Here is a 53,760-nt window from a genome sequence, read left to right as displayed (position 1 = left end):
CGCGATCAGGAACAGCGACAGCAGCAGCGACCCGCCGCCCAGCAGGAACGTGCCGTAGACCGCGGCCGCGACGACGAGGGCGGTGTACACGGCCGACTCGATACCGAGCGCGAAGCCCGAGAGGATGACCGTGGCCGGGCCGGTCAGCGACGTCCGGGCGACGTCCTGGGTCGGCTTCTTGTCGGTGCCGGTGAAGTACCCGGTAAGCCAGAGGATGAGCCCGGCCAGCACGATCCCGATCAGCACTGCCAAGCTGGCCAGCAGTCGCGGATCACCGTCGTGGTCGCCGATGCCACCGTCGAGCTGCTGGAACGTGCTGGGCAAATACGCATACGCAGCGATAGCCGAGAGGATCACACCGATCAACGCGGATATATAGAACGCGCGGTTGATGCTCTTCAGGCCGCTCTCACCGGGGCGAGCGCGGGTGAGGAAGATACCGAGCACAGCGGTGAGCGCGCCGATAGCCGGCACGATCAGCGGGAAGACGAGCCCTTCGGCACCGAATGCGGCCGAGCCGAGGATCAGCGCCGCGACGAGAACCACGGCGTAAGACTCGAAGAGGTCGGCGGCCATGCCGGCGCAGTCGCCGACGTTGTCGCCGACGTTGTCCGCGATGGTCGCGGCGTTGCGGGGATCGTCCTCCGGGATGCCCTGCTCCACCTTGCCCACCAAGTCCGCCCCGACATCGGCGGCCTTGGTGAAGATGCCGCCGCCGACCCGCATGAACATGGCGAGCAAGGCGGCGCCGAACCCGAAGCCTTCGAGGACTGAGGGCGCATCACCCCGGTAGAGGAGAACGACGAGGGCCGCACCGAACAGGCCCAGGCCGACGGTGGCCATACCGACCACGCCGCCGGTGCGGAATGCCAGCCGCATGGCTGGCTCGCGGTTGTTCTCCCGGGCCGCCGCGGCCACCCGGACGTTGGCACGGGTAGCCAGCCACATGCCCAGATATCCGACCGCCGCTGAGAATCCCGCTCCGACCAGGAAGAAGAGCGATCGCCCGATCCGGACGCTAGTGTCGCCGGGCAGTAGGAACAGCAGCCCGAAGACCAGGATGGCGAAGATGGCCAGAGTCCTGAACTGCCGGTTCAGATACGCTGAGGCGCCTTCCTGCACGGCCTGAGCGATCTTTTGCATGTTCTCGGTGCCTTCGCCTGCGGCGAGCACCTCTCGGCGGAACAACGCTGCCATCACCAACGCCGCTAGCGCGATGAGCGCGACGATGATGACGTAAGACAGGTTTTCGCCGGACAGCGAGACGGTGAGGCCGTCCGCAGCGGGTAAAGGCCCGGTCATTCGTCCTCCTTGACGTAGCCCTCGGGCGAAGGCGGTGATCGGGAGACCCCGGCCCGGTCGGGGACGGCCGCGCCGAGATCGTGGACTGCTTCGACGGGGCCGGATCCCCTCTCAGACTCCCGGCCCGACTGGTCCGGGAGTCTAGATGCCCGACCGGCGAAGTTTCACATCGGGGTGTGACCGACGGGCCACACCGGGGTTTGGGCAGCGCGATCGGGAGGGCGTCAGGAGAGTCCGTGACGAAGTGTGGTGCCGCCGTGTGCCGGTGCGGCTGCCGGTGTGTGGGCAGCTCGTCGGGTTATTGGGCGCCGACGGCGTCCTCGACGGTGTCATGGATGGGGAAAACCTTGGTTAACCCGGTGATCCGGAAGATCTTGAGAATGCGTTCCTGGACTCGGGCGAGGCGAAGCGAGCCATCATGCTGGCGGACGCGTTTCAGCCCGCCGACCAGGACTCCCAAACCCGTGGAGTCGAGGAACTCGACGCCATGCATGTCGACCACGATGTGGTACTGACCGGCGTCGACGATTTCCACCAGTTGCTCACGCAGCTTGGGTGCGGTGTAGACGTCGATCTCGCCGGCGACTTCCACCACACTGCGATCACCCCAGGGGCCTTGCTCGACACGAGCCGACAGCGACAGGTCCACGAAGAGCCTCCATATCGGTCAGCGGAGTGGTCCGCGGGACGCGGACGGTTCTCCGGTGACGTCATCTTTCGAAACGGATGAGCGTGACTGCTTGGACGATCACAGCGGTCCGCTGGTTCCGCCGTATTCAAAGGCCCGCGCCGGGCTGGGACCTGGCCCGTTCCGTGCGACCTCGTGGAGCCTGCTCCCGAACCCCGGCCGGGTCGGGCGGATCGGCCCCGGCGCGGACGCTCCGGCGTCAGGCGTCGTACCAACCCTGGTGCGATTCCTTCCTCCGCCAGGCCGGAACGAGGCGCGGCAGGCCCACTCGCTGATCCGCCCAGAGTTGAGGAACAGGCTCTTACGCATTGAACCACGGATGACAGACTTTCGGGGTGTCCCGTCCGAACGACCTGCTCGATATCCTGCTCGCCGGTGGGCGCCGGCGCTCCCGGATGACGCACCTAGAAGACATCCCGGCCCGGCCGCCCCGCACAGTTGCTTGGCCCAGCTGGGTCGACCCGATAGTTCAGGCACGGTATGAGGCGGCCGGCATCGAGCGTCCGTGGGCGCACCAGGTGGCCGCGGCGGAACTCGCCTGGGCCGGCCGGTCGGTGGCCATCGCTACCGGCACGGCGTCCGGAAAGTCCCTCGCCTACCTGTTGCCGGCGTTGACGGCGGCCCGCGGCGGACGCCGGCAGGGCGGCACCACGCTGTACATCTCGCCGACCAAGGCTTTGGCCGCCGACCAGCTACGCGGATTGGACGAGCTGGGTGTGCCGGACGCCGTCGCCACCACCTACGACGGCGACACACCAACTGAGCTGCGCACCATGGCGAGGGCCCACGCGACGTACATCCTGACCAACCCGGACATGCTGCACCGGTCTTTGCTACCCAGCCATCATCGCTGGGCCGGATTTCTGCGGGCCCTGCGGTTCGTGGTCGTCGATGAGTGCCACGAGTATCGAGGGGTGTTCGGCTCCCACGTGGCCCACGTTCTGCGCCGGTTGCGCCGGGTGTGTGCAGGCTACGGTGCCACGCCGACGTTCGTGTTGGCTTCGGCCACCTCCGCGGACCCCGCTGGTACCGCGGAGCGGCTGACCGGCGTTCCGGCCGAGGCGATAACCGACGATGCCTCGCCGCGTGGAGCCACGTCGTTCGCGCTGTGGGAACCGCCCTGGCAGCTGGGCCGGGAAGAGCAGGAACGGCGCAGTGTGCTGGCCGAGACCGCAGACCTGCTCGCGGACCTCGTCATCGCCGACGCCCGGACGGTTGCCTTCGTCCGGTCGCGCCGGGCCGCGGAGACGGTGGCCGGTCTTGCTCGGGCGGCGCTACGGTCCGTCGATCCGGATCTGGCCACCCGGGTGGCGTCGTACCGGGCCGGCTACCTGGCCCACGAGAGGCGGGCCCTCGAAGCGAGTATGCAGAGCGGCGAACTCCGTGGCGTCGCGGCGACCACCGCACTTGAGCTCGGTGTCGACATCAGTGGACTCGACGCCGTGTTGATCGCGGGCTGGCCGGGGACGCTGGCGTCGTTGTGGCAGCAGGCCGGGCGGGCGGGCCGGGCCGGACAGGACTCACTGGCGGTGTTGATCGCTAGTGACGACCCGTTGGACTCGTACGTGGTGCACCATCCACACGTGGTCTTCGATCGCCCCGTCGAGGCCACCGTGCTCGATCCGAACAACCCGTATGTGCTGGCCCCGCACCTGTGCGCGGCCGCCGCGGAGAAGTCTCTCGTCGCCGCTGACATCGACATCTTCGGGCCGGCCGCACCCGATGTGCTGGCCCAGTTGGAGGCTGGCGGCCAACTCCGGCGGCGCGGCGAACGCCAGCCTCGATGGCACTGGACCAAGCGGGATCGCGCCGCCGACCTGGCCGACCTGCGCGGCTCCGGCGGGCTGGTCACGTTGGTGGAGCCCGCGACGGGCCGGGTCCTCGGCACCGTCGACTCCGTGCGCGCACACTTCACGGCGCACCCTGGCGCCGTGTACGTCCACCAGGGCGAGACCTATGTCGTTCGGTCGTTGGATCTCGTCGACGGCGTCGCTTTGGTGGAACGCGGCACCCCCGACTACACGACGTCCGCCCAGGAGGTCAGTGATCTGCGGATTCTCGGCGAGGTCGCCGCGCGCAGATCGGGCCCGGCCCGCCTGGTGCTCGGCGACGTCGAGGTCGCCAGCCAGGTTGTCGGATACACCAAACGTTTGTTGGGCACCGGGGAGATCGTCGGCAGTGAGCCGCTGGACTTGCCGGCCCGGGAACTGCGGACCAGATCGGTGTGGTGGACCTTGCCGGACGAGGCCGTGGCCGCGGCCGGTGTGCCCGAGGCCGATGCCGCCGGTGCCGCACACGCCGCCGAACATGCCTCGATCGGCATGCTTCCGCTGATGGCGAGCTGCGACCGCTGGGATGTCGGCGGACTGTCCACCGTGCGGCACATCGACACCGGCCTGCTCACCGTGTTCGTTCACGACGGACATCCGGGCGGCGCTGGTTTCGCCGAGCGCGGATATCACGCAGCGTCGTCCTGGCTGGGCGCGACCCGGCAGACGGTCGCCGACTGCCCGTGTGAGCATGGCTGCCCATCATGTGTGCAGTCCCCTAAATGCGGCAACGGCAATGAGCCGCTGGACAAACCAGGGGCGCTGCGGCTACTGGAGGCCCTGCTGACATGAACGTGTTGTGGCGTTCGGTTCCGGCGCCCGGACTGGTGCTGGGCGGGATCGTTTCGGTCCAGATCGGCGCGGGTATCGCGAAGGGCCTGTTCGAGAGTATGCCGCCGAGTGCGGTGGTGTTCATGCGGCTCCTCACCTCGGCGGTGATCCTGGCCTTCCTGACCCGCCGCGTCATCCGGATGATGCGTCCGCGGCTGGACCGCAGTGGGGTCATGGTGCTGGTGGCTTTCGGGTTGTCGCTGGCGGTCATGAACTTCTCGATCTACCAGTCGTTCTCCCGGATTCCACTGGGAATCGCGGTGACCATCGAGTTCTTGGGCCCATTGGGCGTCGCGGTGGCCTTCTCGCGACGCCGGATGGATCTGGTGTGGGTGGTCATGGCGGCTCTCGGAGTGCTGCTCCTTACCCGCGGCAGCGCCGACTCACTCGATCCCGTGGGGGTGGTGTATGCGCTGGTCGCGGGAGCCGGCTGGGCGGCGTACATCCTGCTCAGCGTGGAGACCGGCCGGCGGTTCGAAGGGGCGTCGGGGCTGGCCGTGGCCAGCGCCGTCGGCATGCTGGCGGTAGCACCGATTGGCCTCGGTGAAGGTGGCGCTTCGATGTGGCAGCCGAGTCTGGTCGCAGTGGCCGTGGCGGTCGGGCTGTTGTCATCCGCCGTTCCCTATGCGTTGGAACTGGAGGCACTGCGGCGGATGCCGGCCAAGGTTTTCGGGATCCTCATGAGCCTGGAGCCGGTGGTTGCCGCACTGGTGGGACTGGTTCTGCTCAGCGAGATCTTGGCGGTGCGGGAATGGGCGGCGATCGGTTGTGTGGTGTTGGCGTGCATCGGCGCCACGAAGGCCAGCCGGAATCCGCCGGAGGCCCCCGAGGCGTGAGCCCTCCCGGGTGAGGGTTGCCGCATTTCCTGCGATCACCCGGGTCCGGCCCGGGCCCGACGTTCCTGCGCCGGGATCCAGCCGGCGCCAGGCCCGCTGACCACGACCCGGACGAGGACCTCGATCTCGGCACCGTCGATCACGCAGTCTTGGACTACCGCGTCGTTGGCGCGAGCCACCGCTTCGGCCGTGGCACACGCGGCAGCCTCGTCCGGTACACGCTGCGCGCCGGCGAGAGCGGCGAGATCCGCGGCGAGCGCGGCTTGGCGCCGGGCCGCGATACCCGACGCCATCACCGCTACCGCGGCCAGCACGACGATGACCACTCCGACCACCAGCAGCACGAGCACCGATCCGGCACCCCGCTGGCCACGGCCGCCGCTCACGGGCGTTCCGACAGCGCGACCGCCCGGCCGCGGGCGGTGGGTGCGACCGCCGAGCCGAGTGGAGGCGGAGCCCCGACGGTGACGGACACCTCGATCATGACCATGCCGTTCTCCTCAGTGATGTCGACCGTCGCCCCGTCGGGTGCGACAGCCTGGGCGATCTCGACGACGGTGGTGAGGTCTTCACCGCGGGCACCCGCGCGGGCTGCCTCTCGAGCGGCATCGATACAGCGCAGCTGCGCCGACGCGTAGGCGATACCCCACACGGACAGCACCAGCACCACCACCAAGGTGGGCAGGGCGGCGGCCAACTCGGCGGTCACCATGCCCCGATCTACCGGGCGGCGCCGACCACCGGGTCGGCCGCGCCGGCGGCCCGAAGGCCGCCGGCGCATCATGGCGACGATCATCCGCCGAACAACGAGAACGCCCGAGAGATGACGTCCTTGAGGGTGTTCTGTATCGGTTCGCTGGTGAGCAGCTTGTAGAGCACGCCGCCGAACCCGCAGGCCGCTACGGTGCCGACGGCATACTCGGCGGTGGACATACCGGCCTCGCGGCGGCGGGAGAGCCGGCTGATGACGGTGGACATGAATGCCTCCTGACTCCGGCTGACCGGCCGGTGCGGAGCCCGCTCGTCGCGGTGCTGAGTCCAGCGTCGTTGCTCGTGAATGTGCAGCACAGACCCCATTTCTGGATTGTGGACAACCACCGTTCGGAGGTGATCTGGCTGTGGACAACTCACGGGAGGGACAGCCCCGAGGTGGCGATCACCGGAACGATGCCGAGCAGGACGAAGGCCGGCAGGAAGCACAGGCCCAATGGGGCAGCGGCCCGGGCACCGACGGCCCGGGCATGACTCTGCGCGGCCCAGCGGGCGCCCGACCGGGCATCGTCGGCGGCGCGCTGAAGGGCGGTGGCGGGGGAAGTCCCCCGAACCGTGGCGGAGGTGAGCGCGCGTCCGAGCGGGTGGAGGACAGGATCGTCGACGAGTTCGGACCATGCCCGCGTCGGTTCCACCGTGAGCTGCGCTGCCGTGGCGGCGCGCACCAATGTGCTTCCGAGCGGGCCGTCGATCGCGCGGCCCACGTGAATCACGGCGTCGACGGTGGGGCAGCCGGCGGCGAGGGCGGCGACGAGCAGATCGATGGTCGCCGGCAGAGCCGCCGCGTACCGTTCCCGCCGGTGGGTTTCGGCGCCCGGCTCCAGACGGCCGAGAACCACCCAGGTACCCGCACCGGCGGCGAGGGCCATGATCACACCGGTAGTGCCGCCAACGATCGCGGCCGTCCCTGCGGCCGCGAGTGCCGCCGCGGCCGCCCGGGCGCGCGGTGATGCGAGACCGCCGTTGTGAGCCCGGCTGTTCTCGTCCGTCTCGCCAGCCTGGCCAACCAGGTGGGTGGCCAGGGCTGTGTGGCGGGTCGAGCGCCTCGTCGCGCCGAGAGGACCGAGCCGGGCCAGCCGGCTGGGTGCTGGCCCCGGCCCAGTACCGATGAGGACGGCGATGGCCACGGTGGTGGCGACGGCGAGCGTCAGCACGTGGCAGCCACCGTCAGGTAGACCACGCGGTGCGGACGGCGCGTCGTGCGGTGTATTCGACCCAGCCCAGACCGGCGGTGATGAACGCCACCGCGGCCACCAGACAAACCAGCCCGTAGGGATGACCGAGGAGAAAGCCGGCCGGACTCGGCTCGCTGCCGCCGGAGAAGAGGACCAACGTGCCGACGGGTAGTACCGCCAGCAACCGGGCGGTGGTCCGGACGGAGGCGAGGTGTGAGCTGGCTTCGAGGCGAATGGTCTCGTCGGCGCGTACGGCATCGGTCACCGCGAGCAGCGTGCTGGACAACGAGGCGCCAGTAGTGTGGGACACCTCCCAGGCGGCCGCCACCGCGGCTAATGGCTCCGCGCCGGGTTGGATCGCGACCTCGCGGAGCGCAGTGGCCGGATCGCCGCCGACGCTGGCCCGGCCAAGCACCGGGCCGTACAAGCTGGGCCACTCCTGGGCGACCACCGCCATCGCCTGGTCCGGCAGTAGCCCGGCGCGGAGCTCGGCGGCCAACGCCAGGCAGGAGTCGGCGACCGCCGCGGTTCGTTGCCGGATCAAGCGTTGTCGTCGCCTGCGGTCCCAGATCAGCACACCGGCGGGCACCCCTAGACCGCCGAGGAGAACACCACCTGGTGCGGCTGTTACCGCCCCCACGGCGGCCCCAAGCCCTGCGCCGGCCACCAGCTGGAACGTCCGAGACCTCGAGAAGATCTGGCTGAGGAGCACCGCCGGACGTGCGGCGTTGGATCGGCTGCGCAGCGCCGATGGCCATAGCCCGCCGAGACGGGATCGGGCGGGGTATGGCCAGGGGCCGACGAGTAGTGCCGCGGCGCAGCCCGCCAAAGCCACGACCAGAACGCTGGACATGTCCGTCGTGCCCGGCAGAGCGGTCACGCCGCTCATGGCGGGCACCCCCGGGCCGCCAGCATCTCGGCCATGGCGGACCGCCCGGCACCGGGGACAACCGAACCATCCGACTGCACGGTGAAGGCGGGATGGGCTCCGAGCCACCCGGACGTTGTCCGCGTGAGCACGTCGATGCTGGCCAGTCTCCGCAGCCCGGTGGTGTCGCGGGTGAGGTGGACGACGGCGTCGAGGGCGGCTGCGGCCTGGGCGTGCACGGCATCGCGGCGCAGCCCCGCGGCGATGCCGAGCGCCTCGAGGCGGATCGGTACGTCGTCGGCCGAGTTGGCGTGCAACGTACCGCAGCCACCTTCGTGGCCGGTGTTCAGCGCCGCGAGCAAGGAGCTTTATGTCTCAATAACACCATCATTATCGCGTCGGTAAAAAGCGGCGCGACTCGCCTAAGGAGACCCCATGTCCCGCAAGCTGCGCACCCTCATCACCACCTCGGTCGCTGCCGTTATGCTGGCGATCGCCGGCATCGGCGCCGCGTCGACGGCGTCCGCCTCGACCACGCCCGAGCCCACCCGCAAGCTCGTCTGCGAACCCGTGTGGGGCACCCCCGGTGGCCTCACCGCAGGCTCGAAGTGCCGGTTCGTGACCTTCGAGGCCAAGACCGGCCCCGCCGTCACGATCGCGCCGCGCACGTTCACCCTCGCCCGCTAACGGGCCCCTAGGACGGCGGTACCCGCTGACCCGCGGAATGCCCCCGCGGGACTCACGCCGGCGGGTACCGCCCCAAGCGCGGCCGGGTCGCTTCTCTCAGGCGAGGGGGTCTCCGGCGGCCCGGCCGCACCACCGTCAAGGAAATCCGGAGACCCTCCATGGGGCGCTTCTGACTGGTCGCGGGTCGTATCTCGCGGGTCGGTTGGGGCGCCCCTTGGCGCGTTGACCAGCCAACTAAATTCTTGACAGCGACTCGGATTCACTATATTCTTGACACACGTCAAGGGAAAGGGGCAAGATGATGACAAGCCGGCCAGGTAGGGAGATCCCCAAGGAATACCGCATCGTCGCGCAACACCAGGTCGACACCTTCGGGTGGCGATACGACGCAAGCGGAAAAGGGCACCCCCGCCTGTACCCGGCCGACATCACCAAATCCCCCATCACCATCGCGGGCACCCCCGGCGACCAGCGCGGCCTACGCAACTTCATAGCCCAAGTCCGCCGCGCCGGCGGCGAATGGCCACCCGGACGGAGGCACCAATGAGCACCGCCTACTGCGTGACCGTCGAGGTCCTCCTCGACGGTCACTCCCCCCTCGACCCCACCATCGACGACCCCGACACCACAGACCGCCTCGACGCACTCATCACCGACCTTGAGGACGCCGGACTCTACCCCTCCGTGGAGGGTGACGTGCGCGGTTGGTCGGCCATCGTCACCGTCGACGCCGACGACATGGCCGCTGCTCGCGACGCCGCCGTGGCGGCGGTCCTCGGGCACGCGAACAACCGCGGACTGCCCACTGACCCTGTCGTGCGGATCGAGGTCGTCCGCGAGGACGTCCGCGACGCCGAGCTGGACCAGGCGTTGCTGCCGGACCTCGTGTCCGGGCCGGAGGCGGCACAGATTCTCGAAGTCTCGCGGCAGCGGCTGCACCAGCTCGCCCACGAGCACCCCGACTTCCCCGCTCCTGTGTACCGGCTGGCGGCCGGTTCGATCTGGGCGCGCTCGGCGATCGAACGGTTCGCTGAAACGTGGGAGCGGCGCGTTGGCCGGCCGGCGAGGAAGAGCGCCTGAGCTACCGGCCGGTGCCCTCGTCGATGGCGTGGGCGCGTTGGCGCAGCCAGTCGGCGAATGCAGGGTCGCCGTCCCATGCGGTGGCCGCGGCGCGGAGTTCGTTGGCGCGTGCCCGGAGTTGGCTTGATGGCCGGGTGCGCGCCACGTTGTGTACGTCGGCGGGATCGAACAGGTAGGCGCCGCGGCCGCCGGGGACTTTGTCGCGTGGAGTGAGGGTGCCGTCGCGGGCCATGCGGGCAACGGTGACCATGCTGACGCCGAGTTGATCGGCGACTTCTTGGCTTGTGAGTAAGCCATTGACTGCCATGTCGGGCATCATACGACGTTTGAACGTCACAAGACGGTAACGCCACCCCCTACCCTCCAAAAGTCACTTGACATTCAAACGTCAAATGATGTTAGAATAGAGGCACAACAACACAGGGGAACAGGGCAAGCGCCCCGAACACGGGATACGCAAAGCCAGAGGGTACGACACCTCCCGCCGCCCCCAGTACCTACCGAATAGCGAGAAGCACCAGGACCGGCGGCGAAGCCATCGCCAAGCGGAGTCGCACCCGCCCGGTCCACTGGTCGACCCCAGAAGGGAGGTGATTCCTATGGGCAAGACCCGGTTCGACGAGCTCCCGCTCGACGAACTCATCAGCGGCTTCAAGCGCGCACGGTGGGCGGCACTCGATGCCTACACCCGTGGCCAGCGCGACAAGGCGCTGAACAACCTCCACATCGCAATGCGGCTGGCACAGCGCATCCGCGAACTCGGAGGGACGGTGCCCTTCTAGGGCATCAAAGGACCCGGCCAAGGCGTATTTGGCCGGGTCCTTCCCCCACTGTTCCACGTGAGGGGAGGACCACACAAGAGCCCGGAGCGGCACCGCTCCTACACGAACCGCTCCGGGCTCGCCCATTCCTAGGCACAAGGAGGCTACCAATGGCCACCAACACCCAGACGGGAAGCCAGCTCGTCGCCGCGCTGGAAAACGTCTGGAACGCCATTCAGGCTAACCACCCCGAAATCCCCGACGTCGTCATCATCACCGGATCCGGCCGCGGCAACATGTCGCTGGTCTGGGGCCACTACGGCCACGACTTCTGGGTGAACGGGCGGTTCCGCGTCTCGCCGGACGGCACCGTCGAGCGTGACCGCAAGCCGGAGCTGTTCGTGTCCGGCGAGACCCTCGGTGTGGGCGCGGAGAAGACCCTCCAGACCCTGCTCCACGAGGCCACGCACGCACTCGCTGCTGTGCGCGGCATCAAGGACACATCCCGGCAGAACCGGTACCACAACAACCGGTTCCGTGGCCTGGCCGAAGAACTCGGCCTGGAGTACGCCGCGGATCGTCCGCACAAGGTCCTCGGGTTCTCGTCGGTGACCATCACCGACGAGACCCGCGAAGCCTACTCCGGCGTCATCGAGGCCCTGGATGCGGCTATCGCGTTGACGATGGACCTGCCCGAGTGGGCGCGCATCACCGGTCTCGGTGGCACGAACCCGCCGACGGGTGGCGGATGGGGTGTCGACGGCGGCGATGCGGGCCGGGTCAAGCGGCCCACCACCCGCAAGCCGGGTGGCCTGATCAAGGCCACCTGCTCCTGCGGGCGGAACATCCGGGTCGCCCGGTCCACGCTCAATGTCGCGCCGATCACGTGCGGCGAGTGCGGCGGCGACTTCACGGTTGACGCGTAAACGTCAATCACTAAAGGGGCGGGCACTTCTGGGTGCCCGCCCCGATCCCGTTTAGGCGGTCTCGGTCGGTGCGGCTAACACCGGCCGAGACCTCGATCCCCAACCAGAGTCGACCTGGAGGAAATCGTGACTACGACCGTATCCCAGCTCTTATCAGGTGGTGAGGGCTGATGGCTAACACGTGGCCCCCCGACTGCCCCGTCCAGTGGTGCACCGTGCAGGTGCCCGCTCATCGGCTTCATCAGGCCACGTTGGACACGTGGCGTGGGGAGGAGCCCGAGCATCCGAACCCGCTGCGGGTGCTGCATTTGGTTCGGTTCGCGCACGAGCCGGCGGGCTCGCTGTCCGTGCGCTCACAGCTCGCCCTGTCGGTTACCGGGCCGGATCTGTTGCCGGTCGGTGATGGCCCGTCGCCTCGGCGTCGGGGTGCTGATCGTGTGTCGGTGACTCTGCCGGCCTCGGAGTGGCGGCGCGTGGTCGAGCAGATTGCGCGGGTGCTGTAGGCGCAGTGATCAGCCCGGCCGTCGGCCTCGGCGTTGCTGGTCGAGGTCGACGCGTCGGCGCCACCATAGCGGGGTGGCCTGGTCGCGGCGGACCACGTCGCGGGGTTCTAGCCAGACCCGGCCGCCGTGTGCTCGGAGGTCGGCGACGGTGACGCATACGGCTGCCTCGGTCCAGTCCTTGGCGACGCCGTCCAGGATTTCGTTGCCGTCGTGGGCCCAGTTGATGCGGCAGCGTACGCGGATCCACTGGCGGCGGGGGCGCTCTGGCCTAGCCCAGTGGCGGGGTGGTTTCCGGGTCCGGTTGAGGATGTCTTGGGCGGGCCGGGCGTACTGGTCCATGGCGCCAGAATAGAACTTTTGTTCGGACGGGTACTGGGCCCGGCAGATGAATAACGGAAAGATAACGACCCTACCGTTCTGTTGACTTGAGCTACCACATTGGTAGAATAGAGATATCAAGACAAAGGGAGGGCCGAAATGAACACCACAACGCGGACCACATTCCGCAAGACCAAGTCCGGCGAATGGGTCGCCTTCGGCCCGGCCAGTATCGTCAGGCCCCGCACCTCGGTGCGGGTCACCAAGCGATCCGGCCAGGTGCAGACGGTGATCATCGAGACCGTCGGCCGCCCGTTCAAGGTTGACGGCGTTGACATGGTCTACGGATACATCGAGCGCCCGAGCCGGGCGCCCCGTGCCGCCGCACCCGTGGCCCGCCAGCGGGACAACCGCCGCGAGGGTAAGGGCGGGATCTGCGACGAGTGCGACCAGCCGCGCCGCAACCTCCAGGAGTGCCGCGACTCGTCCGGCATCCTCGGGCTGTGCTGCCCGCGCTGCGCAGCGGGCCCCGCCTACGAGCGCAGCTTCGCCTGAGGACTGCATTGCGGGTTCATAACGGACCTACCGTTCTGTTGACTCTAGCTACCAGTGTGGTAGAATAGAGATATCAAGACAAAGGGAGGGCGACATGGAAAGCATCATCACCCGGACCGGCGACTACTACGGCGACGGCACCGAGAACCACATCTGGGAAATCGCCGACACCGACGGCATCGCCGCCGAGCTGTACGTCTCCGTCGAGAACCACGAGATCATGAACATCGAGGTCCGCGAAGACCGCCGCGGCGAGGGCCTGGCCCGCGCACTCTACGAGACCGCCACCGTCACGATGGACATCCACCACGCCCCCGTCGCCCACCGCAGCCCCGAGGGCAACGCCTTCGCCGAGGCCGTCGGCGGCGACACCATCGAGTGCATCCACGGATGCTGCGAGGAGTGAGCCATGACCACCTACACCACCAACCTCGACGCCATTGAGGCGATCGCCACTGCCATCGAAGCCGGCGGCACCGACACCGCCCACCGCGACGAATACGACCTCGACGCGATCTTCCGCGCCACCCACGAGTACGACGCGGAGGCCGGCGGCTTCGTGCAAACCGTCGACGAAGACGGGTTCTGGGCCGCCGTGCAGCGGCAGGCCAAGGACGTCTTCGTCGTCGTCACCGACGTCGAGGACATCGACGACAGCGGCCACACCGCCGCGTACGTCATCCCCGGCAGCCTCGGAGCGGCGTGGCCCGACCCGTCCGAGGTGAGCCTCGGAGCGGTCCGGATCCCCGCGAACGACGACCCCGACGAGTGGGCACGCGGCGCGGCCGACGCACTGAGTGGCGAGGGGTGGACCGTCGTCGGCGACTGGACCGGCAGCGGCGCCCGTACCGCTGCCCGAGTGGTTCGGGCCTGACGAAGGTGAGGACCGGCCAAGGCGTATTTGGCCGGTCCTCTCCCCACATCATAGGGAGAGGACCATGGGAAGCTTCTACCGGCTAGACAGCGCCAGTCGCGACCTGTCCCAGCTGCTCGACCCGGAGCGACACTCCAGTCCATGGGTCGACGGCGCGATGATGGCCGCGTGCCCGTCGTGCGGTACCGACGTTTACACCGATCGGGTCGACGGGATGGGCGACTGCCCGTCCTGCGGACTCGTCGACGTGGCCGGACCCCGGCCAGGCGTGAGCGCCTGTGAGACCGTATCGGATCTGGCCGCGTACTTCCGAGACCGGGAGATGGACGACGGCCCGCTCGTCCTTGTGGAGCTGGCGGGTGAGCCGACCGGCTCGCCTGACCACGATGCAAACGCCATTGGCGCCCCCATTCTTATCCGACCGACCGACATCGTGTCGGTCACGCCGTACGAGGAGTAACGATGCACCCGACCACCCTCCCGACGCTTTCTCTGGAGCGCGCAGTTGCGCTGACCGAAGAGGTCATCGCAGGTAAAGAAGACTTCGTTTATCGGTCGCCGAATTGTCGAATAGAATGCGTTTATATTCATCGCGGAGCTCCATCCTGCCTGGTGGGACTCATCCTGGTCGCACATGGCATACCCATAAATGTCGTCGTGCGACGCAACGGCCAGGCAATAGGGAACCGACTCGATTTACCGGCGGATGCAATTGATGGATGGGCGAAAATTTTTCTCTGCCACCTGCAAACATGGCAGGACAGGGGAGAGCCCTGGGGGCAAGCCTTTAGTCTCGCGGCCGTTGACACGCAACGACAGATCGGTGATCGACACCCCTGGCCAGAACTGGCCGGGGCGTGAGCGACGGGACTCGCCATGATCACATATGAACGAGGCGGCCAGCTCTACGTCGCCGTCGAGCTGCCGAACCGACGCGGCCACGAGACGCACGGCGCGATCTCCACCGCACCGCTGCATCACCACCAGTGCGCCTGTGGGGACGTTCTCCCCGACATGGCCGGCGACCTGGACCGATCCGTCGGGGAGGACGAGACCCCTGAGGAGGTCGCCGAGCAGATCCACCGTCAGGCGTCCGCTCTGCTCGCCGCCGACGACCGCGCATGGTGCGTGCGCCGGCTGCGGCGCGCGGTCGAGGCGATCCTTGTCGATCCGAGCGTTCTGGCCGAGGACGTCCAGGACTACGACGAGGAGACCGGTAGGGGCATCTCCCTGCGGGGCCACGCTCGCGGTCTCATCGCCATTGAGGCCACCCACTACCCGCAGTACATCGACGACGCCGCCGGATCCGACCCGGATCCGGCCGAGGCGACACTGGCCGACATCGAGCTGACCGCGGCGCAGCGCGCCGCGGTCGACGAGTGGCGTCGGATCCAGAGTGAACGGCTCGATGTGGGCGAGTGGTCGAGCTACTGACCGCCACAGCCCTTGATCAACAGGGAGAGGCAGAAACAATGACACAGACCCAGATCCAGATCCAGATCCGCGTCGACGCGGCCACCAAGGCGTGGTTGGACGACCGCGCGGCGCGCTACGCTGCGGGGTCGACCCCGCAGCAGATCCGCGCCGACCTCACCACCCTCCAGGGGCTGATGGCCGTCGAGGCGCGGCGTCTGCCGCTGACCGCGGCCGAGGCGCAATGCCTGGCCGCGATCAGCTCGGGCACGATGGCCACCCACGCCATCGGACAGCTGCTGCACGCCGAGGTGTCGGATGCGTTCCGACTGGCCCGTGAGGCCGACCCGACCGGCGGTGCTGTGTCGTCGTACGCCGCGCAATTCGGCATCGACGAGGAGCATCTCCTCAAGCGCCTCGCGTCGCTCGGCCCGGCCGGTGACCTCGCCGTGCGCGACGCCCTGTCACGCTGGTGGGCGACCCACTCCGGCAGCGACAACGGCCCCGAGTCGTTCCGCGCGGCCGGGCTCACCATCCTCGACACCGGAGAGTGATGAGCCCGTGAAGCGATCGACGTTCGACGGCCAGGTCGTCGTCTACCAGTACCGGGTGCGCTCGGTCGGAGTCGGCGTCGACGGTGCCCGCGACAACGGGTATCTTCCCGCGGAGGCGATGGGACAGCTGCGACTCGCGCACGAGCTCCGCAACGACCTGGTCCGCATCGAGCGTGACCACGCCGACGCGAAAGCACGCGTGTGGATGGAGCACCCGCAGATCGCGGCAGCGCAGGCCGCGGTCGACACGGCGAAAACCGCGGTCGACGAGGCCGAGGAACGCGCCAGGGGCGAACGGCAGCGGCTACGCTCCACCAAGATCAGCGGCGCCCTGCGGGACGAGCTGCGAGACCTACGGGCGCGACGTAAGGCCGCCCGTGAGGACCTGGCCGCGGCCAGGCAGGAACACTGGCCGGCGATGCAGGCGAGGTTCGCCGCATTGCAGACCGAGCGGCGCGCGGCCATCAAAGACCTGTACCGGGTCTACTGCGCCACCTCCAACCCGGAGGCACGGGGCCTGTACTGGGCCACGCATAACCACGTCGTTGCTCGCCACGACACTGCCGTTCAGCAGGTCGAGGCGAAACGGAAACGGGGCGAGGCGGCGGAGCTGCGGTTCCACCGGTGGGACGGCACCGGCACCCTCGCCGTGCAGCTGCAACGGCAGGCCGGCGATCCGGCACGCAGCCCGGAGCTCATAGCCTCAGGCGAGGGCCAGTGGCGCGGCGTGTTCCAGCTGCGACCGTGGGCCGATCCAGCGATCGCACCCCGGCCGCGGGGGAAAGACCGCGACGGGGACATCACCATGGCTCTCGGCGGCGGACGAACCCTCACCCTGCCCGTTAGGGTCCACCGGTTCATCCCCGCCGACGCTGACATCACCGACGTGCAGCTCACTCGTGAGCGCGTCGGACCTCACTACCGGCTGCACGTGTCGGTGTCAGTGCGGCTCCCGCACCCGGACGTCCCGCAGACGCGGCGGGCAACCGCGGCCGTTCGGCTCGCCAACCAGTCGAGTGCGGCCGGGATCCTCGTCGCTCGGATCGCCGCGAGCGTCGCGCTGCCACCCGCGCCTCGTGACCTGGCCGATGTGGTCCGCGTGTCCGGCAGGAGCGCGGATGTGCACGTTCCGGACACGTGGCGGGCGCTGTGGCGCCGCGACGACGACATCCGGTCGATCCGTGACGACCGCATGGAGGCGCTGCGCGAGGCCGTCATTGCCGCCCTGACCGAGGACCCGACGCTCGGGCAGCAGGTCGGGGTGCCGCCGTGGGCCAGGGGCGACGAGGATGGGCCGCTGCGCGCCTCGGTGGTGGCTCAATGGCGTGCCCCGCGAAAGTTCGTGTGGCTCGCCCGGCAATGGCCGGCCGGTCACGAACTCGCCGGGCAACTGGAGCAGTGGCGACATCGAGATCGTCACCTCTGGACGTTTGAGGCTCATGAGCGCGACGCGCTCGTCGCCAAACGGCGCGACGCCTACCGCAAAGTGGCGGCGTGGCTGTGTGACGTCGCCTCGGAGATCGCGCTCGACGGGACTGATCTCGCCGCAGCGCGACGCGTCCCTGACGTATCGTCAGAGGACAAACATGGTGCCCGTGGTGCACGACGGCTCGCTGCGTTCGCCGCGCCAGGTGAACTACGACAGGCCATCGAGAACGCCGCCCGGCGGCGCGGGATCAGTGTCCTGTACGCAGAGGAGGGACCGGCATGAGCAAGATCACCATCCAGGTGGACGACGAGCGCATCCACACGCAACTGCGGCTGCGGATGGAGCGGGGGATGTCGCCAGAGGAGGCCGCTCGGGACGTGGCCGAGCAGTACAACCCTGCTCCGATCGCGGAGCTGTTGCTGCCGATTCTGGCGACGTCAGCGCGGGCGATCGAGTACCAGCGTGACCGCCGCAACGAGCGGCGCACGCTGTTCCAGCGGCATGCCGGCGGGCTGACGGCTGCGGAGCGGGAGCGCCTGTCGTCGGTGTCATTCCGCACCGGCGACGGTCGAAAGGTCGAGTGGGGCAAGGCATCATGGTCCGAGCATGAGGCTCGGATCCTGTGGAACGAGACGCGCCGGGATGAACTCGCTCGCGACACCGAGCGTCACCGGGCGGCGCAGAAGCTGCTTGAGACCGAGGGTGTCGACTGCCTGGACGATATCCCGGACTGGCAGGAGCGGATCACTGAGATCTGCGAGCACTGGGTTGACGAGCCCACTCCTGGGGACCACTCGACCGAGCCTGACCAGCATGAGAGCGATGCGTGACCATGCGATGCGGTTCGCTTGCCGCGAGCGGAATGGGACCGCTCGCGGTGAGCGGGCGAACATGCAGGCCAGGTGGCTCTTATTCTGGGAGCGGTCGCAATGCCTGCGTGGAGGCCTCGTATCTACGACACTGTCGGTGGGTTTGGTTGTGTCGAAGAGGGACTCGGCGTCGCAATGCCTGCGTGGAGGCCTCGTATCTACGACATCGTCCTCGTGGTTACCACGGAGCGCGCAGCGTGGGGTCGCAATGCCCGCGTAGAGGCTTGGTATCTACGACTAGGCGTGTGTGGCGACGACGGCCTCGCACTCATCGGTCGCAATGCCTGCGTGGAGGCCTCGTATCTACGACAAGTCCGTGCTACTCGCCGTCACGTTTGAACACCTCGTCGCAATGCCCGCGTGGAGGCTTGGTATCTACGACCCAGAGTGCGTCGATCGAACTGGACCAGCGAATCGTGTCGCAAAGCCCGCGTGGAGGCTTGGTGTCCACGACGGACTTCTCCTAGCAGGCCAGGATGCGATGCCGGCAGTCGCAATGCCCGCGTAGAGGCTTGGTATCTACGACTGCTCCCGATATGACCGGGGAACCAGTTGGCCACCAGGTCGCAATGCCCGCGTAGAGGCCTGGTATCTACGACGATTGATGTGAGCGCCGCAGAACTCGGTGTCCCGTCGTGCCGCAATGCCCGCGTGGAGGCCTGGTGTCCACGACATGGCGGCAAGTCGCTGGCGCGGCCGGCGTCATGAAGGTTGCCGCAAGGTGGGGTCCGGGGGCGCACGCATGTCACCTGTGGTCGATGCCGGCGCGGTCGAGCACCTCAACCAGTGTCGTGTCGAGCGCGCGGGCAATGGCGATCAGCTCGAACACGTCGATGCGGCGCTCGCCGATCTCGATCTTGCTGATCAGTTCTTGGCGGACGTCACCTCCGAGCCGTCTGGCCAGGTGAAACTGGGACAATCCGAGTTCTAGGCGCCGCTCGCGCAGCGTCGAGCGGAGACGCTCATCGGCTGCGGGGTCACGGGCCACCGGTCGAGTGGACCAGCCGAAAATGGTCTAGCCCAAAACGATCAGACTATTTTCGGCTATTGCTAATCTCACACTCCGCCGTTACCGTGGCCCTGCATGAGGGGCGGACTCACGAAGCAAAGCATCGAACTTCACTGCATGAAACCAAGACTCGTTCAGGTATGCGACCCGCAGCCAGAACGGCGGGTCACGTTCATGAGCGGATTCACGATGGACGTCACACCATGCGGGCAATGCAAACGCGCCACCATCGTGGCCCACGAAGACACCGTGCCCGAGGAACTCCGCCGTGACTGACCACGACAGACTCATCGCGTTCGTCGCAGACAGGCTCGACGAAACCGCACGCGCCGCCACCGACGCCGCCACAGCAGTCGGCGGCGACACCTGGGGCGTCGACAGCAACGGCGACGTCGTCCTCGAACCACCCGGCACCCCCGTAGACGTCGACGAGGGCGACCCGATCCTCATCCCTGACCTGGTCGGCGAGATGAACGGTGCCGGCTGGCACGTCGCCATGCACTCACCCGCACGCGTCACCGCCGACATCGAGGGCCGACGACGCATGCTTCGCCTCGTGCAGATCTTCACCGCCAACCCCGCCAGCACCGAGGCAACCGTCGCGCTGCTCCTGCTCCGTGCAGTGGCGGAGGCATGGTCAGAGCACCCGGACTACGACCAGTCGTGGTGGCCACCGCCTGACTGACAACGCGGCACGCAAAGAGACCGCCCCGCCCCTGGAAACCAGGGGCGGGGCGGTGGTCTGCGTGGCGGCGCGGGTGGGGTGCACCGTCACGCGTTGAGGGGACCGTCAGTCTACGACGAGCGGCGCACCGTGTGAACCCCCCCGTCAGAGCGGGACCCAGCGCACGTTGCGCCACTGCACGTGCCGCTCACCTGCGGCGTCGTCGTAGTTCCGGCTAACGTGCACGTAATGGCCACGGTAGGTCGTGCTGTTGGTACTGATCTGATGGTCGGTGTCCATCCGCCGGGCCACGATCTGAGAAGGACCGACCTCGATCCGGATCGGGATCCACTCCCCAGAAACCGGCGCCGGCGTGGAGATGCTCGCAAGCTGCGTTCCGGCGGCGACGCCGGGATCGTGCCGGTACAGCTGGAAGTCGCCGTTGCCCCGCAGCAGCACGTGGTAACCACCGGTCGGCATCTGCGTGTTGAACCGGTACGCCACATCGTCATCGCGCGCGAACGCGAGACCGACATGTGACGACGCGAACGGCACCAGGTCGGGGAACCGAAGCTCGGCCTCGACAGCGTAGTCCGCCGCAGGGGTGGGGCAGATCGAGCCGACCATGTACGCCTGCCCGAACTGGTGGTCTAGCTCGATCACGTACTCGCCGTCGACCTCGATCCAGGCAGGCTGCCAACCCCACGTCACGGTGTTCCACGGCAGATCACCAGGCATGCGATACCCCGCAGCGAACGCGTCCCGGAACCCACCAGCCTCGGACACGCCTTGCGGGGTGTCGGTGCGCACGTACGGCACTCCGGCCGTCATCAACCCCTGGACGCCGAGAGCGACGGCGCGGTCCCGTTCGGACCGGCGATGGATCGGCCACATCATCACCGGCAGGCCCTTGGCTACAACGTCACCGACGAACGCATCGGACGCTCCCGTGGACACACCAAGCATGTCGACGACTTCGGCGACGTCGTCCAGGTTCGGGTCGTCGTCGTCCAGGTATCCCCACACGCGATAGCCGCGGGCCTGCGCTGCGGTGGCTCCGCCGGCGCGGTAACACTTCCACACCATGTACTCCGTCGACCGCGGGTAGGAGTCCATGAGGTCGAGGAGCTGCTCGGTGGCGGTGCCTGGTTTGTCCTCGATGAACATCACGACACGGCCGGCGAACCGGTCGAGGACGTCCCGCAGCAGCGTGATCGGCTGCGGCCGGACGGCGGGGCCGAGCCACTGTGCCGCGTCCACCTCGATCGGTACCAGCCGCGCCCAAGGCACCTGGGAGATGTGCAGGTCGGCGCCGGTGACACGTTCGGTGTTGAGGTCGTGGTGGCAGATGAGGACGTTGTCGCGGGTGCGGCACACTGACACCTCGATAGCGAGCGCGCCGTGTGAGACGCCGGTCTCGTAGCTTTTCATGGTGTGCTCGGGGCCGTCGTCCTGGCCGCCGCGGTGGGCGACGACAAACGGGGTGGCGGCGAGCAGGTCGTCGACGGTCACGACCGGTTCGAGCCCGTCGCCCGGCGGGCCGGGTGGCCCTTCGGGACCGGGAACACCGACGACCACTGGGTCGACCGGGTCCAGTGTGTCCGGGTCGACGTCGACGAGGTCGACGTATTCGAGGACATCGTCGGATGTGGGGACAAGGACCAGCCGCGCCGAGCCGCCCCGCGTCAGCTCGGTGACCTGCCACGCCCATGTGCCCGGTGCGTGGTCGGGGGAATCTGTCGGGACGAGGTCCACATCCACCGTGCCGCCGGCCAGAGTGGCTGAGACTGGGTCCGGGAGGATCACATGGTCCGGCGTCGGGACTCGCCGTGACGGCGTGAATGTGACCCGCCCCGACGCGGCTGCCCCGTCGGGGCGGCGCAGGTCGATCCGGACGACGGGCACGGCCGGCTACTCGTCGCGCTCGCGGTTCGCTGGCGCGAGGTACGCACCAAGCGCGACGAGGCCGACAGCGATGGCGCCGGCGTAGGGCTCGGGGATGTCGAGATCGAGCCACTCGGCGGCGATCTCGGTGACCGTCAAACCGGTCACCCCGCCCAGTGCCGCGCCGATCGCCTTGGAGATGCGGGCGGGGTGGAGCTTCTCACCCAGCCGCCTCAGGACGCGCTTTACCATGCTCAGTTCTCCTCGGGTAGTCGTTGCTCGATGCGGGTAAGGCGATTCGCGTGGTCGGCGAGCCTCTCGGTGTTTCGGGTGACCTCGTCCCGCAACGACGTGCCCTCGTTCGGCAGCACCTCGTGATGGATCACTTCCACTTGGGGCCGGATCGACCCAACCTGCGTCTCCAGCGTCGTCATTCGCGCCATGATCCCCGGACGCGCCTCGACGCCGTCACGGGCTGGCGACCCGGCGAGGTCGTCGACAACGTGCATGATGCGGCGCATACCACGCCACGCCGACCTGGACAGCGCGAGCACACCGGTGACGAATGCCACCCCCGCTGCCGCAATCCCGACGATCTCCAGGACCGTCACTGCGCCGCGTCCTCCAGGTCGCCGGCGGCGCCGTCCTCACCGGGCAACGGTTCAGCGGCGATGACGTCACCGAGGATGCCGTGCAGCGCACGCAGCGCGTCCATGGCGTCCAGTTCACCGGTGAGTGCCTCATCGACGAGTTCGCGGATTTGGCCCTGACCGTCCAACAGCCCGCCCACCTGGTCGGCGAGCGCGTCGTTCTGTGCGACGAGGTGCTCGACCCGGTCCTCTGCGGCTGCCGCGGCCGCCATGACCTCGGCGTGGTGCGCCTCGATCTGTTCGCTGATCGCCTGCATGTTCCCGCCTGATGTGACGGCGGCGAGGATGGCCCGGTTCTGTTCCTTGATCTGGTCCAGGTCGACGAGGAACCCGACACGGGCGCCGGGTGTCTGTGACCGGTCGGGGCGGATGGCGTTGAACGCCCACCGGTCCATCGTGCCGTACTGCGCGCCGATGGTCGGGTTCTCGCGGGTGTGCACCTGGCGGCCGATGTCAACGGTTTGCCGGTTTGCGGCACGGGCGTTTCGGGCGCCCATGGCCGTCGCGTGGCGCACGGAGTTGCGGCTGTCGTCGTGGGGGTATGGCGCCATCGCGGCGTTGCTGTTCGCGAGGACCTTGTAGAGGTTGCGCAGCACCGCGCGGTCTTCGTCGGTGAACATGTCCTCGTCCTCCGGGGGGTCGTCGGGGCGGGATGGCCCGTCGGGTGATGGGGCGCCGGCGCGGATCCACGCGGTCAGCGGATCGCCGGGGCAGCTGGTCTGTGACATGTCCCGGTGCGGGGTGATACCGGTGCCCATGCCTGCTCGGTCGATGAGGAACCGGCGCCCGGCGAGGAATGCCCGCTTGAGACTGTCGGGCGGGTCACCGTCGTTTGCCCCCCAGATGCACACGATGGATAGCCGGTTGCCGTTGACGGTGGCGTTGCCGTTCGCGCCGCCTCGCACTTTGGGCCGGTCGCGGGTGGAGCGGCCTTCGAGGACGATGTCGTGGTGGCAGGCGAACAGGTTGTAGGCCACGTCGTTGTACCGGTTGGGGTTGCGTGGGTCCATGTGCCAGGCCTGCCACGCTCGCGCGATCGCGCGGCAATCCTCGTGCCGCTCACGTCGGAAGGGGCCGGTCCCGCCGTGGTGTCCGCCGACTCCCGCGGTGGGGTTGACGTCGGTGCGGATCCCCAGGGGCGCGCGCAACCCGACCTGTGCGCGGGTGTCCCACCCGGTCACTGCTCGCCGCCTTCGGTGGGGGGCGGGATCAGCTCTGGCGGGAGCTGTTCTCCGTCAGGGTGATCGATATGGCCGGGGTCTCGTCCGGCCTCCAGCTCGGGGATGTCGTGGTCGTAGTGGGCGTAGCGCACGGGTGGCCTCCAGCAGAGAGACGGACTGCCCGCATTTGACGTTGAAACGTCAAAGTGGGGCGCGCGGTAGGGTGATCAACAACCAAGGGGCAACGCGAAGCCTCTGGGCCTCTCATTGGGTCTCGCTGGGCCCCCGAACCCGGCGAGACCCGCCAGGCCAGGGCGGATCAGACGACGCCGATGTAGTCCACAACAATCGCCAACGCGTCCTGCGTCGACCACGTCCACGGGCTCGCCGATGTCACCGCACCTGACGCCGGCTGGGCCAGCTGCACCCGGCCCACCCCACCCGGCCCGGCCGTAAGCGACTGGATGCTGGCCCGCACGCCACGGAACGCCGACACGGGCAGCTCATCCCGGATTGACCCCTCACCGACCACGTTCCCCAACCCGACCAGGCCCGCCGTCATCACCGACGACACAGGCGTCGGCAGAGTGATCAGATACGTTCCCGACCCGCTGCTGACCCCTGACGTGCCGAACCGGATCCGCGCCCACGCCGTGATCCACCCGTCCAGCGTGCGGACCCAGCGGCCCTCCTGAACGCTGCCCGACCCCAGGAACGGATTCGTGCCCGTGGCCTGCAAGACGGGTAGATACTCGTGGACACCGTCCACGACGTCATCCGAGGCGAGTATCTGGCCAGCGCGGTACGGGTAGGTCTGCATCACAGGTCCACGTCCGCGACGTAGACCAGGCACATCGCGATCGCGTCGTTCTCCGCCCATGCCCACGGCGCCGTCGCCGACACGATCCCGGCCTCCGGGCGGTGAAAACGCGCCAAGGCGACCCCACCCGGCCCCTCGTTGTGGCTGAACAGGAACCCGATCCCCGCCATGAACGTCGCCGGCGACGTACGACGCAGCTGCGCGGAACCGAGCGGCTGGCCCACAGCGATGAGGTTGCTCGCGTTGAGCACCCCGGACGCCGCCGTGGGCAGCGTGATCGAGTATGTCCCGGAGCCGTTGTCGACGCCGGACGATCCGAACCGGAGCCGGATGAACACTCGCACCAGGTCAGGCCCGACCCGGTACCAGGTGCCGTCCTGGATACCGCCGTCGCCCAGGTCAGGATCAGTGATCGAGCCGAGCAGTTGCGGAACGTACGCGTTCGGGCCCGACCCGAGGTGACCTGCTCGGGCGATCTGTCCAGGGTTAAATGGCGGCACGCCGCACCCCTCTCATAGCGCCCACACCGACGGGCGCGCCAGCCGCACCGGCTCACCCACAGCTAGGGCCTTCTCTACGCCGTTGACCGGGTCAGCGTCGACGGTGAACGTCTGTGGACTCGCCGTGCCGGCCACATCGGTCACACGCAGCTCAACACCACCCACCCACACGTGCAGCGGCAGGTCAGCCGAGTCGGTGGTCCACAGGGGACCGTCGGTGATCTCGACCATCATCGAGGTGTCCACGCCCGAGGTGAACGCGGCGGCGAGCACCGACCCGTCCGTGTCGAGGCGGCCGAACTCGTCCGAATCGAACTGGAGCACACGCCACGGCGACGCCGGCGAACAGTTCAGGTCGACTTCCCACACGTCGGTGCTGATCGTCTCCGTCCACCCCTCGATGAGCTGCTCGACACGGACACCGAGGATCTGGGTCCACTCGTGGTCCAGCCGCATCAAATCACCCAGCTGTGTCGCCGCCCACGCGGGTTGGCGCCCCGCGCCCTGCGGGGACAGTCGCACCGTGACTCGCGGCCAGTGGTACTCATCGACCGTCCCCAGGTGCAGCTTCCACCACGCGATGGGTTCGAGGTCGCGGTCGCGGCGCAGGTTCAGCGACGCTTGCCCGTCGTAGTGGCCGTACCGGCGGCGATGCTCGGGATCGGCGACCGCCGCGGATGACCCGTTGACACGAGTGATGGTCCATTTGTTCCGGAAGCGTTGAGCGTCGCGTTTCGCCTCCGGTGGGATCGGGAGATCAGGCTCTGGGCTCAGCTCCAGGCGAACCGGCTGGTTGTACCGATCCGATCGAGTGCGATACACGAACCCGATTCCGCGTTCGACGAGGGTGCCGCCGTCGGCTTCCTCGCACTCCCTGAGCAGCCCTGGGAACGAACCCGGTCGTTGCGGACCCATCTTCGGTGTGGCGTCGGGGTCCCCGAGGATCTCGACGGGGACGTCCTCCTCATCGCACAGGCGGATGATGCGCCGCCCGGCGCGTTCCCCGGCGTGCCCGTCGTCGGCGTTCCCAGCGAACGGGTCGTGGTCGTTGGACCACGCAGCGGAGACAACGATGTGCCCCCACGAGCGTTCCTGCGGGGCGAGGTTGGATACTCCAACCTGGTGCACGGTGCCGGGCCACGCGGGGCTGAACGTCGTTCCGAACGACGCGAGCAGGATGGGGTTCTCACCATCGGGCCGGAACGCCTGCAACGCGTACTCGGTGTTCAGGCCACCAGTTGACCTGGCTCGGAGCATGAAACGTACCCAATCCCCGTACAACAGGTCGGGGTCAATCGCGACGGACCCGTTGTGCAGCACGGCGCCGTCCTCGTCGACGACCTCGACCCGCACGGTGGAGCCCACGCGCACGCGCCACCGGTGCGCGGTGCTGGACGTGGTGAACACCGTCAACGCTGTCCGATCGGCTGGCGGTTCCTCCGGCATCCGCCAGAGCCAGTCGACCCGCCACGTGCCGATCTCTGAGAGGAGCGGCGGGCCGGGCACCGTGCCGAAGAACGTTGACTTGTGCCGGTGCATCGGCAAGCGGTCGGACCCGCCCGGCCCGTCGACGGAGGCTAGGTCGATGTCCCCGCCGAACACGATCGGCCGCGTGCGCGGTGTCGGGCTTGCGAAGCTGTTCGCGCCGGGCTGGTCCTCCATCGGCCAATAGGCCTTGACGGTGTCGGCGAACCGCTCTGACGAGACCTGGCGACGCAACGTCGACTCCAGTGGTTCGTCGTTCTGCTGGAGCCGTTGGAACGGGCCGGCCGCCTCGATTCGGGCGAAGGAACGGCGGGTCGGGATCTCCCAGTCCGTGGGCAGCTCGGTGATCTCCCCAAGGAACCGCTCGGTGACGCCCATCCATGGCATCGACTCGAAGTCGAGGTGGTCGACAACGAAGATGAAACCGTGGTTGGTATCGCCGAAGTCCTTCGGGCCGAACGTCACCGTCTGCGCGCCTGGGGCAGTGACCGGACGCGCCCATACCTTGATCCACGGGTTCCACTGTCCACCGCCGACCAGGTCACTGCTGACCTCACCGTCAGCTAGGACAGCCCACGCCGCGGGCGTGCCGCCGGGTTGATCGTCCATGGTGGTCCGATAGTTGGACCGGTTGATCGCGATGATCCACTGCCCGGTCTCCGTGGCAGGCGAGGTGGTCAGCGTCAGCGGCGATCCTGAGGCGACCGTGCCGGAAAGGATCTCCACGGCGGTCGTGGCGCCTGGCAGCGCGATCGACGCGGCCGAGTAGTTCCACGAGTCTCCGCTGAACGTGGCGGTGCGGGTACCCGTGTCGCCGTGGGTAATGTGCTCCCACGCGATGCGTACTGGGCTGTTTCCTCCGATGGCGGGGCCGACAGTCATGCTCGACGGGACGCTCATCGTGCCCGATGACGACACCGCGGTAGTGGCCCAGCAGCACAACAACATCCCAGCCGCAGGCGTGTGCACCGACGGCGCCACGAACTCGGTGATGATCCCGAGGTGGTCGCTGTCAGCGGTGGACGCGTCGACGACGGCCATGTCCATCGGGAGCACCCGCAACGGAGTTCCGATGTCCAGGTCTCCATACCACGGACCGTGTGGGTTCAGATAGGAGAACTCGCCGTTGCTGTTGTCCACCGCCAGGTGACACGACAGGGGTTGGATCTGGGCGGCGTCGTTGTCGCGTCCAGCCCTGATCATGATCGGTTGCTGGTCGATCCGCACGAACGAGGTGATGTCGACCCACTCGACGTTGTCCGGGTCATCAAGCCGGCAGCCCGGCGCGATGAACACCCGCATAAGGTCCTTGGGACGGCTCACCGGCCCACCCGCACCGTTTTGCCGTTCGCGACAAGCTGGATCTGGCCCTTCCTCACGGCCTCGTGGACCTGATCAGCCAGCGCCCCCGAGCCAGTGATCCGGAACTCCACATCCACCCGCCCACCCCCGCCACCCGCGCCCCCACCCGCCATCGGCATGACCGGTGTCGGGCGGCCAACCGACGACATCATCGCCTCGAACGCCCGATTCTGGGTCCGCGACAGCACCCGCTCCTCGGTCTGCAAAATCGCCGGGACCTCATCGGAAGCCAACCTGCTCCCCATGAACGAAGAACCAGCCCCGACCTGCCCGCCGCCATGGTAGCGGCGCACACCCGACGACGTGATCTTCCCGCCCGTGTGCACCATGTACGGCGCACCCCCGCCACCTCCGCCACTGCGGTTCGTGTTCACCGTGACTGTGGCCGTGCGACGCCGAGCCAAATGGTTCAACCACCGCTCCACCAACGACCCCGACGAGCGGTCCTGCCCGGCGCGGATCACCCCGGTCCGCGGCCTGGCCAACCGGTCCAGCCGGCCCTTCACGAAACTCTCACGCCGCGCGTCCGCCCGGATCGGCGCCGTCCGAGCGTTCCCGCCGGGGCGGGCGGTGCTGTTCAACCGCCGCCGCGTGCTGTCGATGTTGATCCCGTTGGCCCGCATCTGAGCGTTACGGGGGTTCCCGCCCGGCATCGCGGTGCGGTCCAGTTCCCGCTTCGTCGGGTCGACGTTGATCCCGTTGGCCCGCATCTGAGCGTTACGAGGATTGCCCTTCGGCATCGCGGTGCGGTCGAGCTCCATCGACGTCGGCCGCGTGTCCTGCGCCAGCGCCTTCACCTCGGCTTGACGGGGTTTGCCGTCCGGGTTGGCCACGTTGTCGATCTCGGTGGCCACCTCGAACCCGCCGGTGAGGTTCGGCATGACCTCGGCGACGCGGTCCTTGCGGAGTTCCTCCAGCTCGGTGTCCGCGGCGTTCAGGCTGGCGTCATCGATCTCGGCCCTCAGCCGGGCCTCGTAGTCGTCGTCGAACTCCTCCGCCTTCTCCGTGGCGGACTCGATCATCCCGATCAGAACCTCGACCTGGCCCGATGTTAGTAGGCCTCGTTCCCCAAGGCCACGGATCTGTTCGATCGCGTCTGCCGTTGACAGATCAGCGTCATTCATGGCGCCGACCAGGTCAAACGCTGCCTTGGCCAGGTCGAGGGTTGCTTCCTCGGCCTCCGCCGATCCGGCGCCGTGCTTCTCAACCGCCTCGGTCGCGGCGGACTGGGCCTCCTCGTATTTGTCCAACGCCGAGATCAACCCGAACACCGGATCGACAGCGGCCCGCTGGGCGTCAATGTAGTCCTGGAGTGCGGCACGGGCATCGTCGTAGGCGCCCCCCGCCGCCTCCACGGCCTCGTTCACACCGTCCTGCGCGCCCTCCACCTCAGCCAACACCGGCGGCAGGTCACCGAGCTCGTCCCCATACTCGCCCGCGGCGTCCTCACCGTCACCCATCGCGCGGGCGTGCTGCTCGGTCTTCTCCGCCGCCTGCACCGCGGCGTCGTTCACCCCGAAGATGGTCTTCATCAAGTTGAAGAACTCCATCTCGGACAGCTCACCAGCATCCCGAGCGGCCTCCAGCCCGGTCACGACGCGCTCCATCGCGTCGCTGTTCCCGAGGGCGGCCTCGGTAGCGTCCTCCAGGCTGACACCGACCCGGTCGAGGATGTCCAACGCGCCCTCAGACTGAAGCTTCGACGCCACCCACGCCCGTGTCTGATCGGTGATGGCACCGGTGGTGGAGTCCAACGTGGTCGCGAGTTCTTCGAGTTCCTGGCGGGCCTTGGCCTTGTTCGCCAGCCAGAACCCGAACACCGTGACCGCCGCGCCGATAGCCAGGGTGAGGGGGTTGAACGCGAACCGCACCACGCTGCCCACGGACAGGCCAAGGGTCTGCATGGCCTGGCGTAGATGCGCCGCGGCGACCAGCCCAAGCATCATCGCGCCGGCCGCGGTGGCCAGCCCGGCGCCGGCGCCGACAGCGGTGGTCCCGATCTTCCGCATTTCCGGGTCGAGGTCGGTGAACATCAACGCCAGCCCGGTGCCAACGTCGAGGGCGTTGCGCATGGGCCCTTCGACGTCGGAGCCGATGCTGATCCGCACGGCCTCCATGGCCGCGGAGAACCGTTGCTGGCTGGCCTCGGTGGTGCGGGACCACTCGATGAACCCCTCGGCGAGGTTCCCCGTGGAGTCGCCCATCCGGTCGAAGATGGCGGCGTTGGTGTCCGCGGCCTCACCGGTGAGGTCGAGCATGCCGGCGTAGGCGCGGATGTTCGGGAAGATCCGCGCGAGGGCTTCGTCGTTGTCGCCGACGGCGTCGCGGATCTGCATGAGCCCCTCGAACAGGCCGCGTTCCCGCACGGTCTGGCGGACCTGTTCGGCGGACAGGCCGAACTCGGCGAGGGCCTCCTCGGACTGTTGGGCTGGTTTCAGCAGCGACGACATGATCGCGCGGAGCTGGGTGGTGGCTTCGGCGGCGTTTGACCCGGTCCTGGTCATCGCGGCGACCGCGCCGCCGACCTGGTCGAAGGTGATGCCCATCTCCGAGGCGATGGGTAGGACCCGCCCGAGCGCGCCGGCGAGTTCGGGTGCTTCGGCCTTGCCTTCTCGGACGGCGCCGATGAGGACGTCGGTGGCCGCCGACGCGGACAGGGTTTCCGAGCCGTAGGCGTTGACTGCGGAGGTGACGAGGTCGGCGACGACGGCGGTGTCGCCGAGCCCGATCGCGGATGCTTGCGCGGAGGCTTTGAGGACGTCGAGGGCTTCTCCGCCGCGGAGCCCAGCGGAGGTGACGAAGAACAACGCTTTGGCGAGTTCTTGTGGGCCGCGGCCGGTGGCTGAGAGGCCCATGGCGGCGGCGCCGAGGCCCATGGCTTCGTCGCGGGCCAGGCCGACCTGGGTGACCATTTTGGTGAGGGTGCCGGTGAACTGGGCGGACTCGTTGCCCATTGATCCGAGTGCCCGTAGTGTGAGCCCGCCGGTGGCGACCATGGTCGCGCCGAGCTTCATGAGGGATTTCTGGTTGGCCAGGACACCGTTCTGGAACCGGTCGGTGGCCGAACTGGCCTGTGACATGCCGGACTTGTAGCGGTCGACGATCGCTTCGAGGACGACGCGGGCGCGGAACTCGTTCACGGCGTGCTAACCTCCCGGCGACTTGTCGGATGTGCGAGGAGGGGTGGTTATGCGCACACGAGTCCTGCCGCTGTTAGCGGCGGTGGCCGCGGCCGTGGCGGTGGTGGGGTGTACACCGGATCCTGAGGTGATCGTCGAGACCGAGACCGTCATCGAAGAGGTCGAGGTCGTGGTTGAGGTGATGCCGGAGTCGTGCACCTACGTGTCACATCAAGGGACCTCGGTCATCACGATCGTTGACGAATTACTGTCAACTCCAGGTGAGGTGGACCCGGTGATGGTGATGGTGCTGTCGGGCATACTCGACGACTACGACTGGGACCTACACCGCGAGTGCGTCGCGATCCTCGACGACGAGGACTAACCACCACGCTCCGGTTCACGGGCCGGCTGTGGACGCTCAAACACCCAGTGATGCCCATGCATCGGAGCATCCGGGTGCTGCTTGCGAATCGCCTCCTGCTGCGCGCCCTTGACCTGGCAGTACACGCACAACCTGGTGGTCAGCATCGACCGGGCCCGCTCATACTTCGCGGCCTGCTCATCGCGATGCCACACCCACGCGTCCTCACGATGCACACCACACCCAGGGCAACCGGCGTCCTGCTCAGACTGCCACGCGAGCGCCGTCTCCGCGTCGGAGGTCAGCCAGTACGGCTCCCCTTTCGCTGGGACCCGGCCCCGGAAGACGCTGATCGGGATGCCCCGAGCGCATGCGTAATCCCACTCAGCTCGCGTTTGAGGATCTGATCGATATCGCGAAATTCTTTTGGGATGTCCAACCCCGCCTGATGCAACGCTTGCACGGTGGCGCAGATCTCGTCCCACTTCTGCTCCGGCAGGCCCGGCCACTCGTCGTCACCGTCACGCAGCCACAGCGCGTCCTCAACGCTCAGCTCGGGATCATGGGCACAGGCGGCGATCGCGGCCGGCCAGAACGTCTCCGGGTCGATGTTAGACCGCTCCGGCAACGGCACCGCGGCGTCTTCCTCGGCCTTGCGCACCTCGTCGAGCACCGGGTGATCGTCGGAAAGTTGCTTCCACTCCGGCCGGCCGAGCTTACGGAACACGTACAGTTCCTCGGCCTCGACGACGGCATCGGACAGCTGGACAACGTCAGCGATCAACGCGTGCAGCTCGGCGTCGGTGGGTGCCGCGTCCAGGGTGGTGGACTCGCCCCGGTTCAGCTTGACCTGCTCAAGGCGGCTCTTCGCTTCGTAGTAGCGGCGGTACAACGCCTGGTCGAGGCAGATCTTCACGAACGCTTCGGTGGGGGTGGCGCGCTTCTTCCGGGCAGCAAAGGACGACTTCTTCGACACGATGTTTCTCCTGCGGATGGGTTTCGGATGGTGGGTGGATGGTGAAAGCCCCTGGCCCGTGTCGCACCATCCGAGTCGACACGGGCCAGGGGAGTATCGGGGCCGGGGTTTACGGCTCCTCGACGAAGACGACCTTCTCGTCCCATTCCTGGATCGCGATGGGCACGTGGAAGTTCTGCTTGGTGTCCCGCGCCGACGGCTGCAACTGAGGCCCGTCACCCATCTCAAGCTCGTAGACCTGCAACAAGTGCCCGTCCTCAGGGACCCCGCCGCGGGACTGAACGAGCCAATACTTATCGCCATATACGACCAGGTCGTACATGTCGTCGCCGGCGAGCGCGGTCTCGTCGTCGAAATCGGCCTCGATGCGCAGCTCACCGGTACGTTCCCGCGTGCCAGCGTTGTGGGACACCTTGCCCTTGTCCAGCAGTGCTTGGCTGGCGGTGTTGGCCGTGGGGTTGATGGTGATGCCGCCGTCGGAGACCAGCCGCAGGATCCGGATCCCGGCGGCGAGTTCGACGTCGTTGAGGGTCTTTTCGCCTTCTGGTTCGTCCCAGTCAGCAGGGCGGACTGGGAGCAGCCAGCCCTTGACGTTGCCTTCGGAGGATCGACTCGACATGGTCAGGCCTCATCCTTCTTCGTCGTGGGCTGGCCGGCTCCGGTGCGGGCTCGGGTGCCCGTGTTGGCCGGCTTGGTCTTCTCTTCGGTCGTGTCGCCGGGCGACTCGGACCGGTCGGCGGGCGGGGCATCGACCGGCTGCCACCCGGCGTGCTCCTGCAAGATCTCCGCTTGCCGGCGACGCGCCATGATGACAACCGGCTTGCCGCGGCTCTCACTGAGACCTGGGTGTGTCAACGCAATGCGCCGATTGCGCCGCTTGGCGCGTTCGTGGGCCATCGTGGGTACGCTCCTCACATGGGATCTACTGACGTGGCCACGGCCATCAGGGACGCCGTGGCGCTTCCGTGGGGTGGGGAGCGCAACTTGGCGCTCCGGGCCGCCCTCGAACTAGTCGAAGGCGAAATCGGTCTCGTCAACCGCGGCGAAGTCGTACAACTCGTGGTCGACACGCACCGGCGAGCCAACGAGCTGGTGAAACTGCTCGCCGCGGCGTTCCCTGGCTGGACCACGCGGGTGAACACAAACAGCGACCGCCGCTATGTCGTGCACGCATACGAGTCCGACGAGCAGCTCGCGGCAGCCGAGGCCGCGTTGCGGCAGCTACACGGGCAGATGAACGCCAAGCCGCGGCTGAACCGGGTGTGATCACGACACCGCTGCCGAGTAGATCGCGTAGCGAGGCGTGATCTGGAAGAACGGTGATCCGGTGCTGTCATTGCGGTGTTCATCGCCACCGCCGAACGATGCGCCGAAGGTGGCTTCGACGCGGTCGATGTAGCGGCCGGGCACGATGCCCGTGCCCTTGAGGTCAAGCAGCGTTTCGCTCTGGTCTCGGACCCACTCGGCCTGTTCGTAGGTCAACCCGACGCAGGTGACCTGGTAGACCAGGGTGGCGTCCTTGTTCCAATCGTCCATGGTGCCGGACCGTTCCCCGCCGGGAATCAGGTACACGATGGCGCACGGAGGCTTGAGCACTGGGCCGGTGCCATCTGGGTTCGTGTTGCGGATAGCGTGGCCGACGGCCAGCCCGACAGCTTTGAGCGCAGCAACCACAGCGGCGGTATGTTGCCGCTGCACCAGCTTCGTTTGCGCGCTCATCCGAGCGTGGCCTGTCCCGCCAGGCGCGCGATGCCGTCGCGGTAGGTCCGCACATGCTTGTCGAACGCCGGACCCAGGTAAGGCTGCGGCGCCTGGTTGTACACCCGGCCGAGCGAATCGGCACCGACGAACCCGAACTCGATCCGCCGTGCATAGGCGACGTCGGTACCGATGATTGCCGACATCGATGCTGCGCGGCCGTCACCGGAGAACCTGTGAGTGATGGACCGCCTGAGCGTGCCGGACACTACAGGCGCGTTGCGTCTAGCGTCGGTTTCGATGTCGATGGCTGTCTGCCGGGTGAACCTGGCGACCTCCGCACCGACACGGTGCGGGGCGGCTCGAAGGGTGACAGCGAGTTTGGGAAGGTCGGAGGCGTCGATGTTCACGGTGAGCCTCCTGGGTCGGCGCGTGGGACGGGTTCCTCACGGACGGTGACCCGCAGTTCGGTACCGAACGTCCGCGGCGTGTCATCCAGGATCCGGAACACCCGCCCGATGAGTGCCTCGTCGGCGACGTCCTCGGCACCCTCGACGATGCCGTACACCTCGACGATCAAGTTCTCGGCGACCTCGGCGCCAAGCGGGAGCCGTAACCACCAGCGCGACTTCTGCTGTGCCACCTCGATCTGGGCGTATTGCTGCTCGTTCAGGGACACCGGGTGCAGGCGGGCGCGCCCGTCGTAGGTCACCGCGCCGGGCGTTTCGGGATACTCACCCGTCGCCTCGTTCAGCTCGCCCTTGACCGGGCGATGCCGGACCCGCACCAGGTACGGCATCGTCCGCGGGTTCGACGACACGGCGCGGTGCATCTCCAACGCGCCGGGCGGGATGATCGGTGTGCCCGGTCGTGGCATCAGAACCCGCCGGCTATGGCGATGCCGCCGGCCTCGTCGACCTGCGCTTCCAGCGACTCGGCCAGCTCCAGCAGAGCGCGGGATTCGGCGGGGGCGTCGGTGCGGGCGTCGAGCATGGTGAGCCGGCCCCGGACTTGGATCGCGTTCCCGGCGATGGTGCGTAACGCCGTGGCGGCGGCCAGTTCGGGGATGCCGTCGCGGCGGGTGAGGAACGCGTCGATTTCCTCGTCGGTGAACACGGTCTTGTTGGTGTCGGGGTCGGGGAGGTCGGAGATGAGCAGGCGTACTTGTCCGACGGTGGTGAGTGGGTCGTAGCTGGACGCCATGCTCATCTCCTCCCCGTAGCTATTTGCGTCGCGGTCGTGGTGTGGGTTTCTTGCTGGGGGTCTTCTTGGCCGCAGGCGGGGTCTTGGCCTGGGTCTTGGGTGGCGTGCGCGGATCAACGGCAGGGTCGGGTTCACCGGCCGGGGGGGCGGCGCCCGACGCTGGCTCGCTTGCCGTGGGCACGGGCTTGGGCTCCGACAACTCCACGGCCGAGGCGGCGTCGGCGGTCGACCCTGTGGGCGTGCGCTCGCCGGGTACCGGATCGAGCACCGCCTCCGGCTTGGCCGGGCCAGGCTCCTCAAGCTTGACCGGCTGCGGCTCCACGTCCACGGTGCCGCCCGATGAGGCCGTACCGCGCAGAAGTGTGCGCAGGTCAGAGCGGATGCCCTGGACCTCCTCGTGGATGGCCGCCAGGTACAGATCGGCGGCCATCCGCGGCTTCGGGAGACGCTTCGGCATCAGCCAGTGCCGTTCGAGAACACGGCCGCCTTCGGCTCCATCATCGTGCCGCCGAACACGTGGCGAACCTTGTAGTTGACGCCGTCAGTCTCGAAGTCGCCATCCTCGGCGGCGACCGCGCCGCCACCGACGCGCATCGAGTTCGGCGACTTCACGAACAGCGCCGGGGTCTCGTTTCCGCGGAGGAAACCAATCTCCAACGCCGGCCGACCTACGCTCGGGTCGGCGAACAGGTACCAGCCCGTGGCGCCGTTCGTTTGATCGACGATCGGCAACCACGGGTTGACGACGACCTCAGCGATCTCGTCAGTCATCCAGTTCTGCCCCACCAACTGGTTGGCCGACGTGCCGGACCCGGACGCCACACGGATCTGGGTGGCGCGGACGATGTTCATAGCCGTGACCTTCATCTGCGGCGGCACGACGAGGCGAACCTGACCGGTGAAGATCGGGTTTTTGTCCTCGTCGACCTGCGACCACAGCACCGTCAGCCCGGTCTCCAACGCATCGACGTCGAGCGCCGGGTTGCCGGTGATGACGTTGCCGTTGCCCCCGGAGAAGAACGTCGTGTTCGCCGCCCACAGGCTCGTAGCGAACCGCTCCTCGGACAGCCGAGCGGCCTTGGCCAACCGCTCGGGGGTGTCCCGTAGAGCGTCGAGGTCGTCGTTGACGATGGTCTCCCACAGGAACGGGATCCGACGGCCGCGCTTCTCAACGCGGTACTCGTACTGCGCTTCCTTCAGCGCCGCCTCTTTGTACTCGCCGCCGGCGGGGACCTTCTCCAGGACGGCCTCGGCGCCGTCCACGGCGAACCGCTTCACCGCGCGGAAGTCCCGAACAGTGCCCCGGCGGGCGAGGCGCTGCCAGGTCGCTGGCCATTCCTCGTACTTCCCCAGCAACTGCCGGTCGAGGATGTCCCCAAACAGCAGCGGGAAATCCGAAGCGGACATCGCCTCCTGGAGGCGGTAGACGGGGACCTTGCCCTTGTACACGTTGGCGATCAGCTCACCCGCCTCAGCCAAGGCTCGCTTGTAGGAGGGAGTGTCGCGGCGGATGCCGCGCCGCACGGACGTGCCGGCGTCGTCGAACAGTCGGCTGTGGGTGGCGTCCTCGGCCCGGAGGGACTCAAGGAGGTCAAGGAATTCAGACATGTGGGGTAGTGCCTCCTTCGAGATCAGGCCCCACCGGGGACCGAGAACGCGGCGATCTTGACGGGGATTTCCCCTTCGCCGACGCCCTTGGTCTCCAGTGCGTGACCGAACAGGTCGTTTCCGGATGCGGTGGCGGTGAGGTCACCGTCGCCGTCGATGTACACCGGGTCACCGACATCGGCGATGGCACCGTCGACGACGAGGTGGAACGCGCCGGTCAGCTTGACGGTTGCGTGCGTGGGTTCGTTGCCCTCGGTGCCGCGGTCGGTGAGTGCGACACCGACGAGGTCGCCGACCTTGACCGGGTCGTTCGACTCGGTCCCTGCCGGAACCGGCAGGGACAGTTGATCAGCGAGATGAAACGCGCTGTTGGTGGCCATGAGCGGTTACCGTCCCTTCACGGCGGTCTTGGTGGCGGACTCGGACAGGCCAAGAGAGCGGAACGACTCTTCGAGCCGTGCGTCGATCTGGTCCTGCCCGAGTCCGCCGAGGGTGGGGTCGGAGATGTGGCCGAGATCGCGTGGGCGACCCAATCCGGCAGCGCCGAGCGCTTCGGCGATCTCCGCCTCGGCCTGGCTCAGTTCCCGCACGACCCGCTTGCTCAGTTCGGCCTCGTCGAGCTTCATCTCCTGGGTGAGCGGCAGCGCGGCGAGAAGGGACTCGGTGATCCGGGTGACGGTGGACGGTGGGACCCACTGATCCCGCAGCGATTCGCCCAAGATGATCCGGGCACGCTCACGTGCACGGGTCTGGGCCAGCTCTCGCCGCGTCTCGGCGAGTTCGGCCTCGGTGGCCTGCCGCACGGTCGGCAGCGACGGAGGTGCGGTCCCCGCACCGGGGGTGTCAGTCATGGTGTCCTCCTTGGACTCCTGAATCTCGACATCGACGGGTGGTGCGGACGGATCCGCGGTCGATCCAGCCGCGGGTGCGGCTGGGACAGGTGGTGTGGCGGCTGCCGCGGCTTCGGCGGCGTCGATCGTGTCGCCCCCCGGCGGTGGGGCGTCGCCGTCGGTGCCGCCAAGTGACGTCTCGGCCTGCTCGGACGCCTCGGGGCCTTGCCACAGGTCACGCGCCAGCAGTTGCGGTGCTTCCGCCTCGACGCGGGTGGCGAACCCGGTGAGCGCGTCGCTGATGGCCGAGGACAACGCGATCCGTTCGTCGCGGGACAGCCGGCCCTCGCCGTACATGTGATCAGCTATCTCGGTGAACGCCAGATGAAGGCGCGCTTCCAGCCACTGGCCGACGTTGCGGGCCTCACCGAGATCGGCGCGGGCCGACTCCAGCAGTTGCAGGATCCGCCCGCCGCGGCCTGCCTCGGCGACGAAGTCGACCGACTGGGCGTAGTCGATCGACTTCACGATCGGACCGGTGCGCCCCTCGGCTTCGCCCATCTCGGCCATGCCGAACGACCGGATCGACACGCCCACGTGGTCCTTCATTTCGGCCAGGACCGGGCGCCACGGGCCGAACGCTTCGACCTGTGGTGCGACGAGAGCTTTCGCGTTGTCGTCCCACACGGCATCCGAGGTGAACCGGGCAGCGAGGTCCTTCATGGAACGCTCGCCGTGGATACGGTCGACAGACTCGGACAGGGTTTGGTGGTCGATGTACATGGTGGTCCCGGCGGGGAACACCCGCTGTCGAGCCGCCTCCTTGAGCACGGCCTCGGAGTAGTAGCCGCTGGAACCCCAGCCGGGCGTGATGAGCTGCACCCGCATCCGCCGCCCGGTCGCGCCGCTGGCCTCGACCAGCTCAAGCGTGGCGGTCTCGGTGAACGCCGTCTTTTCCGGGGGCGGGTTGAACACCTCGCGGGGCGTGGGAATGGTGGCAGTGGGCATGACAATGTGCCTCCCAGCGGGAACACGGAAACTGGAATGTTGACGGGGTGCGGGACTAGCCGACCGGGACGACTCGTGACTGGTCTGCCACGCGGATCGTGAGTGCGCATCGGCAGCCTGGGTGGCCGAGCGGGCGGTGCCGGCCGTTCGGGAACTCGTTCCCGCTGGGGATCCACCCCGCCGCCGCGGCCGGTTCGCACACGTCACACACGCGGGCGTCTTCGGCGGACAGCCACGCCTTGTCGGTCTGGATGCCCTGCTCGCGTAGCCGCTCGATGACCATCCACTGGCCGTGCTCGTACGCCTCGCCGATCTCGGTCACGGCGACGAGTTCGGCACGGTCACGGATGTGTCCGAGCACCGACGGGTTGGAGAAACCCTGGAAGCGGCGCCGGATCTCCCGTGCCGTGAAGTCGTAGGACCAGCCGCTACCGGCGGCCTGAGCGAGCAGCGACCGGAGCTCCCGCATGGTGGTCCGGTCGATCCCGGCCACGCGTGACGCGCCGTACCCGGACAGGTAGTCGACCGCGAGGGGATGGTCGACGTCGAAGCTGATGCTCAGGCCGACGTCGAGGGTGCCGGCGTTGTGGCCACGGCGTATCCCGTCGCCGGCGAGCCCGTTGAGCAGGCTGGCCAGCGGCCCACCGGTGGCGGAGGTGATGGACTGCCAGATCCGGGCGAGCGCATCGTCGGGGATCGGTCCCGCTTCCACGAGCGGACGCTGCGCTTCGACCGCGACGAACCGCCAGGAGAACACCCCCAGGTGCTCCAGGAGCCGGCGGGACTGCTCGGCCCACATGGTGGTCAGCCCACGCCGCAGGCGACGTTCCAACGGTCGAGTGGCGTGTTCCTTCGATGCCGGGCTGGCCGACTCGATGAACGCGTCCAGGGCCGGGGCCAGGCTCGCCAGCCGGGACAGGAGGGGTGCCGCCGCAGGGCGCGTCTTATGCTGCGACGAGGACACGGTCGATGGATTCCCGCAGTTCACGGACCGCCTCCACGATGCCGTCCTCGTGCTCGTCGCGTTCGTCGGCGGATCTCTCCAGCGCGTCGCGGGCGGTGGCGACGATCTCGTCGGGGTCGTTCACGTCGAGCGCGACCAACGCCAGGCGCAACAGGACCTCGTCCGGCATGCCGGGGATGTCCTTGGCGCCGCCCGTCGACCCGGCGAGGGCCTTGATGACCTCGTCCATGCTCCGCTCGTTCAGCGGGGGCCAGTCGACATTGATGACCCGCGACCGGTCACCCCGCAGGGTGATGACCAGCCGGCCATACTCGTCACGCTCAACCACCCCGGACAGGGCGCCGCGGGGTGCGAGTACGGACGCGTCGATGACGTGCTGACTCAACCGGTCGACAACAGTCGCCCACAGGTTGCGGCGATGCTCGAACCCCAGCTCGGTCGGCCGGTCCAGGGTCTCGGCGGTGGCGAGGTTCCCGGTGGATGGGTCGCCCATCAGCATCGTCTCGGGGATGTCGGTGGCCGCGGACACCATCAGTGCGAGCTGCCGCGCGTCCTGCGGGGACAACGCGATCCCGCCGGCCTTGACGGTCGACAACTCCCCGGCGCCATGATCGGCGACGAACGTCTGCCCAACAGGTGCGTCCTCGGCGGTCGCTTTCGCCATCGCCGACTGAGCCTTGCCCAGCTGCGACCCCTTGGTCTTGACCTGCCAGAGGAATTTCGACAGCGTCTTGACCATGCGGCGGAAGTCGTCGAGGAACTCCGTGTGCGCACGTGCCCAGTCCAACGCTGGGTAGAACTCGGGCACCCCGAACGTCCAGTTCTTGGGGCGGTTGGTATGCACGTGCAGCACCGGTGAGTCCCACCGGACCTCCCACCCGCCCCACATGGCGGGCCGATGCCGTGGCCGGTAGTCGATGTCCGGGTACAACGCCCGTTTCAGCTCAGTCCTGGTGCCCTCCGCAGTGCGGATGACCTGTGTCCAGCGGCGCTCGTAGAACCACGGCTCGGCCGCGTCATCCGGGGAGTAGATGACGTCGTTGACCTCGTCGAACGGGATCGACCGGACTTGCACTCGCCCGGTGAGGGGGTGGGTGAACGCGGTGAGGAACAGGTTCGCGTCCGTGTGGAGCGCTTTCTCGTTTTCCTCCTGCGCGGACTGTCCGAACAGCGCGGCCTGGTTGTGGGGGTCTTCGATGAACTGGGTGACGACTTCGTTGACCAGCTCGTCTTTCGCCGCGATCGATAAGCCCTGGCCGAACACGTAGTACACCTTCAACGCGGAGGCCCGCCGGAGCAGCGGGTTCTTGATCGCCAGCAGGCGGCACAACCGCGCGATGTGCCGTAACCCCTCGCGGGTGAATTCCTGCTCAAGGCCAGCTTCGAGGCGCAGCCAACCTGGCTCCAGCAACGCTTGTTCGAGCCGGGTGATGTTCGATTCGAGCATCTCAACGGTGTGGGTCAGCCCGTGCACTTCGGCGTCGCGTGACTGCTGCACCTCGGCGAGTTCGACGGCGGTGTTGGTGGTGTCGCGGCGGAACAGGTCACGCAGGCCCACGGGTGATCACCACCCTCTCGCATCACATCAGGCTGAAGATGTCGTCGTCGGTGTCGCTGGCCATGTCGTCGGCGTCTTCGAGGACGGGTGTCGGGTCGGTCCAGAACGCCTGGATGACCGAGTCGGCGAGGTCGGTGGACCGGCCGAGACGTTTCTTGATGTCGTCCTTCGATTCGATCTTGATGCGGCCGCCGGCCTGTGTCCACTTCGGGGCGGTCAACTCGGCGGTCAGCTCGTCGTCGTCGGGCAGCTCGATCGGGAGACCGTTGATCGGGTCGAGCATCTCCCGCAGTGCCCACCATGCCGCGGCGCGGCAGTTGATGAACCCGAGTTCGCCGGTTTGGTCGACCAGGTCGGTCCCGCGGGACGCGATGAACGACACGACCGGGCGGCCGAGCTGCCGCAGCCGGGCGACCACGCCGGAACCGACGCCGATGCCGTCGACGACGGACAGGCCGGGCACGATCGCGTTGATCTGATCTGCGGTGTGCATCGGGTCGCCGGGGGGCACGATCTCGATGCGGTCGATGCGCCAGGCGTGTCGGTAGGCGATGGTGGTTCGGTCTTCGCCTTCGTCGGCGACGTCGACGCCGGCCTGGGTGAACCGGGGCAACGGGTCGGCGCGGTTGGCCCACCGGTTCTGGGCGGCTCGCACCCAGGCGAGCGGGATCACGGAACCGGCGGACGTGTCGGGGAACTCGCCGCGGACCTTGGCGGTGAACAGCGGGGAGTCCACGCCCCATCGTCGGGCCTTGTCCGCGATCCACGACGGCGATAGCAGCAGGTGACGAAGATCAGCCGGGACCTGTTCACGTTCGTCGGGGCACGCGGCGAGCAGCCGTTGGCGTTGCTCGGCTTCTTGGGCGTTGCGGGTGCCGAATCCGATCTCGTCCAGCGCGGCGGCCATGGTGGCCTTGTCGACGTTCGGCGTGGTCAGGCCGTCGATGCGGATGACGTGCCAGCCGGAGCCTGGCCGGCAGAGCCGGGCGAACTCGGAGGTCTCGTCGTCGGGGTTGCCGATCGCGAGGATGCGGGCGTCGTCGTTGGTTGTGATGGCGTCGACGCCGGTCCACAGTGCCGGTGGGATTCCGCAGGCTTCGTCGAGGATGACGAGGACGTAGCGGCGGTGGATGCCTTGGAAGCCGTGTTCGTCGTGGTCGGCGGGTTTGCGGCCGTACCCGACGAGGCGGTCACCGATCTTCCACTCGTCAGACTGGGTGACGCGGCCTTTGAGGTTGCCCTTCTGGTGGGAGGTGCGGATCTCTTCCCACAGGATCGCGTTGACCTGCCTGTACGTGGGTGCGGTTGAGGCGACGAACGCTGACCCTTCGGGGTGGACGTCGATCCACCAGTCGGCGACCCGAGATGCGATGAAGCTCTTGCCGGCGTCGTGGCAGGAGTGGACGGCGACTTTGGGGTGGTCGCGGATGGCGTCGACGATCTCACGTTGCTTGGACCAGAGGTGTTCGCGGAGCCTGGTCCGGATCCAGCCGGCGGGGTCGTTGAGGTGGGGGTGGGGTTGGATGCGTTGGCGGAGTTCGTCGATCCAGGTGGTGGCCAATGTGGCACCTCCTGGATTGCCTTCCTCAACTCCCGTTTTGACGTTGAAATGTCAATGGTCGGGATCCGAATTAGACACACGTCTACAGCCGTCAGTGTTGCACCTGGTCAGCGGCTTGCGCAAACGTCCTGGCGTGCCGGGCGTGTCGCGTCACTTCGGCCGGGTCGTAGAGCGTCCGCCCTCGACGATCCTTACCAACCGGGTGGATCTTGCCCCGATTCGCCCACGACCGGATCGTCGCCACCGGGACGCCGAGGAACTCAGCAAGCGCGTAAGCATCGACACCAACCGTGTTCACAGGCGCCACGTGTGATCAAACTCGGGATGATCACACCATGGCCGCGCAAGGATGCGAAGTGTCCGGCACGGCCACTCACGCGTTCTACACGTCCGACAGCCCAGGGCTTCCGGTTCGGACGCGCCCACCACCCTCGAAGTCGGACTGTGCTCGTCCACGATCAACCGCATGGTGGCCACATTGTCAAGAACATACGTCGGATCGTGGCGGGCGATGTGCCTTGCCACGTCCTCGCTCTCGAATTTCGCTCCCGTGTCATAGACCCACCAAAGCCCGGATTGCTCGGCTGGCCCGTCCACCCACCACTGGCCTGACGTCCTCGCAGCTGACGCCGCAGCTTCCACCTCGTCCAGCCGTGCCCGCAGAAACGCGATGACTTCGTCGATCACGATGCTTCCTCCAGCCTCGCTGCCAGAGCGATGAAATACTGCGCCGGCGTGTAGGTCGTGCCGCAATCGTCGCACACCCACAAGTCCTCCCGGCCGCCCTGATCACAGCGGGCATGCTCCACCTCCCACGCGGTGACCCGGTGCTCGAACTCGTCCAACGGCTCCCACACCCCGTCGCGGTCCCGGCGCCGCTGCGGGCGACGGCTGTGGTGACACGGCTTCGGGTCACGGATCTCGGCGACCAACCGGCTGCCACATTCGGTACAGGACGCCGACGCGGCACGCTCAGGCGCGGGAGAATCGCCCACCACGGACAACAGCCGGCGGCGGATCCGGGCGACGTCGGCCGAGAAATCGGGGAACGCGTCGTGATGTTGGGCGGCCCAGTCGAGGTGGCGGGTGAGGTAGGCGAGGACGGTGTGGAAGCTGGGCGGTCCGGCTGCGGGTTCGCCGCGGGTCTTGCGCCAGTCGTCCTCCCACGAGGCGAGGACCGCGAGGACGGGGTCGGGGTCGTCGGGTTGGTGGTCGGCGGCGTGGTCGCGGTTGCCGGTGCGGGAGTACACGACGGTGCCGTTGTGGCCGGCGGTGAGCATGGCGAGGGCGTCGCCGCCGGGTGTGGGTGTATCGGGGGAGCGTCCGCCGGTGCGGGGTGCTTGGGGGGAGCGGTAGCGGCTGGCGGTGATTTCGTGCTGTGCGGTGATCGCGAGAGCTCGCAGTGAGCCGAGCTGGGTGCGGGTGCTGTTGAGGCAAGTGGTGCAGGTGCGGGGGCCGTCGTGTTTGGGGTGGAGATGGCGGCGTTGGTCGACGGTGCAGTGTCGTTGTGGGCAGGGCAGGCAGCCGGTGCAGGTGTGGGGGTTGTCGCAGTCGGGTGTGTGTTGGTCGGTGATGGCGCGATCGTTGCCGTGGCGGTGGCACTCGGGTGGGGCGTGTTCGTCGGGGTTGGGGTTGGTCATTCGGCCTCCGGGGCGGCGATGGGGGCGATGTGGTGGAGCCCTCTGCTCTGTGCGGTGACTGCTAACCGCCGGTCGCCTTTGACGACCGTGATGACACGCTGATGCACACGGCCAGCCGAGCGTGTGTTGGTCCACCAGCGGCGCAACATGCGATACATCGACCCAGCTGGCGTGACGAGGACCTGGTCGTTGACCACCCCGAAACCGGCGTCACGCAGCGCCATGATGGTGTGCTCCGGCAGACAACGCAGGTGTCCGGAAGTGTCTCTGAGGTCGCCGGTAACCCACGTCGCGAACCGGTCCTCGGCGAGGACTCGAAACAGCTGCCGTGCGGTCTCGGCAACTGCATCGAGATGGTCGGCCCACGACATCGCCGACAGGTCGCGTGGGTCGCCCGAGTACCGCTCTGCTGAGTGGTACGGCGGGCAGGTCAGGACGTAGTCGTAGGAGCCGTCTGCGATGTCCCCGATCGCGGCGACGCCGTCACCCGTCTGCCAGGTGACGGTCCCGTCGGTTGGCCCCCAGGCCTCTTTCGCCGCATGGTTCGCTGTGACCTGAGCCGTGGACAGGTCGATACCCGTGTAGTGACGGCCAAGCTCGGCAGCGACAATGCCCCGGCATGACCCGCCGGCGAACGGATCCAGCACCATGCCGCCGGGTGGGGAGTACCACTCGCAGCACAGCTCGGCGAGGAACGGGTCGAACCGGGACGTGCCTCTGGAGATCTTGCGGTGCCGTTCAGATGAGCCGGACCCCAGGAGAAGATGGTCAGCGCGGCCGTTCTCCTCGTGGACGCCGCGACCCTTCCACCAGCGTTTGCGGTCCTGCCACTCGCGGGAATCCGAGCGCAGCACAGACCACGGGTAGACGCCGTGCACGGTGTAGTCGGGGTAGTCGTCCGGGTTGACGCCGTGGGTGAGCTCGCCCTGGCGGTGGCCTCTCATGCGTGCCCCCCGGCGTGGGCAGGAACGATGTCGGGGTAGTAGCGGCACTCCCACTCGGCGCGGCCCTTGTCGGCGCCGCGGACTCCGCCGATAGATGAGACGCGTAGCCACCGCCTGTCGAGCACCCCGCCGATCGACATGGCGTAGGCGGGGTGCACGGGCAGGTCGTGTGCGTGCAGCCAGGCGAACACGTGGGTGGCGTCCCAACGGCCTAGGGGGCGGCATGCTGATGGTCCGGCGTCGCCCCAGCGGGCCTGGACGATCCGGCGGATGCGGGACTCCTCGCCGCGGATGCCGGAGATGTGGCGGGCTCCGAATCGTCTGGAGGCCTCGGCGAAGCCGCCTTTGAGGGTCCGGGACGTGTCGGTGTGGGTGCCGTCGTCTGGGTCCCACCAGCGGCGCGACGTCGCGGGGGTGGTGATCTCGTGGTAGTCGATGTGGTCGTACCGGGACAGGAACGCATCCCGGACAAGGAGGCAGTCGGGGTTCTCCCACTGGTCGACCCGCACCCACACGAGCGGCACGTCAACGCCTGACGTGGCGAGCAGGTGCGCCGCGACGGTGGAGTCTTTGCCCCACGATGTGGACGCGTAGCACGGCCCAGCGGCGGCGAACTCGGCGATGACGCCACGGGCACGGTCGGCCATCCGGGCCAGTGCCGGATCGCGGGCGAGTATCGCGTCATACGCGGCGAGCCGGTCCCACGCGGCCCGGTCGGCGGCGGTCAGGCGGGGTGAGTCGATGAGCACGTCACACCACCTCATCTCGAGGATTGCGGGCATCGGCGAGGACGCCATGAAGTGGCCGGTTCGGGACAAGTTGGAGCCGCGATGGCGACACCAGCCGAATCAGCTTGACCCCCAGGGCGCGGGCGATCTCACACGCGTCGTCGATGCTGGCGCGTCGTTGCCCGGCCTCGATGCGGATGAGCTGGTCGCGGTTGAGCCGGTGGCCGCGGTCTTGGATCTGTGCGGCGAGTTCGTCCAGCGTGACGTGTCTCGCCTTGCGGATGGCCCGCAGGTTGGCCGCGAACGCGGCGCCGTGCTCGCCGAGGTTGACGGGAGGGTTTGTCACGGGTTCCTCCAGGTGCATGGGTGGCGACGGGTGGGGTGCCAGTAGGGGGCGCGGACGCCCTGGAGGATCCCGGCGCGGTCGGGTAGGGGGCGCGCCATCCATGCGTCGGGGGCGTCGGCTGGCATGACGGTCCATGTGGTGACCCGTCCGTATCCGGCGGCGTGGGCTTTGCCGATGTGGGTGACCGGCTTCAGCAGGTCGGCGAGCTGGTTGATGTCGGTGGTGAGGGCGTGCCAGACGAGGTAGCGGGCCCACACGGCGGGCAGGGTGGTGTCGCGGGCCTTGTGGGGGCCGAGGGCCAGGTGGTGCCGCCGGTCGGGTGCGTACCGTGCCATGGCTGCGGTCGCCGGTTTGCGTCGTAGCTGCACCGCGGTGTGCCGGGTCGGCGTGTAGATGGCGGCGGAGACGCACCACCCCCACACGCCGTCGCCGTCCTCCCACCGGGCCAGCGGCAGCGGCATGTCGGGTGCGTGCTCGGGCGTCAGTGGGCCGGGCGCCATCCCGAGCTGAGCGGCGGCCCACGCGAGGGGGCCGTCGAGCATGATGGGGTGCCGTTCGGCGTCGACGATGGGTTCGGTGAGCCGGGCGGTGACGACGACCGGTTCACCGCCGCTGGCGACGGTGATCATTTGGTGAGGTCTTTGATGAGCTGGAGCACGTCGTCGGCGTTGTCGGTGAGGTGCTGCGTCCACTCGTCAAGTGCGCCCTCCAGGTAGGGCACCCCGTCGACTGTGGCGCGGCCGTATCCGACGGCGGTCTTCGCGGCCAGCGCGATGGTGCAGTCCCCGGCGAGCAGCTCCATCGCCGCATACAGCAGCCGGCCGTGCTGCTCGGTGGCGGCAGGCGTCAGGGAGATCTCGCCCCATAGCACGCTGCCGGGTTTGAGAACCTGTAGGTCGTAGATCATCTGCGTAGTGCCGGGCTGCACGATCTCCCCGGCGGTTTGCACGAGTCGGTCCACTGGGGTGGAGGCGACGTCGTGGCGGGTGCCGAATTCTTCCCCGCGGAACATCCCGGCCGGGCGGCTGACGTGGTTGTGTCCGGCGAGGCGGTCCGGGAGTCGCCACGCGTTCTCGGCGCACACCAGGTGCAGGTTGGATACGCGCAGCGTGCCGGCGGTCATGTCGGATTGTGCGGCGTATCCGAGCAGCCCGAGCGCCGGGTAGGTCTCCTCGACGCGGCGTGCCATGGCCAGGTCGACCTGGGAACCGGTGGAGGTGATGGCACCGCCTGACCAGAGGAGGTCTACGGCGGCTTTGGACAGGCTGCCGGGCTCGACGGCGAGGGTGGCGACGGTGTGCCAGGCAAGCGCGTCGCGGAGCTGGTGCCGCAGCGAGTTACCGGAAACGAACGGCACCGCGGCTTGCCTGCCGTCCGGCAGGACGATGTCCTGGGTCCGCAGCAGGGACGTGTTCCCGGCCGAACCGGATCCGTGGTGCAGCGGCGAGGTGAGGGTGAGGGTGAGGTCGATGGTCGTCATGCGGTTGTCTCCTGGCTCTTGCGGTTCTGGCGGTGGATGCGGGTGAGCGCGACCAGGTAGGGCGCCTCGGTGGTGACGATTTCGCACCACTCGGTGAGCCGCGGGCCTATGGTGGCGTCGAGTCGGGTGAGCGTGGCCGAGGAGTCGGCTCGCAGGACGCCGACCTGGAGCTTCCGCGCGGCGGTGGAGCATGCCTCGCCGTAGGTGGTGGCGGTCGCGGCCGTGAGTAGAGCGCTGGTGGCGCGGTCCCACCAGTGGGCCTTGCCGATGACATCGACGTAGGCGCTGTCGAGGATGGCGGACAGCCACTCGACGGTGGCGTCTCGCAGGTCAGGCAGCGTTTGCGTGGTCATGGATGGTCTCCTTGGTTATGCACCACAGCGCGAGGTCGAGCAGTGGCGAGTGTGTGTGTCCGGTGTGGTCGGCCAGGGCGTGGAACAAGCCGCGCCAATGGTCGGCGTCGGCGTCCGCCTTGAGTGCCGACATGGTGGGTGCGCCGCGGCGGATGTCGTCGTCGCGGTGCCCAGCGGCCCGCAGCCGAGCTGCGGTGCGCAGCACGTGGGCGAAATCGTCGGGGGTGCTGGTGACGTTGGTGGCCTCCAGCCGCACGGTCCACTGGTCGCAGCCGCGGTTCACCGTGCCGTAGGGCAGAACGTGTTTCTGCCCGCTGACAGCCACGGTGACGACCCATTCGCCGGGAGGCGGCCAGCGCAGCACGGTCGAGACTGCGGCGGTGTTGGCCCGATTAGTCAGGTGCAGTCCGCGGCCGGCCGGGAGTGCACACTTCTCGTGCGAGGGAGCCAGGTCGTAGCCGGGAACGGCCACGATGGTCCACATCCGCAGCGTCGCCGGCGGCTTGCCGGAGCAGCACCACAAGCAGGCTGGGCAAACCCGAGAGGAGCGCGGATCACGGAACATCGCCCTGTCGGTGAAGTTCGCGCCGAGCGCCCGGTTCGTGTCGGCCGTGTGGTCGGACGGCAGTCCGCACACGCAGCACGTCCCGGCGGTGTCGGTGATTAGTGCGGCGACGTTGGCCACCGGCTCGGGCCGGCCGGCCAGGTCCCACACCATCCTCGTCGGTGTGGTCATGTCGCACCTGCCAGGACGAGGCCGCATCCGTAGGCGCGGGCTCGCCCGAGGCCGTTGTCGAGGATGTGTCGCATCCGCTGCGGGTTCGTGACGGTGACGATGGCGTCGACGGCGCGCCAGGCGATGGTGATTCGGTGGCCGTTGCGCCATCCGCCGCGCTGGCCGAGGTCCTGGACGTCGAACTCGTGTAGGTCTGCGGTGTCCGAGAGCCGCTGGTGCAGCCAGGTGGCCATGTCGTTCATTGGGATGACCGTGCGTTTTCCGTCGCGGTCGACGACTGGGTTGATCACCATGGCTAGTCGGATCCGGCCTTCGACGTTGGCCGGCCGTGTGCCGGTGTGGTGTTCGCGGATGAGGTTGGGAGGCAGGTCGCAGGTGTCGGCCTGCACGATGAGCAGGTCTCGGGTTGGCATGGCCCACAGGGGGCGTTGGGTGGTGCCGTTGGTGGCGGCGGAGATGGTGGCGTGGGCGACTTGGAGGTCGCGCATGTGTCGGGTGCCGTGGCGGGTGAGGTGGATGCGGTGGATGGTGTTAGGCACGGTGGATGTCCCTCCATGCATCGAGTTCGGCTCGGTAGCGGTCGCCGTCCATGTCGGGGTCGCAGCCAAGCGACAGGTCGTACCCGGATGCGTAGCCGCCGGAGATGACCTCGCGGGTTTCGATGCCTTGACTCAGGAGGTCGATTCCGATGTTGGTCAGGGCACGCTCGATCTCGTCGAGGGTGTCTGCTTCGAGACGGAGTCGGAGGCGGAGCCTGCGGCGGGGTGGCTCTGGCCGGTCGTGGATGGTCGCCGTCATCGCAGCACCTCGTGGACGTTGGAGCCGAACGTGATGAACGTGGCGGCGAGGTAGCTCTCGTCGTTAGCGCGGCGTAGCGCGGCGAGCTCGGTGGCATGGATGCTGTCGAGTTCGGGGCCGTAGTCGCCGTGACACCAGACGACCCAGACTCCAGGCTCGGCATCGTTGGGGACCACGAGGGCGTCGGGGTTGAAGGCGACGCGGGCCCGGCCGCGTTCGTAGTGCGGCACCGGGTCGTCGCAGGGTACGAAGACGGAGGCCCTGGCGCTGTCGATCTCGTTCCCGTCCGGGTCGTACCACACCGCGGTCTCGTCGTCGTTGGTGTAGCCGAGCACGGTGAGGGCTGTCTCGCTGAGGTCGCCGGGGTAGTGCCAGGCGCCGGTTTGGACGTGGTAGCCCTCGGCCCGCTCGGTGTGTGCGAAAGCGGCGTCGTGTTGCTCCAGGAGCGTCACGAAGGCGTGTTGCCAGGTGTCCGGCATGGATTGCAGCAGCGTGCGGGGGAGGACGAGGTAGTTGGCGTAGGAGAGGTCGAAGTACTCGTGGATGTCGGTCATCGGGTTCGTGTCTCCGTGATCGCTGGGCATGGTGATGGTGTCGAGCAGTCGCACAGGGCGCGTTCCTCGACGGTGTCGCCGTCGTGACGTCAGCGTCCTTGGCGGAGCTGGTGAAGAAAGCGGGCGAGGGCTTGCGGGCCGTGTCGCCGCGCGCGGCGTTCGGCAGCGGTGTGGCAGTCGTCGCAGTGGTCGGGGTCATCGCCGAGTGGGGCGATGGCGGGGAATCCGCCGGTGGTGTCGTGTTCGAGGCGGGCGATGTCGAGGGCGAGGCGGTCGTGGCTGTCGAGGGGGTCGATGAGGCTGGATTTGCCGTTGCCGTGGTCCATGAGGATTGGGGCGTGGGGGTCGAGGCCGGTGTGGATCGAGTTGGCGTACGGCGGTGGCGATGGTGCTAGTTGGTGTGCCGAGTGGACGATCTGGCGTGCTAGGGGCTGGATTGGTCCATCGGTGAGGTTCGGCGTGGCCAGCCGTCGTTGACGTTTACGTGTCACCGGGTCACCTCGGGGTCGATCGCACCGCACGCGTTGTCCGGCAGCCGGCCACAGCCGGGATCAGCGGTGACCTGCCAGGACTCCCGCACCCCGTCGCAGACGTCACGCACGCTGACCATCGCGCCAACCGGCCACGTGCTCGGACGGGGATCTTGACCGTCCGGGACCGCGATGTGGGCGAGGTCGTAGTCGAGCAGCAACGCGCCGCACCAGGCGCACCGTTGCCGCAGGCGCGGCCCGACTTGCGTTTCGGGTCCGGCGATGTGGACTACGGCGTTGGTCGATGTCATGGTGTCTCTCCTAATCTGAGTGCCTGAGTGTCGACCACAAAGGCCTGCCCGTCGGGCAGGAACGGATGAGCTTCGACGGTGAACAGGTGCCCGGCGGCGAGTTCGTCGACGGCCGCTTGCAGCCGCGGCGCGACCTCGGGTGAGCAGTAGATCGTCCGCCGCGCCGCGCGGATCTGGTCCATGGCGCGGGTGATGTCATCGAGCATGGTCACGACGAACCTCCATGGGTCGGTGAGTGCGGTGCAAGGCGATGGGTCGCGCGGGTGGGCACATAGGCATGGGTCGATGACGTCACGACGCGCCTCCGCCGGGGTCGCCGCCGTTGGCGGCGTCGAGTTCCCCGAGCGCAGCCTGGACCGCCGCCACCACGGTCGGATCCCCCCACTCGAACCCCAACCGCGACACCACACCCACCAACAGCGTCTGCACCTGATCGGCCTGCTTCCGGATCACGTCGATAACGGCATCGGCGACACCCATCTCGTGCGCAACCTTCGCGAACCTCACCGCCCGGTCACGCTCGTCCGCTTCAAGCCGAGTCAACCCCCGCATTGCCTCACCGGACGCGAAGATCCCAATGTCCTTCACACCGGAATAGGAAAACCCGATCAGGCCACCGGTCTCCGGATTCCCATGGACATCGGCGCCGTGCGGCTTGTTCTCACCATCACCACCGGAACTGGATTCACGTTTATCGTTCTCGAACTGCTGCCGTAAAAGATCCCCATAAAGATTCACCCGCAACCACGTCAATTGCAGAATGCGCAAAACAACCTCAGTGTGAGAAATCTCCGGCTCCCCACCGAGCGCAGACCACGCCGTGATCGCTTCACCCTTAGCGCGCTGAACCTCCAACGGAACACCAGCGTGATGTTTACACGCATCAGTGCCTGGAATAGCCACCTGATGGCAGGTCGTCTTCGTCCGCTTCGAGTTCCGTGTGCATTCATACCGGCCGTGCTTTTCACACCAGCGTGCACCGCCGGGCGACTTCAAGGGGCGGCTTCGCTTCATGTGGTCCTCGCCCATCTCGGCCTCCAGTCGGGGTTCGGTTGGCTTGTTCGGGTTGGCCCCGAGTGGGTGGGCGCCGCGCGCTGATTCACGGCGCGGTCACCCCCGTAAGGGGGAATCACGTGAATCACTGGCGTTTGCGCTGGTCAGGGGCATGATCATGGATCTTGAATCGCGTTTTGGCGTGAATCAGTGAATCACTTTGACGTTTGCGCAGGTCGGAGGGTGATTCAGGGGGGTGTGAATCAGGGTGAATCACGTGAATTTCGGGGGTTTGATTCACGGGTGGTGCTGGGCTTGGGGACGTCATGGGGTGGTCTCCATCTCGTACTTGAGTGCTTCGTACTGCATGCCGTACTCGGCGAGTGCGCGGCTGACGCTGGGTTGTGGGATTCCGGTTTGTTTGGCTATTTCTCGTTGGCTGAGTATTTCTCCGGCGTTCCTTATGCATTCGCGTATTTTTGCCCACCGGTGGGCGTTTTCTGATGTCGCTTTTGTCCATGGCCATTCTCCGCCGCGTTGTAGCATTGTGGGCCATTCTCGTTCGTCTCGCATTCCGCGCCAGTGTTCTATGTCTCCGTCTTTGTCGAGCCATATTCCGAATTCGGGCCAGCGGAGCCAGCCGGACCAGCCGTAGGGTTCGTGGGCACGTTTCTTGGAGCCGCCGAGGGCTTTCGCGGAGTGGGCTTCGAGGATGACGGCGGTGTTGTGGTGGGCGCGGATTCGGTCGAGTGCCATGGCGACGGGTTTGGCGGATTTTTCTTCGGTGGGGTCGCCGTTGGCGAGTTTGTAGATGGGGCCGGTGATGAGGATGTCTGGGCGGGTGGCGGCGACGTGGCGTTCGAGCCAGTCGACGTCTGTGGGCTGGGTGAGGTCGAGTCCTTCGGTGCGGAAGGACATGTGGAGGTGTTCGGGGGTGAGGGTGTTTCCGGCTTGGACGCGGAGTGGGCGTGCTTTGCGTCGGAATTGGCGGCGGGTGTTTTCGCAGTCGACGTACAGGATGCGCTGGGGTGGGATGATCTCGCCGGTGAAGGGGTGCAGGCCCATGGCGGCCTGGAATGCGAGCTGGCGCAGGAGAGTGCTTTTGCCGCCACCTTCGGGACCGGTGACGATGAGCCGGTCTTGGTGTTCGAGGAGACCGGGGATGACCCAGTCGTAGTGTTCTTCTTCGTCGTCTCCGGCGAGGACTTGGTCGATGTGTTCGACGGTGAGGGTGTTCGCTCGTGTGCCGTGGACTTCGTCTTGGATGGCGGTTTCGAGCACGTCCATGGCGTCGACGAGGGCGTCGAGGCCATCGTCGTCGGCGTTGTGGGTAAGCCGTTGGGCGGCGCGTTGGGTGGCGCTGATCGTGCGGCGTCGGCGGGCGAGGCGTTGGACGCGGTCGGTGTGCCAGGGAACGGCGGTGGGGGGTGGGGCGTGTTCGATAAGGGTATGCAGGGTGGCGCCGTCGAGCCATCCGGGTTTGAGGTGTCCGGCGTCGGCGAGGCGGGCGAGGATGGCGGCGGGGTCGAGGCCGCGGCCGTTTGCTGCGGCGTGGGTGAGGTGGCCGGCGAGGGTTTCGTGGGCTGGGCGGTAGTAGTCGCTGGGGTCGGGGGCGGTTTTGGTGAGTTCGGCGGCGTGGTTGGTGTCGTGTTGAGCGGTGCGGAGGATAGCGCCGAGAATGGCTGCTTCGGCGGTGGCGTCGTGTGGCGGCGTTT

The 53,760-nt window shown here is 67.8% G+C and carries 72 protein-coding genes and 1 pseudogene (2 of these 73 running past the window's edge); 21 read left to right on the top strand and 52 right to left on the bottom strand.

Annotated features, from left to right (window positions below; translation table 11 throughout):
- Both G8760_RS00675 and G8760_RS00670 read right to left on the bottom strand, forming a co-directional pair.
- Nucleotides 1-1,302, bottom strand: partial view of a sodium-translocating pyrophosphatase gene (locus G8760_RS00675; protein ID WP_166345229.1) — the 5' portion only. The gene continues 999 nt to the left of window position 1, outside the view; the window shows 1,302 of its 2,301 coding nt (coding positions 1-1,302); its start codon is at nt 1,300-1,302; its stop codon lies beyond the left edge, outside the window.
- A gap of 298 nt (nt 1,303-1,600) precedes the next feature.
- The gene (locus tag G8760_RS00670) at nt 1,601-1,951 is read right to left on the bottom strand and encodes an STAS domain-containing protein (RefSeq protein WP_166345227.1); all 351 of its coding nucleotides are present in this window, start codon (nt 1,949-1,951) and stop codon (nt 1,601-1,603) included.
- Nucleotides 1,952-2,385: 434 nt separating this feature from the next.
- On the opposite strand from G8760_RS00670, the gene G8760_RS00665 reads away from it, so the two are divergent.
- Both G8760_RS00665 and G8760_RS00660 read left to right on the top strand, forming a co-directional pair.
- Complete coding sequence (locus tag G8760_RS00665) at nt 2,386-4,611, top strand: DEAD/DEAH box helicase (protein WP_166347725.1); 2,226 nt, start codon at nt 2,386-2,388, stop codon at nt 4,609-4,611.
- On the top strand, nt 4,608-5,486 hold the full coding sequence (locus G8760_RS00660) for an EamA family transporter (protein WP_166345225.1): 879 nt from the start codon (nt 4,608-4,610) through the stop codon (nt 5,484-5,486). Before G8760_RS00665 ends, G8760_RS00660 begins: the two co-directional genes overlap by 4 nt.
- A gap of 35 nt (nt 5,487-5,521) precedes the next feature.
- Here G8760_RS00660 and G8760_RS00655 read toward each other — a convergent pair whose 3' ends face one another.
- From G8760_RS00655 to G8760_RS00630, 6 genes and pseudogenes are all read right to left on the bottom strand, one after another.
- Nucleotides 5,522-5,872, bottom strand: coding sequence for an Rv3654c family TadE-like protein (locus G8760_RS00655; RefSeq protein ID WP_166345222.1), 351 nt, complete (start codon nt 5,870-5,872; stop codon nt 5,522-5,524).
- Nucleotides 5,869-6,270 (bottom strand): TadE family type IV pilus minor pilin, encoded by a 402-nt coding sequence (locus G8760_RS00650; protein ID WP_207781877.1) that lies wholly within the window; start codon nt 6,268-6,270, stop codon nt 5,869-5,871. The genes G8760_RS00655 and G8760_RS00650 overlap by 4 nt, the downstream gene beginning before the upstream one ends.
- Nucleotides 6,271-6,278: 8 nt before the next feature.
- Nucleotides 6,279-6,563: a DUF4244 domain-containing protein gene (locus G8760_RS00645; RefSeq protein ID WP_207781876.1), complete on the bottom strand. Its 285-nt coding sequence runs from the start codon at nt 6,561-6,563 to the stop codon at nt 6,279-6,281.
- A gap of 50 nt (nt 6,564-6,613) precedes the next feature.
- A complete protein-coding gene (locus G8760_RS00640) occupies nt 6,614-7,411 on the bottom strand; it encodes a type II secretion system F family protein (protein WP_166345219.1) in 798 nt (265 codons plus the stop codon).
- Nucleotides 7,412-7,424: 13 nt separating this feature from the next.
- Nucleotides 7,425-8,321 (bottom strand): type II secretion system F family protein, encoded by an 897-nt coding sequence (locus G8760_RS00635; protein ID WP_166345216.1) that lies wholly within the window; start codon nt 8,319-8,321, stop codon nt 7,425-7,427.
- Nucleotides 8,318-8,668, bottom strand: a pseudogene (locus G8760_RS00630) (ATPase, T2SS/T4P/T4SS family); the annotation flags it as partial. The pseudogene G8760_RS00630 and the gene G8760_RS00635, both read right to left, overlap by 4 nt.
- A 67-nt stretch (nt 8,669-8,735) precedes the next feature.
- On the opposite strand from G8760_RS00630, the gene G8760_RS00625 reads away from it, so the two are divergent.
- The 3 genes from G8760_RS00625 to G8760_RS00615 all read left to right on the top strand — a co-directional run bounded on the left by G8760_RS00625 (nt 8,736) and on the right by G8760_RS00615 (nt 10,067).
- On the top strand, nt 8,736-8,987 hold the full coding sequence (locus G8760_RS00625; RefSeq protein WP_166345210.1) for a hypothetical protein: 252 nt from the start codon (nt 8,736-8,738) through the stop codon (nt 8,985-8,987).
- A gap of 301 nt (nt 8,988-9,288) precedes the next feature.
- Nucleotides 9,289-9,534, top strand: coding sequence for a hypothetical protein (locus tag G8760_RS00620; protein ID WP_166345207.1), 246 nt, complete (start codon nt 9,289-9,291; stop codon nt 9,532-9,534).
- Entirely contained in the window at nt 9,531-10,067 is a 537-nt protein-coding gene (locus G8760_RS00615) for a hypothetical protein (RefSeq protein WP_166345204.1), read from the top strand. The genes G8760_RS00620 and G8760_RS00615 overlap by 4 nt, the downstream gene beginning before the upstream one ends.
- 1 nt (nt 10,068) lies before the next feature.
- Here G8760_RS00615 and G8760_RS00610 read toward each other — a convergent pair whose 3' ends face one another.
- Nucleotides 10,069-10,374: a helix-turn-helix domain-containing protein gene (locus tag G8760_RS00610; RefSeq protein WP_166345202.1), complete on the bottom strand. Its 306-nt coding sequence runs from the start codon at nt 10,372-10,374 to the stop codon at nt 10,069-10,071.
- Nucleotides 10,375-10,666: 292 nt separating this feature from the next.
- On the opposite strand from G8760_RS00610, the gene G8760_RS00605 reads away from it, so the two are divergent.
- From G8760_RS00605 to G8760_RS00595, 3 genes are all read left to right on the top strand, one after another.
- Complete coding sequence (locus tag G8760_RS00605; protein WP_166345199.1) at nt 10,667-10,849, top strand: hypothetical protein; 183 nt, start codon at nt 10,667-10,669, stop codon at nt 10,847-10,849.
- A gap of 149 nt (nt 10,850-10,998) precedes the next feature.
- Nucleotides 10,999-11,754: a hypothetical protein gene (locus G8760_RS00600; protein WP_166345196.1), complete on the top strand. Its 756-nt coding sequence runs from the start codon at nt 10,999-11,001 to the stop codon at nt 11,752-11,754.
- Between the two features lie 170 nt (nt 11,755-11,924).
- Nucleotides 11,925-12,257, top strand: coding sequence for a hypothetical protein (locus G8760_RS00595; protein ID WP_166345193.1), 333 nt, complete (start codon nt 11,925-11,927; stop codon nt 12,255-12,257).
- Nucleotides 12,258-12,266: 9 nt separating this feature from the next.
- Here G8760_RS00595 and G8760_RS00590 read toward each other — a convergent pair whose 3' ends face one another.
- Complete coding sequence (locus G8760_RS00590; RefSeq protein WP_166345190.1) at nt 12,267-12,596, bottom strand: hypothetical protein; 330 nt, start codon at nt 12,594-12,596, stop codon at nt 12,267-12,269.
- A gap of 138 nt (nt 12,597-12,734) precedes the next feature.
- Here G8760_RS00590 and G8760_RS00585 point away from each other — a divergent pair, with 138 nt between their 5' ends.
- From G8760_RS00585 to G8760_RS00545, 9 genes are all read left to right on the top strand, one after another.
- Nucleotides 12,735-13,130 (top strand): hypothetical protein, encoded by a 396-nt coding sequence (locus G8760_RS00585; protein ID WP_166345187.1) that lies wholly within the window; start codon nt 12,735-12,737, stop codon nt 13,128-13,130.
- Between the two features lie 94 nt (nt 13,131-13,224).
- A complete protein-coding gene (locus tag G8760_RS00580) occupies nt 13,225-13,536 on the top strand; it encodes a hypothetical protein (protein ID WP_166345184.1) in 312 nt (103 codons plus the stop codon).
- Between the two features lie 3 nt (nt 13,537-13,539).
- A complete protein-coding gene (locus G8760_RS00575; RefSeq protein ID WP_166345181.1) occupies nt 13,540-14,004 on the top strand; it encodes a hypothetical protein in 465 nt (154 codons plus the stop codon).
- A gap of 64 nt (nt 14,005-14,068) precedes the next feature.
- Entirely contained in the window at nt 14,069-14,464 is a 396-nt protein-coding gene (locus G8760_RS00570) for a hypothetical protein (RefSeq protein ID WP_166345178.1), read from the top strand.
- Nucleotides 14,465-14,466: 2 nt separating this feature from the next.
- Nucleotides 14,467-14,865, top strand: a complete 399-nt coding sequence (locus G8760_RS00565; protein WP_166345175.1) for a hypothetical protein — start codon at nt 14,467-14,469, stop codon at nt 14,863-14,865.
- A gap of 15 nt (nt 14,866-14,880) precedes the next feature.
- On the top strand, nt 14,881-15,438 hold the full coding sequence (locus tag G8760_RS00560; protein WP_166345172.1) for a hypothetical protein: 558 nt from the start codon (nt 14,881-14,883) through the stop codon (nt 15,436-15,438).
- A 38-nt stretch (nt 15,439-15,476) separates the two neighbouring features.
- Complete coding sequence (locus G8760_RS00555) at nt 15,477-15,971, top strand: hypothetical protein (protein WP_166345169.1); 495 nt, start codon at nt 15,477-15,479, stop codon at nt 15,969-15,971.
- A gap of 7 nt (nt 15,972-15,978) precedes the next feature.
- The gene (locus G8760_RS00550) at nt 15,979-17,682 is read left to right on the top strand and encodes a hypothetical protein (protein WP_166345166.1); all 1,704 of its coding nucleotides are present in this window, start codon (nt 15,979-15,981) and stop codon (nt 17,680-17,682) included.
- The gene (locus G8760_RS00545; RefSeq protein ID WP_166345163.1) at nt 17,679-18,230 is read left to right on the top strand and encodes a hypothetical protein; all 552 of its coding nucleotides are present in this window, start codon (nt 17,679-17,681) and stop codon (nt 18,228-18,230) included. The genes G8760_RS00550 and G8760_RS00545 overlap by 4 nt, the downstream gene beginning before the upstream one ends.
- 784 nt (nt 18,231-19,014) lie before the next feature.
- Here the strand turns inward: G8760_RS00545 and G8760_RS00540 are convergent.
- On the bottom strand, nt 19,015-19,257 hold the full coding sequence (locus tag G8760_RS00540) for a helix-turn-helix domain-containing protein (RefSeq protein WP_166345160.1): 243 nt from the start codon (nt 19,255-19,257) through the stop codon (nt 19,015-19,017).
- Nucleotides 19,258-19,395: 138 nt separating this feature from the next.
- Here G8760_RS00540 and G8760_RS00535 point away from each other — a divergent pair, with 138 nt between their 5' ends.
- Both G8760_RS00535 and G8760_RS00530 read left to right on the top strand, forming a co-directional pair.
- The gene (locus G8760_RS00535; protein WP_166345157.1) at nt 19,396-19,554 is read left to right on the top strand and encodes a hypothetical protein; all 159 of its coding nucleotides are present in this window, start codon (nt 19,396-19,398) and stop codon (nt 19,552-19,554) included.
- The gene (locus G8760_RS00530) at nt 19,547-19,963 is read left to right on the top strand and encodes a DUF6221 family protein (protein WP_166345154.1); all 417 of its coding nucleotides are present in this window, start codon (nt 19,547-19,549) and stop codon (nt 19,961-19,963) included. Before G8760_RS00535 ends, G8760_RS00530 begins: the two co-directional genes overlap by 8 nt.
- 144 nt (nt 19,964-20,107) lie before the next feature.
- On the opposite strand, the gene G8760_RS00525 is transcribed toward G8760_RS00530, so the two are convergent.
- The 9 genes from G8760_RS00525 to G8760_RS00490 all read right to left on the bottom strand — a co-directional run bounded on the left by G8760_RS00525 (nt 20,108) and on the right by G8760_RS00490 (nt 30,943).
- Nucleotides 20,108-21,847, bottom strand: coding sequence for a glycerophosphodiester phosphodiesterase (locus tag G8760_RS00525; RefSeq protein WP_166345151.1), 1,740 nt, complete (start codon nt 21,845-21,847; stop codon nt 20,108-20,110).
- A 6-nt stretch (nt 21,848-21,853) separates the two neighbouring features.
- Nucleotides 21,854-22,078, bottom strand: a complete 225-nt coding sequence (locus tag G8760_RS00520) for a hypothetical protein (protein ID WP_166345148.1) — start codon at nt 22,076-22,078, stop codon at nt 21,854-21,856.
- Between the two features lie 2 nt (nt 22,079-22,080).
- A complete protein-coding gene (locus G8760_RS00515) occupies nt 22,081-22,437 on the bottom strand; it encodes a hypothetical protein (protein ID WP_166345145.1) in 357 nt (118 codons plus the stop codon).
- Nucleotides 22,434-23,657 carry a peptidoglycan recognition protein family protein gene (locus G8760_RS00510; protein ID WP_166345142.1) on the bottom strand — a complete coding sequence of 408 codons (1,224 nt, stop codon included), beginning with the start codon at nt 23,655-23,657 and terminating at the stop codon, nt 22,434-22,436. The genes G8760_RS00515 and G8760_RS00510 overlap by 4 nt, the downstream gene beginning before the upstream one ends.
- Nucleotides 23,654-23,788: a hypothetical protein gene (locus tag G8760_RS30500; protein ID WP_281355125.1), complete on the bottom strand. Its 135-nt coding sequence runs from the start codon at nt 23,786-23,788 to the stop codon at nt 23,654-23,656. Before G8760_RS30500 ends, G8760_RS00510 begins: the two co-directional genes overlap by 4 nt.
- Nucleotides 23,789-23,955: 167 nt before the next feature.
- Entirely contained in the window at nt 23,956-24,456 is a 501-nt protein-coding gene (locus G8760_RS00505; protein ID WP_166345139.1) for a hypothetical protein, read from the bottom strand.
- The gene (locus tag G8760_RS00500) at nt 24,456-24,956 is read right to left on the bottom strand and encodes a hypothetical protein (RefSeq protein ID WP_166345136.1); all 501 of its coding nucleotides are present in this window, start codon (nt 24,954-24,956) and stop codon (nt 24,456-24,458) included. The genes G8760_RS00505 and G8760_RS00500 overlap by 1 nt, the downstream gene beginning before the upstream one ends.
- A gap of 12 nt (nt 24,957-24,968) precedes the next feature.
- A complete protein-coding gene (locus G8760_RS00495; RefSeq protein WP_166345133.1) occupies nt 24,969-27,764 on the bottom strand; it encodes a hypothetical protein in 2,796 nt (931 codons plus the stop codon).
- Nucleotides 27,761-30,943 (bottom strand): phage tail tape measure protein, encoded by a 3,183-nt coding sequence (locus G8760_RS00490; protein WP_166345130.1) that lies wholly within the window; start codon nt 30,941-30,943, stop codon nt 27,761-27,763. Before G8760_RS00490 ends, G8760_RS00495 begins: the two co-directional genes overlap by 4 nt.
- Before the next feature lie 49 nt (nt 30,944-30,992).
- Between G8760_RS00490 and G8760_RS00485 the strand changes: the two genes are divergently transcribed.
- Nucleotides 30,993-31,307, top strand: coding sequence for a hypothetical protein (locus G8760_RS00485; protein ID WP_166345127.1), 315 nt, complete (start codon nt 30,993-30,995; stop codon nt 31,305-31,307).
- Between the two features lie 280 nt (nt 31,308-31,587).
- On the opposite strand, the gene G8760_RS00480 is transcribed toward G8760_RS00485, so the two are convergent.
- The 3 genes from G8760_RS00480 to G8760_RS00470 form a co-directional block, all read right to left on the bottom strand.
- Nucleotides 31,588-32,262, bottom strand: a complete 675-nt coding sequence (locus G8760_RS00480; protein ID WP_166345124.1) for a hypothetical protein — start codon at nt 32,260-32,262, stop codon at nt 31,588-31,590.
- A 109-nt stretch (nt 32,263-32,371) separates the two neighbouring features.
- Nucleotides 32,372-32,881 (bottom strand): phage tail tube protein, encoded by a 510-nt coding sequence (locus tag G8760_RS00475; RefSeq protein ID WP_166345121.1) that lies wholly within the window; start codon nt 32,879-32,881, stop codon nt 32,372-32,374.
- Between the two features lie 2 nt (nt 32,882-32,883).
- Nucleotides 32,884-33,159, bottom strand: a complete 276-nt coding sequence (locus G8760_RS00470) for a hypothetical protein (RefSeq protein WP_166345118.1) — start codon at nt 33,157-33,159, stop codon at nt 32,884-32,886.
- A gap of 18 nt (nt 33,160-33,177) precedes the next feature.
- On the opposite strand from G8760_RS00470, the gene G8760_RS00465 reads away from it, so the two are divergent.
- Nucleotides 33,178-33,528, top strand: a complete 351-nt coding sequence (locus G8760_RS00465; RefSeq protein ID WP_166345115.1) for a hypothetical protein — start codon at nt 33,178-33,180, stop codon at nt 33,526-33,528.
- Here the strand turns inward: G8760_RS00465 and G8760_RS00460 are convergent, their stop codons facing one another.
- The 29 genes from G8760_RS00460 to G8760_RS00320 form a co-directional block, all read right to left on the bottom strand.
- On the bottom strand, nt 33,529-33,981 hold the full coding sequence (locus G8760_RS00460; RefSeq protein ID WP_166345112.1) for a hypothetical protein: 453 nt from the start codon (nt 33,979-33,981) through the stop codon (nt 33,529-33,531). It lies immediately after the preceding gene.
- The gene (locus tag G8760_RS00455) at nt 33,978-34,370 is read right to left on the bottom strand and encodes an HK97 gp10 family phage protein (RefSeq protein ID WP_166345109.1); all 393 of its coding nucleotides are present in this window, start codon (nt 34,368-34,370) and stop codon (nt 33,978-33,980) included. Before G8760_RS00455 ends, G8760_RS00460 begins: the two co-directional genes overlap by 4 nt.
- Nucleotides 34,367-34,837 (bottom strand): DUF6093 family protein, encoded by a 471-nt coding sequence (locus G8760_RS00450; RefSeq protein ID WP_166345104.1) that lies wholly within the window; start codon nt 34,835-34,837, stop codon nt 34,367-34,369. Before G8760_RS00450 ends, G8760_RS00455 begins: the two co-directional genes overlap by 4 nt.
- Complete coding sequence (locus G8760_RS00445) at nt 34,837-35,163, bottom strand: hypothetical protein (RefSeq protein WP_166345102.1); 327 nt, start codon at nt 35,161-35,163, stop codon at nt 34,837-34,839. The genes G8760_RS00450 and G8760_RS00445 overlap by 1 nt, the downstream gene beginning before the upstream one ends.
- A gap of 19 nt (nt 35,164-35,182) precedes the next feature.
- Entirely contained in the window at nt 35,183-35,620 is a 438-nt protein-coding gene (locus tag G8760_RS00440) for a hypothetical protein (protein ID WP_166345099.1), read from the bottom strand.
- Nucleotides 35,620-36,771 carry a phage major capsid protein gene (locus G8760_RS00435; RefSeq protein WP_166345096.1) on the bottom strand — a complete coding sequence of 384 codons (1,152 nt, stop codon included), beginning with the start codon at nt 36,769-36,771 and terminating at the stop codon, nt 35,620-35,622. Before G8760_RS00435 ends, G8760_RS00440 begins: the two co-directional genes overlap by 1 nt.
- Nucleotides 36,772-36,794: 23 nt before the next feature.
- A complete protein-coding gene (locus G8760_RS00430; protein ID WP_166345093.1) occupies nt 36,795-37,151 on the bottom strand; it encodes a DUF2190 family protein in 357 nt (118 codons plus the stop codon).
- A gap of 6 nt (nt 37,152-37,157) precedes the next feature.
- Entirely contained in the window at nt 37,158-38,609 is a 1,452-nt protein-coding gene (locus G8760_RS00425; protein WP_166345090.1) for a hypothetical protein, read from the bottom strand.
- A gap of 55 nt (nt 38,610-38,664) precedes the next feature.
- Nucleotides 38,665-39,573 carry a phage minor head protein gene (locus tag G8760_RS00420; protein ID WP_166345087.1) on the bottom strand — a complete coding sequence of 303 codons (909 nt, stop codon included), beginning with the start codon at nt 39,571-39,573 and terminating at the stop codon, nt 38,665-38,667.
- A complete protein-coding gene (locus G8760_RS00415; protein ID WP_166345084.1) occupies nt 39,554-41,131 on the bottom strand; it encodes a hypothetical protein in 1,578 nt (525 codons plus the stop codon). The genes G8760_RS00420 and G8760_RS00415 overlap by 20 nt, the downstream gene beginning before the upstream one ends.
- Before the next feature lie 22 nt (nt 41,132-41,153).
- Nucleotides 41,154-42,692 (bottom strand): hypothetical protein, encoded by a 1,539-nt coding sequence (locus G8760_RS00410; RefSeq protein WP_166345079.1) that lies wholly within the window; start codon nt 42,690-42,692, stop codon nt 41,154-41,156.
- Nucleotides 42,693-42,783: 91 nt separating this feature from the next.
- Nucleotides 42,784-42,990: a helix-turn-helix domain-containing protein gene (locus G8760_RS31050; protein WP_166345076.1), complete on the bottom strand. Its 207-nt coding sequence runs from the start codon at nt 42,988-42,990 to the stop codon at nt 42,784-42,786.
- Entirely contained in the window at nt 42,987-43,379 is a 393-nt protein-coding gene (locus G8760_RS00400) for a DUF6221 family protein (RefSeq protein ID WP_166345073.1), read from the bottom strand. The genes G8760_RS31050 and G8760_RS00400 overlap by 4 nt, the downstream gene beginning before the upstream one ends.
- Nucleotides 43,376-44,332, bottom strand: a complete 957-nt coding sequence (locus tag G8760_RS00395; protein WP_166345070.1) for a hypothetical protein — start codon at nt 44,330-44,332, stop codon at nt 43,376-43,378. The genes G8760_RS00400 and G8760_RS00395 overlap by 4 nt, the downstream gene beginning before the upstream one ends.
- Nucleotides 44,329-45,276, bottom strand: a complete 948-nt coding sequence (locus tag G8760_RS00390) for a DNA methyltransferase (RefSeq protein ID WP_166345067.1) — start codon at nt 45,274-45,276, stop codon at nt 44,329-44,331. The genes G8760_RS00395 and G8760_RS00390 overlap by 4 nt, the downstream gene beginning before the upstream one ends.
- Nucleotides 45,273-46,025 carry a phosphoadenosine phosphosulfate reductase domain-containing protein gene (locus G8760_RS00385; protein WP_166345064.1) on the bottom strand — a complete coding sequence of 251 codons (753 nt, stop codon included), beginning with the start codon at nt 46,023-46,025 and terminating at the stop codon, nt 45,273-45,275. The genes G8760_RS00390 and G8760_RS00385 overlap by 4 nt, the downstream gene beginning before the upstream one ends.
- Before the next feature lies 1 nt (nt 46,026).
- Nucleotides 46,027-46,350 (bottom strand): helix-turn-helix domain-containing protein, encoded by a 324-nt coding sequence (locus G8760_RS00380; protein WP_166345061.1) that lies wholly within the window; start codon nt 46,348-46,350, stop codon nt 46,027-46,029.
- Complete coding sequence (locus G8760_RS00375; protein ID WP_207781875.1) at nt 46,347-46,979, bottom strand: hypothetical protein; 633 nt, start codon at nt 46,977-46,979, stop codon at nt 46,347-46,349. Before G8760_RS00375 ends, G8760_RS00380 begins: the two co-directional genes overlap by 4 nt.
- The gene (locus G8760_RS00370; protein WP_166345058.1) at nt 46,976-47,830 is read right to left on the bottom strand and encodes a hypothetical protein; all 855 of its coding nucleotides are present in this window, start codon (nt 47,828-47,830) and stop codon (nt 46,976-46,978) included. The genes G8760_RS00375 and G8760_RS00370 overlap by 4 nt, the downstream gene beginning before the upstream one ends.
- Complete coding sequence (locus G8760_RS00365) at nt 47,827-48,183, bottom strand: hypothetical protein (protein WP_166345056.1); 357 nt, start codon at nt 48,181-48,183, stop codon at nt 47,827-47,829. The genes G8760_RS00370 and G8760_RS00365 overlap by 4 nt, the downstream gene beginning before the upstream one ends.
- A complete protein-coding gene (locus tag G8760_RS00360; RefSeq protein WP_166345053.1) occupies nt 48,161-48,919 on the bottom strand; it encodes a hypothetical protein in 759 nt (252 codons plus the stop codon). The genes G8760_RS00365 and G8760_RS00360 overlap by 23 nt, the downstream gene beginning before the upstream one ends.
- Complete coding sequence (locus G8760_RS00355; protein WP_166345050.1) at nt 48,916-49,458, bottom strand: type I-E CRISPR-associated protein Cas6/Cse3/CasE; 543 nt, start codon at nt 49,456-49,458, stop codon at nt 48,916-48,918. The genes G8760_RS00360 and G8760_RS00355 overlap by 4 nt, the downstream gene beginning before the upstream one ends.
- Nucleotides 49,451-49,717, bottom strand: a complete 267-nt coding sequence (locus tag G8760_RS00350; RefSeq protein WP_166345047.1) for a hypothetical protein — start codon at nt 49,715-49,717, stop codon at nt 49,451-49,453. The genes G8760_RS00355 and G8760_RS00350 overlap by 8 nt, the downstream gene beginning before the upstream one ends.
- Nucleotides 49,714-50,325, bottom strand: coding sequence for a hypothetical protein (locus G8760_RS00345; protein ID WP_166345044.1), 612 nt, complete (start codon nt 50,323-50,325; stop codon nt 49,714-49,716). Before G8760_RS00345 ends, G8760_RS00350 begins: the two co-directional genes overlap by 4 nt.
- Before the next feature lie 35 nt (nt 50,326-50,360).
- Nucleotides 50,361-50,762: a hypothetical protein gene (locus G8760_RS00340; protein ID WP_166345041.1), complete on the bottom strand. Its 402-nt coding sequence runs from the start codon at nt 50,760-50,762 to the stop codon at nt 50,361-50,363.
- Nucleotides 50,759-51,052 (bottom strand): hypothetical protein, encoded by a 294-nt coding sequence (locus tag G8760_RS00335; protein WP_166345038.1) that lies wholly within the window; start codon nt 51,050-51,052, stop codon nt 50,759-50,761. Before G8760_RS00335 ends, G8760_RS00340 begins: the two co-directional genes overlap by 4 nt.
- Nucleotides 51,049-51,264, bottom strand: a complete 216-nt coding sequence (locus G8760_RS00330; RefSeq protein WP_166345035.1) for a FliH/SctL family protein — start codon at nt 51,262-51,264, stop codon at nt 51,049-51,051. The genes G8760_RS00335 and G8760_RS00330 overlap by 4 nt, the downstream gene beginning before the upstream one ends.
- A gap of 79 nt (nt 51,265-51,343) precedes the next feature.
- Nucleotides 51,344-52,081 (bottom strand): hypothetical protein, encoded by a 738-nt coding sequence (locus tag G8760_RS00325; protein WP_166345032.1) that lies wholly within the window; start codon nt 52,079-52,081, stop codon nt 51,344-51,346.
- 288 nt (nt 52,082-52,369) lie between these two features.
- A protein-coding gene (locus G8760_RS00320; RefSeq protein ID WP_166345029.1) for an AAA family ATPase crosses the window boundary here: on the bottom strand, nt 52,370-53,760 show its 3' portion. It continues 28 nt past the right edge of the window; the window shows 1,391 of its 1,419 coding nt (coding positions 29-1,419); its start codon lies off the right edge, out of view — the gene reads right to left on this strand; the stop codon is at nt 52,370-52,372.

Source organism: Phytoactinopolyspora limicola (assembly GCF_011320225.1).
Taxonomy (GTDB): domain Bacteria; phylum Actinomycetota; class Actinomycetes; order Jiangellales; family Jiangellaceae; genus Phytoactinopolyspora; species Phytoactinopolyspora limicola.
This window is presented reverse-complemented; position numbering and strand designations above follow the sequence as displayed.

Excerpts from the sequence above, each read along its gene's own strand:
- G8760_RS00665 (WP_166347725.1), top strand. The coding sequence starts at position 2,386 with ATGACGCACCTAGAAGACATCCCGGCCCGGCCGCCCCGCACAGTTGCT.
- G8760_RS00660 (WP_166345225.1), top strand. The coding sequence starts at position 4,608 with ATGAACGTGTTGTGGCGTTCGGTTCCGGCGCCCGGACTGGTGCTGGGC.
- G8760_RS00650 (WP_207781877.1), bottom strand. The coding sequence starts at position 6,270 with ATGATGCGCCGGCGGCCTTCGGGCCGCCGGCGCGGCCGACCCGGTGGT.
- G8760_RS00645 (WP_207781876.1), bottom strand. The coding sequence starts at position 6,563 with ATGGGGTCTGTGCTGCACATTCACGAGCAACGACGCTGGACTCAGCAC.
- G8760_RS00635 (WP_166345216.1), bottom strand. The coding sequence starts at position 8,321 with ATGAGCGGCGTGACCGCTCTGCCGGGCACGACGGACATGTCCAGCGTT.
- G8760_RS00625 (WP_166345210.1), top strand. The coding sequence starts at position 8,736 with ATGTCCCGCAAGCTGCGCACCCTCATCACCACCTCGGTCGCTGCCGTT.
- G8760_RS00620 (WP_166345207.1), top strand. The coding sequence starts at position 9,289 with ATGACAAGCCGGCCAGGTAGGGAGATCCCCAAGGAATACCGCATCGTC.
- G8760_RS00615 (WP_166345204.1), top strand. The coding sequence starts at position 9,531 with ATGAGCACCGCCTACTGCGTGACCGTCGAGGTCCTCCTCGACGGTCAC.
- G8760_RS00610 (WP_166345202.1), bottom strand. The coding sequence starts at position 10,374 with ATGGCAGTCAATGGCTTACTCACAAGCCAAGAAGTCGCCGATCAACTC.
- G8760_RS00605 (WP_166345199.1), top strand. The coding sequence starts at position 10,667 with ATGGGCAAGACCCGGTTCGACGAGCTCCCGCTCGACGAACTCATCAGC.
- G8760_RS00600 (WP_166345196.1), top strand. The coding sequence starts at position 10,999 with ATGGCCACCAACACCCAGACGGGAAGCCAGCTCGTCGCCGCGCTGGAA.
- G8760_RS00595 (WP_166345193.1), top strand. The coding sequence starts at position 11,925 with ATGGCTAACACGTGGCCCCCCGACTGCCCCGTCCAGTGGTGCACCGTG.
- G8760_RS00590 (WP_166345190.1), bottom strand. The coding sequence starts at position 12,596 with ATGGACCAGTACGCCCGGCCCGCCCAAGACATCCTCAACCGGACCCGG.
- G8760_RS00585 (WP_166345187.1), top strand. The coding sequence starts at position 12,735 with ATGAACACCACAACGCGGACCACATTCCGCAAGACCAAGTCCGGCGAA.
- G8760_RS00580 (WP_166345184.1), top strand. The coding sequence starts at position 13,225 with ATGGAAAGCATCATCACCCGGACCGGCGACTACTACGGCGACGGCACC.
- G8760_RS00575 (WP_166345181.1), top strand. The coding sequence starts at position 13,540 with ATGACCACCTACACCACCAACCTCGACGCCATTGAGGCGATCGCCACT.
- G8760_RS00570 (WP_166345178.1), top strand. The coding sequence starts at position 14,069 with ATGGGAAGCTTCTACCGGCTAGACAGCGCCAGTCGCGACCTGTCCCAG.
- G8760_RS00565 (WP_166345175.1), top strand. The coding sequence starts at position 14,467 with ATGCACCCGACCACCCTCCCGACGCTTTCTCTGGAGCGCGCAGTTGCG.
- G8760_RS00560 (WP_166345172.1), top strand. The coding sequence starts at position 14,881 with ATGATCACATATGAACGAGGCGGCCAGCTCTACGTCGCCGTCGAGCTG.
- G8760_RS00555 (WP_166345169.1), top strand. The coding sequence starts at position 15,477 with ATGACACAGACCCAGATCCAGATCCAGATCCGCGTCGACGCGGCCACC.
- G8760_RS00545 (WP_166345163.1), top strand. The coding sequence starts at position 17,679 with ATGAGCAAGATCACCATCCAGGTGGACGACGAGCGCATCCACACGCAA.
- G8760_RS00535 (WP_166345157.1), top strand. The coding sequence starts at position 19,396 with ATGAAACCAAGACTCGTTCAGGTATGCGACCCGCAGCCAGAACGGCGG.
- G8760_RS00520 (WP_166345148.1), bottom strand. The coding sequence starts at position 22,078 with ATGGTAAAGCGCGTCCTGAGGCGGCTGGGTGAGAAGCTCCACCCCGCC.
- G8760_RS00505 (WP_166345139.1), bottom strand. The coding sequence starts at position 24,456 with ATGCAGACCTACCCGTACCGCGCTGGCCAGATACTCGCCTCGGATGAC.
- G8760_RS00485 (WP_166345127.1), top strand. The coding sequence starts at position 30,993 with ATGCGCACACGAGTCCTGCCGCTGTTAGCGGCGGTGGCCGCGGCCGTG.
- G8760_RS00475 (WP_166345121.1), bottom strand. The coding sequence starts at position 32,881 with ATGTCGAGTCGATCCTCCGAAGGCAACGTCAAGGGCTGGCTGCTCCCA.
- G8760_RS00470 (WP_166345118.1), bottom strand. The coding sequence starts at position 33,159 with ATGGCCCACGAACGCGCCAAGCGGCGCAATCGGCGCATTGCGTTGACA.
- G8760_RS00465 (WP_166345115.1), top strand. The coding sequence starts at position 33,178 with ATGGGATCTACTGACGTGGCCACGGCCATCAGGGACGCCGTGGCGCTT.
- G8760_RS00460 (WP_166345112.1), bottom strand. The coding sequence starts at position 33,981 with ATGAGCGCGCAAACGAAGCTGGTGCAGCGGCAACATACCGCCGCTGTG.
- G8760_RS00450 (WP_166345104.1), bottom strand. The coding sequence starts at position 34,837 with ATGCCACGACCGGGCACACCGATCATCCCGCCCGGCGCGTTGGAGATG.
- G8760_RS00445 (WP_166345102.1), bottom strand. The coding sequence starts at position 35,163 with ATGGCGTCCAGCTACGACCCACTCACCACCGTCGGACAAGTACGCCTG.
- G8760_RS00440 (WP_166345099.1), bottom strand. The coding sequence starts at position 35,620 with ATGCCGAAGCGTCTCCCGAAGCCGCGGATGGCCGCCGATCTGTACCTG.
- G8760_RS00435 (WP_166345096.1), bottom strand. The coding sequence starts at position 36,771 with ATGTCTGAATTCCTTGACCTCCTTGAGTCCCTCCGGGCCGAGGACGCC.
- G8760_RS00430 (WP_166345093.1), bottom strand. The coding sequence starts at position 37,151 with ATGGCCACCAACAGCGCGTTTCATCTCGCTGATCAACTGTCCCTGCCG.
- G8760_RS00425 (WP_166345090.1), bottom strand. The coding sequence starts at position 38,609 with ATGCCCACTGCCACCATTCCCACGCCCCGCGAGGTGTTCAACCCGCCC.
- G8760_RS00395 (WP_166345070.1), bottom strand. The coding sequence starts at position 44,332 with ATGACCAACCCCAACCCCGACGAACACGCCCCACCCGAGTGCCACCGC.
- G8760_RS00390 (WP_166345067.1), bottom strand. The coding sequence starts at position 45,276 with ATGAGAGGCCACCGCCAGGGCGAGCTCACCCACGGCGTCAACCCGGAC.
- G8760_RS00375 (WP_207781875.1), bottom strand. The coding sequence starts at position 46,979 with ATGATCACCGTCGCCAGCGGCGGTGAACCGGTCGTCGTCACCGCCCGG.
- G8760_RS00370 (WP_166345058.1), bottom strand. The coding sequence starts at position 47,830 with ATGACGACCATCGACCTCACCCTCACCCTCACCTCGCCGCTGCACCAC.
- G8760_RS00365 (WP_166345056.1), bottom strand. The coding sequence starts at position 48,183 with ATGACCACGCAAACGCTGCCTGACCTGCGAGACGCCACCGTCGAGTGG.
- G8760_RS00360 (WP_166345053.1), bottom strand. The coding sequence starts at position 48,919 with ATGACCACACCGACGAGGATGGTGTGGGACCTGGCCGGCCGGCCCGAG.
- G8760_RS00350 (WP_166345047.1), bottom strand. The coding sequence starts at position 49,717 with ATGACGGCGACCATCCACGACCGGCCAGAGCCACCCCGCCGCAGGCTC.
- G8760_RS00335 (WP_166345038.1), bottom strand. The coding sequence starts at position 51,052 with ATGACATCGACCAACGCCGTAGTCCACATCGCCGGACCCGAAACGCAA.
- G8760_RS00325 (WP_166345032.1), bottom strand. The coding sequence starts at position 52,081 with ATGGGCGAGGACCACATGAAGCGAAGCCGCCCCTTGAAGTCGCCCGGC.